Annotated in this window: 53 protein-coding genes (2 of these 53 only partly in view); 21 read left to right on the plus strand and 32 right to left on the minus strand. The window is 59.1% G+C overall.

Annotated features, from left to right (window positions below):
• Both WNZ14_RS18575 and WNZ14_RS18580 read right to left on the minus strand, forming a co-directional pair.
• Window positions 1-1209: the 5' portion of an acyl-CoA dehydrogenase gene (locus tag WNZ14_RS18575; RefSeq protein ID WP_342870101.1), read on the minus strand. 573 nt of this gene lie to the left of the window's left edge; 1209 of the gene's 1782 nt are visible here — the first part of the coding sequence; the start codon lies at window positions 1207-1209; its stop codon lies off the left edge, out of view.
• A 220-nt stretch (window positions 1210-1429) separates the two neighbouring features.
• Entirely contained in the window at window positions 1430-2491 is a 1062-nt protein-coding gene (locus WNZ14_RS18580; RefSeq protein WP_342870102.1) for a diguanylate cyclase, read from the minus strand.
• A 182-nt stretch (window positions 2492-2673) separates the two neighbouring features.
• Here WNZ14_RS18580 and WNZ14_RS18585 point away from each other — a divergent pair, with 182 nt between their 5' ends.
• The gene (locus WNZ14_RS18585; RefSeq protein ID WP_342870103.1) at window positions 2674-3648 is read left to right on the plus strand and encodes an L-threonylcarbamoyladenylate synthase; all 975 of its coding nucleotides are present in this window, start codon (window positions 2674-2676) and stop codon (window positions 3646-3648) included.
• A gap of 25 nt (window positions 3649-3673) precedes the next feature.
• Here the strand turns inward: WNZ14_RS18585 and WNZ14_RS18590 are convergent, their stop codons facing one another.
• Entirely contained in the window at window positions 3674-4963 is a 1290-nt protein-coding gene (locus tag WNZ14_RS18590; protein WP_342870104.1) for a pilus assembly protein TadG-related protein, read from the minus strand.
• A 338-nt stretch (window positions 4964-5301) separates the two neighbouring features.
• Between WNZ14_RS18590 and WNZ14_RS18595 the strand changes: the two genes are divergently transcribed.
• Together WNZ14_RS18595 and WNZ14_RS18600 are read left to right on the plus strand one after the other, a co-directional pair.
• A complete protein-coding gene (locus WNZ14_RS18595; RefSeq protein ID WP_342870105.1) occupies window positions 5302-6735 on the plus strand; it encodes an FAD-binding oxidoreductase in 1434 nt (477 codons plus the stop codon).
• A gap of 185 nt (window positions 6736-6920) precedes the next feature.
• Entirely contained in the window at window positions 6921-7487 is a 567-nt protein-coding gene (locus WNZ14_RS18600; RefSeq protein WP_342870106.1) for a DUF6101 family protein, read from the plus strand.
• Window positions 7488-7557: 70 nt separating this feature from the next.
• Here the strand turns inward: WNZ14_RS18600 and ubiA are convergent, their stop codons facing one another.
• The gene (gene ubiA / locus WNZ14_RS18605; protein WP_342870107.1) at window positions 7558-8532 is read right to left on the minus strand and encodes a 4-hydroxybenzoate octaprenyltransferase; all 975 of its coding nucleotides are present in this window, start codon (window positions 8530-8532) and stop codon (window positions 7558-7560) included.
• Between the two features lie 80 nt (window positions 8533-8612).
• Window positions 8613-9065, minus strand: coding sequence for a BLUF domain-containing protein (locus WNZ14_RS18610; RefSeq protein WP_342870108.1), 453 nt, complete (start codon window positions 9063-9065; stop codon window positions 8613-8615).
• A gap of 233 nt (window positions 9066-9298) precedes the next feature.
• Between WNZ14_RS18610 and purD the strand changes: the two genes are divergently transcribed.
• Window positions 9299-10576 (plus strand): phosphoribosylamine--glycine ligase, encoded by a 1278-nt coding sequence (purD, locus tag WNZ14_RS18615; RefSeq protein WP_342870280.1) that lies wholly within the window; start codon window positions 9299-9301, stop codon window positions 10574-10576.
• 98 nt (window positions 10577-10674) lie between these two features.
• Window positions 10675-11211: a plant virulence effector HPE1-like domain-containing protein gene (locus tag WNZ14_RS18620; protein WP_342870109.1), complete on the plus strand. Its 537-nt coding sequence runs from the start codon at window positions 10675-10677 to the stop codon at window positions 11209-11211.
• A 136-nt stretch (window positions 11212-11347) separates the two neighbouring features.
• On the opposite strand, the gene glyS is transcribed toward WNZ14_RS18620, so the two are convergent.
• From glyS to WNZ14_RS18640, 4 genes are all read right to left on the minus strand, one after another.
• Complete coding sequence (gene glyS / locus WNZ14_RS18625; RefSeq protein WP_342870110.1) at window positions 11348-13516, minus strand: glycine--tRNA ligase subunit beta; 2169 nt, start codon at window positions 13514-13516, stop codon at window positions 11348-11350.
• A 111-nt stretch (window positions 13517-13627) separates the two neighbouring features.
• Window positions 13628-15556 carry a DUF2207 domain-containing protein gene (locus WNZ14_RS18630; RefSeq protein WP_342870111.1) on the minus strand — a complete coding sequence of 643 codons (1929 nt, stop codon included), beginning with the start codon at window positions 15554-15556 and terminating at the stop codon, window positions 13628-13630.
• Window positions 15553-16818 (minus strand): 3-phosphoshikimate 1-carboxyvinyltransferase, encoded by a 1266-nt coding sequence (locus WNZ14_RS18635; RefSeq protein WP_342870112.1) that lies wholly within the window; start codon window positions 16816-16818, stop codon window positions 15553-15555. Before WNZ14_RS18635 ends, WNZ14_RS18630 begins: the two co-directional genes overlap by 4 nt.
• Before the next feature lie 36 nt (window positions 16819-16854).
• Entirely contained in the window at window positions 16855-17412 is a 558-nt protein-coding gene (locus WNZ14_RS18640; RefSeq protein WP_342870113.1) for a LemA family protein, read from the minus strand.
• A 321-nt stretch (window positions 17413-17733) separates the two neighbouring features.
• On the opposite strand from WNZ14_RS18640, the gene WNZ14_RS18645 reads away from it, so the two are divergent.
• Entirely contained in the window at window positions 17734-19224 is a 1491-nt protein-coding gene (locus WNZ14_RS18645; protein WP_342870114.1) for a sensor domain-containing diguanylate cyclase, read from the plus strand.
• Window positions 19225-19254: 30 nt separating this feature from the next.
• Here the strand turns inward: WNZ14_RS18645 and WNZ14_RS18650 are convergent, their stop codons facing one another.
• The 6 genes from WNZ14_RS18650 to WNZ14_RS18675 form a co-directional block, all read right to left on the minus strand.
• Window positions 19255-19593 carry a hypothetical protein gene (locus WNZ14_RS18650; RefSeq protein WP_342870115.1) on the minus strand — a complete coding sequence of 113 codons (339 nt, stop codon included), beginning with the start codon at window positions 19591-19593 and terminating at the stop codon, window positions 19255-19257.
• A 122-nt stretch (window positions 19594-19715) separates the two neighbouring features.
• The gene (locus WNZ14_RS18655; RefSeq protein ID WP_342870116.1) at window positions 19716-20669 is read right to left on the minus strand and encodes a glycine--tRNA ligase subunit alpha; all 954 of its coding nucleotides are present in this window, start codon (window positions 20667-20669) and stop codon (window positions 19716-19718) included.
• Between the two features lie 143 nt (window positions 20670-20812).
• The gene (locus WNZ14_RS18660; protein ID WP_342870117.1) at window positions 20813-21004 is read right to left on the minus strand and encodes a hypothetical protein; all 192 of its coding nucleotides are present in this window, start codon (window positions 21002-21004) and stop codon (window positions 20813-20815) included.
• A 137-nt stretch (window positions 21005-21141) separates the two neighbouring features.
• Entirely contained in the window at window positions 21142-21999 is an 858-nt protein-coding gene (locus WNZ14_RS18665; protein ID WP_342870118.1) for a S49 family peptidase, read from the minus strand.
• Window positions 22000-22103: 104 nt separating this feature from the next.
• Window positions 22104-22895, minus strand: a complete 792-nt coding sequence (locus tag WNZ14_RS18670) for a methyltransferase (RefSeq protein WP_342870119.1) — start codon at window positions 22893-22895, stop codon at window positions 22104-22106.
• 76 nt (window positions 22896-22971) lie between these two features.
• Window positions 22972-23217, minus strand: coding sequence for a DUF2007 domain-containing protein (locus WNZ14_RS18675; RefSeq protein WP_342870120.1), 246 nt, complete (start codon window positions 23215-23217; stop codon window positions 22972-22974).
• Window positions 23218-23454: 237 nt separating this feature from the next.
• Between WNZ14_RS18675 and WNZ14_RS18680 the strand changes: the two genes are divergently transcribed.
• The 3 genes from WNZ14_RS18680 to WNZ14_RS18690 all read left to right on the plus strand — a co-directional run bounded on the left by WNZ14_RS18680 (window position 23455) and on the right by WNZ14_RS18690 (window position 27406).
• Window positions 23455-24471: a polyprenyl synthetase family protein gene (locus tag WNZ14_RS18680; RefSeq protein ID WP_342870121.1), complete on the plus strand. Its 1017-nt coding sequence runs from the start codon at window positions 23455-23457 to the stop codon at window positions 24469-24471.
• Window positions 24472-24606: 135 nt separating this feature from the next.
• On the plus strand, window positions 24607-26547 hold the full coding sequence (locus WNZ14_RS18685) for a tetratricopeptide repeat protein (RefSeq protein ID WP_342870122.1): 1941 nt from the start codon (window positions 24607-24609) through the stop codon (window positions 26545-26547).
• A complete protein-coding gene (locus tag WNZ14_RS18690) occupies window positions 26534-27406 on the plus strand; it encodes a 4-(cytidine 5'-diphospho)-2-C-methyl-D-erythritol kinase (RefSeq protein WP_342870123.1) in 873 nt (290 codons plus the stop codon). Before WNZ14_RS18685 ends, WNZ14_RS18690 begins: the two co-directional genes overlap by 14 nt.
• A 20-nt stretch (window positions 27407-27426) precedes the next feature.
• Here the strand turns inward: WNZ14_RS18690 and WNZ14_RS18695 are convergent, their stop codons facing one another.
• Entirely contained in the window at window positions 27427-27942 is a 516-nt protein-coding gene (locus WNZ14_RS18695) for a glycosyl transferase (protein WP_342870124.1), read from the minus strand.
• Between the two features lie 174 nt (window positions 27943-28116).
• Here WNZ14_RS18695 and WNZ14_RS18700 point away from each other — a divergent pair, with 174 nt between their 5' ends.
• Together WNZ14_RS18700 and WNZ14_RS18705 are read left to right on the plus strand one after the other, a co-directional pair.
• Complete coding sequence (locus WNZ14_RS18700; RefSeq protein WP_342870125.1) at window positions 28117-29274, plus strand: PA0069 family radical SAM protein; 1158 nt, start codon at window positions 28117-28119, stop codon at window positions 29272-29274.
• Window positions 29275-29485: 211 nt separating this feature from the next.
• On the plus strand, window positions 29486-30130 hold the full coding sequence (locus WNZ14_RS18705) for a ribonuclease HII (protein WP_342870281.1): 645 nt from the start codon (window positions 29486-29488) through the stop codon (window positions 30128-30130).
• Window positions 30131-30271: 141 nt separating this feature from the next.
• Here WNZ14_RS18705 and WNZ14_RS18710 read toward each other — a convergent pair whose 3' ends face one another.
• The 9 genes from WNZ14_RS18710 to WNZ14_RS18750 all read right to left on the minus strand — a co-directional run bounded on the left by WNZ14_RS18710 (window position 30272) and on the right by WNZ14_RS18750 (window position 37552).
• On the minus strand, window positions 30272-30751 hold the full coding sequence (locus WNZ14_RS18710; protein ID WP_342870126.1) for a F0F1 ATP synthase subunit B: 480 nt from the start codon (window positions 30749-30751) through the stop codon (window positions 30272-30274).
• 15 nt (window positions 30752-30766) lie between these two features.
• The gene (locus WNZ14_RS18715) at window positions 30767-31351 is read right to left on the minus strand and encodes a F0F1 ATP synthase subunit B (RefSeq protein ID WP_342870127.1); all 585 of its coding nucleotides are present in this window, start codon (window positions 31349-31351) and stop codon (window positions 30767-30769) included.
• Between the two features lie 67 nt (window positions 31352-31418).
• Entirely contained in the window at window positions 31419-31646 is a 228-nt protein-coding gene (locus tag WNZ14_RS18720; RefSeq protein ID WP_045648097.1) for a F0F1 ATP synthase subunit C, read from the minus strand.
• 65 nt (window positions 31647-31711) lie between these two features.
• Window positions 31712-32461 (minus strand): F0F1 ATP synthase subunit A, encoded by a 750-nt coding sequence (locus WNZ14_RS18725; RefSeq protein WP_342870128.1) that lies wholly within the window; start codon window positions 32459-32461, stop codon window positions 31712-31714.
• Window positions 32462-32498: 37 nt separating this feature from the next.
• Window positions 32499-32906: an AtpZ/AtpI family protein gene (locus WNZ14_RS18730; protein ID WP_342870129.1), complete on the minus strand. Its 408-nt coding sequence runs from the start codon at window positions 32904-32906 to the stop codon at window positions 32499-32501.
• 356 nt (window positions 32907-33262) lie between these two features.
• The gene (locus WNZ14_RS18735; RefSeq protein WP_342870130.1) at window positions 33263-34441 is read right to left on the minus strand and encodes a cell wall hydrolase; all 1179 of its coding nucleotides are present in this window, start codon (window positions 34439-34441) and stop codon (window positions 33263-33265) included.
• A gap of 162 nt (window positions 34442-34603) precedes the next feature.
• A complete protein-coding gene (gene der, locus WNZ14_RS18740; protein WP_342870131.1) occupies window positions 34604-36112 on the minus strand; it encodes a ribosome biogenesis GTPase Der in 1509 nt (502 codons plus the stop codon).
• Between the two features lie 49 nt (window positions 36113-36161).
• On the minus strand, window positions 36162-36833 hold the full coding sequence (locus WNZ14_RS18745) for a tetratricopeptide repeat protein (protein ID WP_342870132.1): 672 nt from the start codon (window positions 36831-36833) through the stop codon (window positions 36162-36164).
• 131 nt (window positions 36834-36964) lie between these two features.
• Window positions 36965-37552: an NnrU family protein gene (locus tag WNZ14_RS18750; protein ID WP_342870133.1), complete on the minus strand. Its 588-nt coding sequence runs from the start codon at window positions 37550-37552 to the stop codon at window positions 36965-36967.
• A 132-nt stretch (window positions 37553-37684) separates the two neighbouring features.
• On the opposite strand from WNZ14_RS18750, the gene WNZ14_RS18755 reads away from it, so the two are divergent.
• Both WNZ14_RS18755 and WNZ14_RS18760 read left to right on the plus strand, forming a co-directional pair.
• A complete protein-coding gene (locus tag WNZ14_RS18755) occupies window positions 37685-38020 on the plus strand; it encodes a TraR/DksA C4-type zinc finger protein (RefSeq protein ID WP_342870134.1) in 336 nt (111 codons plus the stop codon).
• A 144-nt stretch (window positions 38021-38164) separates the two neighbouring features.
• The gene (locus tag WNZ14_RS18760; RefSeq protein ID WP_342870282.1) at window positions 38165-39118 is read left to right on the plus strand and encodes a polysaccharide deacetylase; all 954 of its coding nucleotides are present in this window, start codon (window positions 38165-38167) and stop codon (window positions 39116-39118) included.
• Between the two features lie 25 nt (window positions 39119-39143).
• On the opposite strand, the gene sbmA is transcribed toward WNZ14_RS18760, so the two are convergent.
• The gene (gene sbmA / locus WNZ14_RS18765; RefSeq protein ID WP_342870135.1) at window positions 39144-40472 is read right to left on the minus strand and encodes a peptide antibiotic transporter SbmA; all 1329 of its coding nucleotides are present in this window, start codon (window positions 40470-40472) and stop codon (window positions 39144-39146) included.
• 194 nt (window positions 40473-40666) lie between these two features.
• Window positions 40667-41860, minus strand: coding sequence for a YbfB/YjiJ family MFS transporter (locus WNZ14_RS18770; RefSeq protein WP_342870136.1), 1194 nt, complete (start codon window positions 41858-41860; stop codon window positions 40667-40669).
• Window positions 41861-42039: 179 nt separating this feature from the next.
• On the opposite strand from WNZ14_RS18770, the gene WNZ14_RS18775 reads away from it, so the two are divergent.
• The 5 genes from WNZ14_RS18775 to xdhC all read left to right on the plus strand — a co-directional run bounded on the left by WNZ14_RS18775 (window position 42040) and on the right by xdhC (window position 48749).
• The gene (locus tag WNZ14_RS18775) at window positions 42040-42813 is read left to right on the plus strand and encodes a 3-hydroxybutyrate dehydrogenase (RefSeq protein ID WP_342870283.1); all 774 of its coding nucleotides are present in this window, start codon (window positions 42040-42042) and stop codon (window positions 42811-42813) included.
• A gap of 62 nt (window positions 42814-42875) precedes the next feature.
• The gene (locus WNZ14_RS18780) at window positions 42876-43955 is read left to right on the plus strand and encodes a patatin-like phospholipase family protein (protein WP_342870137.1); all 1080 of its coding nucleotides are present in this window, start codon (window positions 42876-42878) and stop codon (window positions 43953-43955) included.
• Window positions 43956-44083: 128 nt separating this feature from the next.
• Window positions 44084-45568: a xanthine dehydrogenase small subunit gene (gene xdhA / locus WNZ14_RS18785; protein WP_342870138.1), complete on the plus strand. Its 1485-nt coding sequence runs from the start codon at window positions 44084-44086 to the stop codon at window positions 45566-45568.
• A 2-nt stretch (window positions 45569-45570) separates the two neighbouring features.
• The gene (gene xdhB, locus WNZ14_RS18790) at window positions 45571-47943 is read left to right on the plus strand and encodes a xanthine dehydrogenase molybdopterin binding subunit (RefSeq protein ID WP_342870139.1); all 2373 of its coding nucleotides are present in this window, start codon (window positions 45571-45573) and stop codon (window positions 47941-47943) included.
• Window positions 47943-48749 (plus strand): xanthine dehydrogenase accessory protein XdhC, encoded by an 807-nt coding sequence (xdhC, locus tag WNZ14_RS18795; protein ID WP_342870140.1) that lies wholly within the window; start codon window positions 47943-47945, stop codon window positions 48747-48749. The genes xdhB and xdhC overlap by 1 nt, the downstream gene beginning before the upstream one ends.
• A gap of 14 nt (window positions 48750-48763) precedes the next feature.
• On the opposite strand, the gene WNZ14_RS18800 is transcribed toward xdhC, so the two are convergent.
• Window positions 48764-50380: a GMC family oxidoreductase N-terminal domain-containing protein gene (locus tag WNZ14_RS18800; RefSeq protein ID WP_342870141.1), complete on the minus strand. Its 1617-nt coding sequence runs from the start codon at window positions 50378-50380 to the stop codon at window positions 48764-48766.
• A gap of 186 nt (window positions 50381-50566) precedes the next feature.
• Between WNZ14_RS18800 and WNZ14_RS18805 the strand changes: the two genes are divergently transcribed.
• From WNZ14_RS18805 to WNZ14_RS18815, 3 genes are read left to right on the plus strand one after another with little or no spacing between them, the layout of a single operon-like run.
• A complete protein-coding gene (locus WNZ14_RS18805; protein WP_342870142.1) occupies window positions 50567-51043 on the plus strand; it encodes a MarR family transcriptional regulator in 477 nt (158 codons plus the stop codon).
• Window positions 51040-52146, plus strand: coding sequence for an HlyD family secretion protein (locus WNZ14_RS18810; RefSeq protein ID WP_342870143.1), 1107 nt, complete (start codon window positions 51040-51042; stop codon window positions 52144-52146). The genes WNZ14_RS18805 and WNZ14_RS18810 overlap by 4 nt, the downstream gene beginning before the upstream one ends.
• Window positions 52147-52170: 24 nt before the next feature.
• A complete protein-coding gene (locus WNZ14_RS18815) occupies window positions 52171-53706 on the plus strand; it encodes a DHA2 family efflux MFS transporter permease subunit (RefSeq protein ID WP_342870144.1) in 1536 nt (511 codons plus the stop codon).
• Window positions 53707-53729: 23 nt separating this feature from the next.
• Here the strand turns inward: WNZ14_RS18815 and WNZ14_RS18820 are convergent, their stop codons facing one another.
• The 4 genes from WNZ14_RS18820 to ugpB form a co-directional block, all read right to left on the minus strand.
• Window positions 53730-54785 carry a sn-glycerol-3-phosphate import ATP-binding protein UgpC gene (locus tag WNZ14_RS18820; RefSeq protein ID WP_342870145.1) on the minus strand — a complete coding sequence of 352 codons (1056 nt, stop codon included), beginning with the start codon at window positions 54783-54785 and terminating at the stop codon, window positions 53730-53732.
• A gap of 6 nt (window positions 54786-54791) precedes the next feature.
• Window positions 54792-55628 carry a sn-glycerol-3-phosphate ABC transporter permease UgpE gene (gene ugpE, locus WNZ14_RS18825; protein WP_342870146.1) on the minus strand — a complete coding sequence of 279 codons (837 nt, stop codon included), beginning with the start codon at window positions 55626-55628 and terminating at the stop codon, window positions 54792-54794.
• Window positions 55629-55636: 8 nt separating this feature from the next.
• Entirely contained in the window at window positions 55637-56518 is an 882-nt protein-coding gene (gene ugpA, locus WNZ14_RS18830) for a sn-glycerol-3-phosphate ABC transporter permease UgpA (RefSeq protein ID WP_342870147.1), read from the minus strand.
• A gap of 62 nt (window positions 56519-56580) precedes the next feature.
• On the minus strand, window positions 56581-57167 hold the 3' end of the coding sequence (ugpB, locus tag WNZ14_RS18835; protein WP_342870148.1) for a sn-glycerol-3-phosphate ABC transporter substrate-binding protein UgpB. The gene runs 724 nt beyond the window's last position; the window shows 587 of its 1311 coding nt (coding positions 725-1311); the start codon falls outside the window, past its right edge — the gene reads right to left on this strand; it ends in the stop codon at window positions 56581-56583.

The following is a 57167-nucleotide window of genomic DNA, read 5'->3' on the forward strand; positions in this document are numbered from 1 at the left end:
GGTGGCGAACGCCTTGGCAATCGGGGTGATCAGGCCGGCGCGTTCGGACCAGGCCTTTGCCTCGTCACCTTCGCTGACGCGGGCCATATCGAGCGCCTCGGCGCAGGAGTAGCAGATGGCGCGCGCGCCCTGCGTCAGCGCCTTCATGGTCATCAGCATACGGGCGACATCAGGGTGCTCGATGATCGGGCTCATGCCCTCGCCCTTGTAACCGGGCGCACGACCCTGGGTGCGGTCCTTGGCGTAGGCGAGTGCCTTCTGGTACGCAGTCTCGGCAATCGCCACGCCCTGCATGCCGACGGCCAGACGGGCATTGTTCATCATCGTGAACATGCAGGCGAGGCCCTTGTTCTCCTCGCCGATCAGCCAGCCGATGGCGCCCGGCTGATCGACGAACTTGCCGTCGCCGTAAATCATGGTGCAGGTGGGAGAGGCGTGAATGCCGAGCTTGTGCTCTAGACCCGAACAGAACACATCATTGCGCTCGCCAAGCGACCCGTCGTCACCGACAAAGAATTTGGGAACCAGGAACAGCGAAATTCCACGTGTTCCGGCTGGCGCATCGGGCAGCCGTGCCAGTACGAGGTGGACAATATTGTCGGTAAAGTCATGCTCACCATAGGTGATGTAGATCTTCTGACCGTAGATCCGGTAGGTACCGTCGCCATTGGGTTCGGCGCGGGCTTTCAGCGCGTTGAGGTCGGAACCGGCCTGCGGCTCGGTCAGGTTCATCGTCCCCATCCACTCGCCGGTCACGAGCTTTTCAAGGTACTTGGCCTTGAGTTCATCTGAGGCGTGCTTGTCGAGCGCTTCGACTGCACCCATGGTGAGTGTCGGGCCGATACCAAAGGCAAGCGAGCCCGAATTCCACATCTCGAGCGCTGCCACCGACAGCAGCATCGGCAGTCCCTGGCCACCGAATTCCTCGGGGCCGGTCAAGCCGTTCCAGCCGCCGGCGATCCAGCTCTGGTAAAGCTCCTTCCAGCCCGGCGGCGTCGTCACCGCGCCGTCCTTGAGGATTGCGCCGTGCTTGTCGCCAATCTCGCTCAGAGGTGCGACTTCATCGGAAGAAAACCGCCCGGCCTCCGCAAGAATTGCATCCACAAGATCCTCGCCCAGATCTCCGAAACGCCCGGTTTCCAGTGCTTTGCGCAACCCCGCGACAGATTTGAGAGTGTGAGCGATTTCGTCTACCGGCGCACGATACATGTGATCTCCTCATTGCTGCCCGCCAGAGTGACCCGGCAGGTTCCCAACCACGTCCATGGCTAAGTTGTTTTTACGTAAACGTCAATTTGAGACGTGGAACTTAGCGCGCATTTCCGGAGAATCAAATACGCGTCGAAGCCGGAGATTGAGATCTCAGGCTAAGCGACAAGCAAACCAGAATTTTCAAAACAACCGCCGCCGGGATAGCCCCGGGACACGATCAAGGCTTGTAGATCATCCAGCCGGTCTCGGCGCCAGCATGCTCTGTGTTTGAATAGAATGTGACCCGGTCGCCGCCGTCCTTCGAAGAGGTGCCCATGGCTTTTTCCGCAAAGCCCAGCAACTGGCCTGCTGCATCCGCCACCGTCGACATGGCAATGCCAATCGACAAGGTGGCTTTGCCGATGCTGCGACCGGTCTTGGAATGAATGATTGGCCTGCTTCCAGCCGCAAAGCGAAGCCTGTCAACCGCACGCATGATTTCAGCCTCATCTGCGGAATTGATGAGGAAGGCAAAACGATTGCCATCAAGGCGCGCAACAATGTCGGTGTCCTGGACTGCCTTTTGCAGAAGATGGCCAACATGGCGGACGTAATTGTCACCGGTGCCCTTTTCGTCCATTTCACACAAGCGCTTGAAATCATCAATCTCGGCATAAGCGAGGCCGCACATGACCGGCAATTCGGGTTTGGCGTAAATCCGTGCGGCTGTCTTGTTGAAGGAGCGGCGATTGGCAAGACCGGTGAGCTGGTCGATGAATTTCATCCGCTCGAAATTTTCGATGTCAGCCTTGACGCCGTCAAGTTCGGCAGCCTGTTCGGAAGCGACAGCGACCATGGCCTCGCTCTTGGATGCCTGCTTCTCGGTGGCCTCGCTGAGTTGCTGGATCGAGCGATTGAGGGTCTCCTGGTCAACTTCACCATCGGATGCGAATGTGCGCGAGGCCTCGCTGATAATCTTGCCGTAGTCCGTCAGCGAGGATTTTTCTTCCTCAAGCAGCGACATGAATGTGCTCATCTGGGTGCGCATGCGATCATTGGTCTTGGCAACATGCGTCTCTTCGTGGTGATGCGGCAGATACTTCCTGCCGAGGTCATCCAACGCGCGCTGAGACTTGTTTTTCCCGATCGCCACGAACTCCTTGGTCAATTCCGGATTTGCGCCGGAATAGGCCTCGTAAACAAGCTCATAGTTCCTCGGCAAGCCATCGATTCCCATCTGATACATCGCGGTAGCGACGCGAAGTCCGATCGACGTTGCAGCTGAGGTTTGCTTGTTCATGACTGTTACTCATCTAGAGAATTGCATGTGATCAGTCATGCAGCAAAAAACTTATGGGCCTGCTAAATCGATAGCTTCAATTTGATCTTTCGTGCTGTTTGTTAGCAATTCATGATACCAACACAGTCGATTGCGTGCCTGCTGGGTGCCTGATAGACCGTGCGCTCAAAATTGGACAAGTCATGGTGCACATTCTCCCGATTTCCGACCCGGATACGCTTGCGGCAGCTCTCGAGGTGCTGCGGCGCGGCGAACCCGTGGCGATACCCACTGAAACCGTTTACGGATTGGCAGCTGACGCCACCGATCCGAATGCGATTACTTCCATTTACGAGGCGAAGGGCCGTCCGCGCTTCAACCCTCTGATCGCGCATGTCTCAGATATGGAGATGGCGAAGGCGCACGTGGTCTTCTCACCCCTTGCGGAGCGGCTTGCCGAGGCCTTCTGGCCGGGTCCACTCACACTGGTGCTGTCGCTCAAGGAATCCGGGAAAATTCATCCGCTTGCCTCCGCGGGTCTACCCACGGCAGCAGTGCGGATGCCGCAGGGGTTTGCGCGCGACCTGATCGCAGCCTTCGGTCAACCGCTTGCGGCGCCAAGCGCCAATCGTTCGGGCCGTGTCAGCCCGACAACCGCGCAGCATGTGGCCGATGATCTCGGCGACCGAATCGGCCTGATCCTCGATGGTGGGCCATGCCGCGTCGGAGTGGAATCTACGATCCTGGCCGTGGACGGCACGCATTTGCGCCTGCTCAGGCCGGGTGGTATTGCGGTGGAGTTGATTGAGGCAGCGGCAGGCACAGTGGTAGAACGCGCCCCGGCTCAGACTGCGGACGACAAGATCATCGCGCCGGGCATGATGGCGTCTCACTATGCACCCGAAAACCCGGTCAGATTGAATGTCTCACAAATCAGACCCGGCGAAGTCTTGATCCGGTTCGGAGGAACGGCAATCGCTGGAGAAGAGCAAGCCCATGCGATCATGGACTTGTCACCTTCCGCAGACTTACGTGAAGCAGCGGCAAACCTGTTTGATTTCCTGAAGCGCGCAGATGCTCCAGGCGCCACCGGAATTGCTGTAGCGCCAGTTCCAACTCACGATCTGGGCGAGGCGATCAACGATCGCTTGAGCCGGGCTGCGGCTCCGAGGGATTAGACCTGGCCCCCGGTCGCACTCCGCATCATCCAGTCAGCAGCGGAGTGTTGATGATTTTCTTGAACAGGGTTGTCATTGCCGCGCTGATGCCCTCCGAAGGGCTTACTTCGAAGAACAAACCCGGCGAAGCGCAAGCTTCCATCCTAGCAGGGATCTGGTCCTGAAACGGCTTGATCCAGCTATTGTACCAGTCGTTGGTTGGAAGCGGCAGGTAGGTGGTGTACAGGACCGCGATCTTATACCCCTTGTCCTTCAGCTCACTACAATATTTTACGTCGATGGGCTCCTGGCAACGTCCACCGGTAAGCTTCTTTGTACAGTCTGTTGGCTTGTAGCTGTCACCAACGCCATCAGAAACAAAGAACAGGATTTTTTCAGGTGAAGACGCGGTGAGGCCCGATCCGGGTGTTCCCATCTTTTCACCCATCTGTGAAAATGCGCGGTCGAAATCCGTTTGCTGGTCATTGTCGTATCCCTGATAAGGAATCGACATAAGTTCGATCTTGGCGGCTTTGGCCTTGGCCTGGTTCAGGTTGGTTGTCGATTGAACAACCTCAAGCAATTTGGTGTCTTCTGCCTTTTCACCGAACGTGTAGACAGCCATGCGGTACTGATTGCTGCTCACGCGGGAATCCTTGGCGGTGTCCATCAGGGCGGCAGTTGCCTGCGCCACAACGTTGATACGCGTCGTTACACCAAGCTTCTTGGCAAGATTGAAATAGCTGTTCTTGTCTTCCTTTCCATCGTTGACGATATGGCAAGCGAAAGCACATTGGTCAGGTGTCTTGGCCACCATGAGAGCCACGTCAGTCGGGGTTGCGCCGACGCCCATTGAAGGCGTGTTGTCGAGCAACAGGTAAAAGTCCCGGTAGATATCGGTCTGGTATTCAACGGTGGCCTGGCCCGCAATCTGGATGAGTTCCTGACCCAGAATACGCGAAAGCGTCGTCGGCACGGTGACCCTGTAATTGACGATCGAGTATAAACGGCCATTTTTCTTCACGACTTTTGCCGTGATTTCATCGAGCGTGAAATCGGTATCGCTTTCGAGCTGCCCCTTGAAGAAGGTAACCGCATCCGCGGCTCCAATCGCAACCTCGCCGTCTCCGGACATTTCAAACGCCTTCTTGACGCCCTCGGAACTTTCAGCCACTGCGGCCAAGGCGGCAGCATCTGCTGCACCCTGAATCTGGGTTTTTACAGAGAGTGCATTGCTGTAATCGAGCGCAAGTCCTGCCGCGCCAATCACCGGCACGAGTAAAACTGCAGCAAGAATACCAAAGTTTCCGGATCTGTTGCAGAAAAACCGCTGCATTTGAATACCCCGTTCACACTAAATGCTTCTAATATCCAGATAGATTATGATGGAAAAAAGCTAAGGAACGTTGAAGCAGGTGGATTGCATTTGAATGAACCGGACAAGTCGATGCTCTGTGGGCGTGCCGTTTGTCAGCTTTTTCGTTTGTCGCAGCGCATTGGATTTCTCTTGCATTCCATGTCCGCCGACCATTTTCAAAGCCCAGGAAAACCACCTTATTGAAGGATTTCGATCAAGACATTCTCTCAAGGGTTATGAGAAACCGCATGGCATTGGATCTCAAAGCAGCATCCTGCCTCTCGACTTGACGACAGTGCAAAGCTACATGCTTGGGCATGCCCATAGCACTTACTGACCCATCGCTGATCGACCGTTTTGCCGCCATAACCGGCGCGCAGAATGCCCTTACCCGTGACTCCGACATTGCGCCGCACCTGATCGAACTGCGCGGCCTTTACCAGGGTGAAAGTCCGCTGGTACTGCGCCCGGCGAATACTGATGAAGTCGCTGCCATTCTGCGGCTGGCGCATGAGACGAATACCGCCATAGTTCCACAAGGCGGCAACACCGGTCTTGTGGGCGGACAATCGCCGCGACCGGGAAAGGGCGAAATCGTCCTGTCGCTTGCGCGCCTCAACAAGATCAGGTCGCTGGACACTGTGGGGCAAACCATGATTGCAGAGGCTGGCGTGGTGCTTCAGCAGGCGCAAAAGGCTGCGAGCGACGTGGGGCTCCTGTTTCCGCTGTCACTGGGCTCGGAAGGCTCCTGCCAGATTGGCGGCAACCTCTCCTCCAATGCCGGCGGCACCGCCGTGCTCGCCTATGGCAACATGCGACAGCTTTGCCTCGGCATTGAAGCGGTGCTTCCAGACGGCGAGATCTGGCACGGCTTGAGGTCGCTCAAGAAAGACAACACCGGTTATGATCTGCGCGATCTTTTCATCGGCGCGGAAGGCACATTAGGGGTCATCACGGCGGCAGTGCTGAAGCTGTTTCCGGCTCCCCGCGGGCACGAAACCATTTATGCCGGGGTCGACAATCCGGAGACCGCATTGAAGCTGTTCCGGTTGGCGCAGGATTATTGTGGCCCCTCGCTGACCGGCTTTGAACTGATGCCGCGCATCGGCATCGAATTTACCACCCGCCATATAGAAGGTGCGCGCGATCCGCTGGCTGACGCGCATCCCTGGTATGTGTTGATCGACATTTCCTCAGGCCAATCGCAGGACGCCGCCCGCGCCATGCTGGAGGGGCTTTTCGTTGCTGCCGATGCGAAAGGCCTGATCCGCGACGCTGCAGCCGCCGAAACCGAAAGCCAGCGTCAGGCCTTCTGGAAAATGAGAGAATCGATGTCCTGGGCACAAAAGCCCGAGGGTGGCTCGATCAAGCATGACGTGTCTGTGCCGGTGGCGCAGGTGCCAGAGTTTCTCGCATCGGCAGACGAAGCGGTGATGAAGGCCATGCCCGATGCGCGCATTGTGGCTTTCGGGCACATGGGTGACGGCAACATCCACTACAACATCTCGCAGCCGGTTGGGGCTGACACAAAGGCCTTTCTTGCCCGATGGAAAGAAATGAACGAGGTCGTTCATGCGATTGTGCTAAAATTGAACGGGTCAATCTCGGCCGAGCACGGCATTGGACAACTCAAGCGCGATGAGCTCGCTGCCATCCGCTCGCCTGTGGAAATGGCGCTGATGCACCGGATCAAGGATGCTTTCGACCCCAAGGGCATCATGAATCCGGGCAAGGTGATTGCGTCCCGGTAACCTTTCCAAAATGGAAATGGGACGGTCGTCTTTCGCTAACCATTTCCAAAACATAGGTTTTCTTAACCCAAAACCTTAAGCCGACTGGAACCGCCTATGGGTCATTTTGCTTCCTGTGAGAGGGCGAAAAGCCCCGGATGAGAAGACCGGATTACCGGCTCTCAAGAGTTACAGAGGCGATTAACATGACCAATACCGTATTGAAGCCCGAATGGGCCGGTTTCGAATTGCGGCTCGACCCAGGCAGTTTCCCGCAACGCGTGTCCTATTCTGTCGGTAACGAGCAGCAAGACGTTTCAGTCACGCTGGATATGCGTGGCGCTGTCGTCAAGAAAGTGTTGTCGAAATCCGGACTTCCATTGTCTATCGCATTGCCAGCGCGTGCCTTCAAAGGTGTCGCGGCGCGTGCGATTGATCATGGTGACGGCAGCGTGACGGTGACGCTTGAACTTCACCATACCGACATTGCACTGTGCGTGCCTTTGCTGGTTGCGCACAATCTCGATGACATTGCAGCCGACTGGCGTGCCTGGTCCGAACTCTACGGACTGCCGATGATGATGGTGGAGGCCGATGGTGTCGCCCGTCCGCTCGATGACGGCTCGGCACAGCAATCTGGAGCCACACCGACACGCCGCCGCCGGCACAACCAGATTGCCGATCGGCGCCCGCGTTTCCTGGTTCGCCGCTCAACCGGCAAGCTTGGAATTCGCATGAAGATTGAAGGTCGCGAGATTATCGCCCGCCGTTAAGTTCCATCAGCACCTACCAAAAGCTGATACCAGCCCGGTCGCCTGCCCCACACGGGCGGCCGGGTTCTTTTTATGCCAGCAAGGCTGCGACCAATCCGACAAACACGATCAGGCCGACCCGGCTGTTGGCCTTGAACAGCGCAAGGCACTGATCGGCGTCGTCGATATCAATCACCCGGATCTGCCAGCCAAGCATGACGACGGCCAGCGCAAGCCCGGCATAGGCGGGCCAAGCCACGCCGGTCAACCAGAACGCTGCAAGCGCCATGGCGGCAAACAGGCCATAAAATCCGACGAGCCAGATCTTGGTATTCTCTGCGAATAACCGCGCCGTGGAACGCACACCGACAAGGGCATCATCTTCCTTGTCCTGATGGGCATAGATCGTGTCGTAACCGATGGTCCAAGCTATGGCGCCCACATAGAGCAGCACCGGGGGCAGCGTCAATTCGCCAAACACCGCAGCCCACCCCATCAGCGCACCCCAGGAAAAGGCCAGGCCCAAAAAGAACTGCGGCCAGTCGGTGAAGCGTTTGGCAAACGGGTAGATGACCACCACACCGAGCGAGGCGATACCAAGCAGGATCGAGAACACATTGAACTGGACCAGAACCAGCAGGCCCACCAGCGCCTGCACAACGAGGAACGCAGTCGCCGCAAGTTTTGAAATCCGGCCAGAGGGCAGCGGCCGCGAGCGGGTGCGTGCCACCTTGGCGTCGATCTTGTAATCGACAATGTCATTCCAGGTGCAGCCGGCACCGCGCATGGCGATGGCCCCGGTCATGAACAGGAACAGATGCCAGAGCATCAGCAGCGGTGACCAGACGGTATCGACGTTGGTGGCTGAACTCGCGACATTGGCGGCAAGGGCTGAAGACCAGAAGCACGGCCACATCAACAGCTGCCAGCCAATCGGCCGATCCCACCGCGCCAGCTGCGCATGTGGCCAGAGTGCGCGCGGCAGCACACGGTAAACCCAGTTTCCTGATGGCGCATCGGCGACGCGCGCGTGCTTGTCAGCAGTTGTGTGAGACGTTTTTGACATGATGCGACTGTTGCCACCGAGGCGGTGGCAGGTCAAGACGACAGTCATAACGACAATCAGGGCACCGTGATTATTGGCTGCTAGGCCCGTGCGGCTCTGGGTGCCTGTTCGAGGTCAGCGACAAAATCCCGGCTGAAGGCAAGAACAGTTTCCAGGAACAGGCCGCCGTCCTCGCTTGTGATCCGGTCAACGAGTGCTGCGCGCGATATCTGGAATAGCTTCTTGTCAGCGGCCATGTCAGCGTCAAGCTGCTTGAAGCCCATGCTCCACTGGTTGAACAGTCTCTTCTCTGCGGTTTGCTCAAGTACCACCATGATGTTGCGATGCCGATCATCACTTTCGATTCGCCTGAACGCGGAACGAACGGTATCCGCCTCCCCCTCCAGGATCTGAATGAAGACACCATCAGCCCACAACAGCATGCCGGTAATGCCGTCACGCAGGTTGTTGCGCCGGGATACGGCCAGAATTTTCTGGATATCGTCGACGGCCATTGGCTTGGACGAACCGCTGACATAGAGCATTTGCAACATGGAAATCCCCTCCCCGGTTGTTCATGGTGCGGAGCCACCAGAAGGCCGATATTAGAGAATAGATCGGAAATCGTTGCAGAAGCCTGAAAGCCATGCAGCAAATTATCCCCAAATCACCTTTCAGAGTGTCAGGCCATCAAGTTCGCTTGACCCTGCGCCCGTGATTTCTTAACCCAACACAAACGCGAACCAGGTTGCGCCCGTCCAAGGCCAGCTGACGGAGATTGTCGATGATGAATGTGCTTTTGATCGGTTCGGGCGGACGTGAACATGCGCTCGCCTGGAAGATCGCCCAATCTCCGATGCTCGCAACCCTTTATGCAACTCCTGGCAATCCAGGCATTGCCGAGCACGCGACACTGAGCGATCTGGACATCACCGATCACGAGGCAGTTGTCGGCTTCTGCCGGGACAAGAAAATTGATCTGGTTGTTGTCGGCCCCGAAGCGCCGCTGGTCGCAGGGCTCGCCGATGCGTTGAAGAAAGCCGACATCGCTGTTTTCGGACCATCGGCTGAGGCCGCGCAGCTTGAGGGCTCGAAGGGGTTCACGAAAGACCTGTGTGCCCGCGAGAATATCCCGACCGGCGCCTATCAGCGGTTCAACAACGCACCCAAGGCCAAGGCCTATGCGCGGGCGCAGGGCGCACCGATCGTGATCAAGGCCGATGGGCTGGCAGCGGGCAAGGGCGTGACCGTTGCGATGACGCTGGATGAGGCGCTGGCCGCGATCGAGGACTGCTTCGAGGGCGCATTCGGCGAGGCCGGGGCTGAGGTTGTGGTCGAGGAATTCCTTGGCGGCGAAGAGGCGAGCTTCTTCTGCCTGTGCGACGGCAAGACCGCCCTGCCCTTCGGCACGGCGCAGGATCACAAGCGTGTTGGTGACGGCGACACCGGCCCCAACACCGGCGGCATGGGCGCCTATTCCCCTGCGCCGGTGATGACGCCGGAACTGATCGAGCAGACCATGCGCGAGATCATCGAGCCGACCATGCGCGGCATGGCGGCAATCGGTGCGCCGTTCAGCGGCGTGCTCTATGCCGGGCTGATGATCGACGAGACCGGCCCCCGACTGATCGAGTACAATGTCCGGTTCGGCGACCCTGAATGCCAGGTGCTGATGATGCGGCTCAAGGACGATGTACTGGTGCTGCTGAAGGCTGCAGCGGAAGGCGAGCTGGCGCATGTCTCGGCGCGCTGGAAGGATGATGCGGCGTTGACGGTGGTAATGGCTGCGGAAGGCTATCCCGGCACGCCGAAGAAGGGCACGCCGATTTCAGGTCTGGCTCAGGCGGAAGCGAATGGCGCCAAGGTGTTTCATGCCGGGACGACGCTCAACGGCGATCAACTGGTCGCCAATGGCGGGCGTGTGCTCAATGTCACTGGCCATGGCGCAGATGTGACGACAGCGCAGGCCAAGGCCTATGAAGCAGTTGATGCGATTGACTGGCCGGGTGGATTTTGCCGCCGCGACATCGGCTGGCAGGCGGTCGCGCGAGAAGCAAAAATTTAACCTGTCGTTAACCGCTTCCAAAAACCGGATCGTAACGGCCCCTTGCTAGAGTGCACTCACCAAAACCGGAAAGTCCGGGTCAAATGGGAGTAGACACGATGCAAAGATTGATCATTGCCGCCGCGGTGTGCATTGGCGCGGGCTCAGCCAGCGCTTCCTCGATCGAGCCCTATACCCCGAGCATGAACACCCGGAACAGCATCCTGGAAATCGGCTGCCCATCCTGCGCCCGCGAGGCTGCGGAGAAAGCCGCCGAAGAGGCTCAGGTCAAACTGGCGCCGGGCGAACAAATTGTTGAAGTCCATGAAGTCGGCGGCAAGATGATGATCTACCGGACCGAGAACCTGCTTGGCGGCTCGCCGGTGACGATGGTCCGCAAGGCCAGCGAAGCCGATCTCATTGCGCTTGGCGTTGCAGAGCCTGAGAGCAACCAGATCGCTGTAACGGAAGAACGGGTCAATGGCAGCGGCGAAGTTCCGCTGACCGCGGATGCGGCGGCTGCAGCAGCGAGCGAGCCAGAACTGTTTGAACCGGTGATCGCCAACACGGCTCCGGGAATTGACCGCGATACCACGACGTCGGCGCTTAGCGACGCGCCATTCGATCCTTCGAAATTCGAGCTCAGGCTCAACTGATACTCCGCGACAGGACGGGCCCCACCACCCGTCCCCTGCCCCGCAAGCCTGATCAAGGCCCACGCGACGGGCACCCAGCCGGCGCCCACCTCCAGGGGTTGCCGGCTTCGGGTGTTATGGGCAGGCGATCAGACAATCATCCGGCGATGCGCGAGAAATCCGCAACCGCGCCGGTCGCCTGACGGATCATGGCGAGAAGCGCGAGGCGATTAGATCGCACGGTTTCAACCTCTGCGTTTACCAGCACAGCTTCAAAAAATGAATCAACTGGTTCACGTAATGTGGCAAGTGCGCTCATCGCGGCAGAATAATCTTCATTCTCAATGGCTTGAGTTGCGAGATTGACAGATTGAGTCACCGCCGCGAACAGGTTTTTCTCGGCATCAAGCTCGAACAGCGCAGGATCAACCGCATCGGCAACAGCGGTGCCCTTCTTCTCCTCGGCGGCCAGAATGTTGGCGGCACGCTTGGTTCCTGCCAGCAGGTTCTTGCCGTCCTCGGTATCGAGGAACGCGCCAAGCGCTTCGACGCGACGGGTGATGTCGAGAAGGTCATCGGAAGCCGGCGTAATCACCGCGTCGATCAGATCGTGACGGGCACCCTGATCGCGGAGATAGACCTTGAGGCGGTCGTGGAAGAAGGAGAGGAGATCCTCCTTAAGAGCATTCGAGGAGACGTCTGCTTTATCCTGCGAAGCCAGCGTTTGAACCGCTGCTGCAAACTGCTTGAGCAGTTCGAGCCGTGCGCCATTTTCCACCAGAATCCGGATCACGCCCAGCGCCGCACGACGCAGCGCATACGGATCTTTCGAGCCGGTAGGCTTCTCATCGATGGCCCAGAAGCCGACCAGCGTGTCGAGCTTGTCGGCCAGAGCGACTGCAATCGAGACCGGATTGGTCGGCACTTCATCGGAAGGACCTTGCGGCTTGTAGTGCTCTTCCAGAGCTGCTGCGACACTCGCGTCTTCGCCCTGCAGGCCGGCATAGATGCGGCCCATGACGCCCTGCAGTTCGGGGAACTCGCCGACCACTTCAGTGGTCAGATCAGCCTTGGCGAGCATGGCGGCGCGGGTGGCCAAGGCTGCATCGGCACCGACGATGGGGGCGAGTTCAGCAGCCAGCTTGGCGATGCGGCTCACCCGTTCGCCTTGCGTGCCGAGCTTGGCGTGGAAGGTGACGTTGAGTGCATCGAGGCGGGCCATGCGCTGGTCGAGCGGCTTGGCCATGTCGAGACCGAGCTTTTCAGCCGAGGCGGTAAGCTTGTCGAGATCGGGCAGATCGGCCTGGTCGGTGTTCCAGAAATAGAGTGCATCGGACAGGCGGGCGCGAACCACCTTGCCGTTGCCGTGGGCAATTTCCTTGCCGCCATCGCTGGCCTCGATGTTGGAGACCAGGATGAACTTGTTCGATAGTCCGTTGCCGGGCTTGCGGAGCACAAAGCACTTCTGGTTGGTCTTGATGGTCAGGCGGATGATGTCGTCGGGGATCTGAAGGAAGTCCTCCTCGAACTCGCCCATCAGCGTGACCGGCCATTCAACCAGACCGGAGACCTCGTCGAGCAGCCCTTCATCCTCGACCAGTTCAAGCCCGGAGGCAAAGGCGAGATTCTGGGCGTCAGAGAGAATGATTTCCTTGCGTCGTTCTGCATCAAGCACCACCTTGGCGCGCTCGAGCTTGTCGGAGTAATCATCAAAGCGGCGCACGGTGAACGGATCGGGCGCATGGAACCTGTGGCCGGATGTCGTGTTGCCCGCGACCAAGCCATCGATCTCGAAGGCGATGACGGTCGGTTCTTCGGTTTCGGGACCAAAGGTGCAGATAATCGATTGCAGCGGACGCACCCACTTGAGCGAGCCGGGCTTGGCAGAGGCCTTGCCCCAGCGCATGGATTTCGGCCAGGAGAAACCGCGGATGATGCCGGGCATCACGTCTGCGATGATCTCCTCGGCGTCGCGGCCGGGCTTGGAAATATGGGCGACATAGAAGTCGCCTTTCTTCGGATCTGTGTGCACATGGGCCTGCGAGACATCGCTCAGACCGGCCTTGCGCAGAAAGCCGGCCAGCGCCTGCTCGGGTGCCTTGGTCGACGGGCCCTTGATCTCCTCGTTCACATCCCTTGATCGCGCAGTCAGGCCTCTGACATCGAGCACCAGCCGGCGTGGCGTCCAGTATTCGCGAGCCGCCTCGTAAGTCAGGCCAGCATCGACCAGCGCGTCAGTCACGGATTTACGCAGATCGCCCGCAGCCTTGCGCTGCATGCGTGCGGGTATCTCTTCGGAGCGGAGTTCAATCAGAAGGTCGGGCATGGGATGTCCTGCAATGATATTTGGGGCGGACTTAGCAAGCCGCGCCCGAAATGTCATCCGCCGATTGGAATTTGGCTCGGTCGGTTGCCCGGTTCAGGTCGTCGAGGCCACTTACCAGCCGCCACCGCCGCCGCCGCCGCCGCCACCGCCGGAAGAGCCGCCGCCAGATGAACCGGACGAGCTTTTGGGTGCCGGCATTGATGCGGCCATGGCGGCAGACACCGCAGCAACCGAAGACGCAGCGGCCGCACCTATGTTGCCGGGAGACCAGGAATTGCCGTGATACCATCGCGGCTGGTAGGTGTTTGCCCGGTCAGGCGCGATGCGGGCCAGTTGTGCGGCCCATGCTTCCGACCAGGGTTTTTCCACGCCAAGGCCTGCCGCATAGGGCAGGAAACGCTCGAAAAGCTCTTCGGTCATTTCCGGCGCATCGCGCATGTTGAGGCGGTTGGTTTCAGCCGTCTCGATATAGAGCTTGAAGCCCTTGATGTCGGCAAGCACCTTTGCTCCGTCAGCCGTTGGCGCACCGAGAAGCCAGACCATCATCAGCATGACGACACAGCCGACAATCAGCAATGCACCTGCCAGCCGATAGATCGGCAGTTCGCTTGGAACCAGGACAACGAGAACACCGATCAGGAAGATTGCAGCGCCCAGGACAAAAAGGATGCCGCCCATGATCCGGTTGCCTGCACCGCCCTCGCTGAACAGGCTTCGCCCACCAAGCCACATTCCGCAGCCAAACAGCGATGTCATCAAGACCGGGATCATATAGAGAATACCGTCGTCCGGTGGCTGCTGCAGCATCAGTCCGATAATAAAAGTGGCGACAGCGAGAATGACACCGGGGATAAACCAGCCGATATTGGCGCTGTAGTAGCGGCCCGAATATTCCCGGGAAATGGCCATCCGCAACTTTGTCAGCGCACTCTTCAAGACCGGACCGTTTTGCTTGTCGAGGATAATTTCCTCACGGTTCGCCAGCAATGTCGAGAAAAGCGCATTCTCGCCATCAGGCAGCGCCGGCGAGCCGGGCGCGCCGGCTGCAGCTCCGCGCTGGAGCGTGACTGTTCCGCGCGAATCTTCGTCGATGCGCATGAAGCGTTTGACCCCGAGGGATAGAAGTGCTGCGATGAACGGCAGTTCCGTGCCTTTGCTTCCGGCCTTGAAGCCATTGAAATGCGCATAGGACAAGGCCGCCGGCGACAGTTTTTCAGGCGGATGGAACAGGGGAATGATGGGCGGTGCCGGCGGATCGCGGCCGACCTTGTTCCAGGCATAGAGAAAATAGACCGGAACAGCGAGCCAGCCGAGGATCAGCAGGAAGATCCCGATATTGTCACCGAGCGTTGCAAAGGCGCTGTCCGAATCCGGTGTGACCACGCCCTTGGTGAAGCCAACCGCGATGGTCATCCCCTCGGCGGCGCCAAGCGGTCTGGTCAGCTCGAACTGGACCTTGGAACTGCCCTCGCCGGTGGCTCGATAGTTCTTGCCATTATCGCCAAACGCGCCGGTGTAGGCAGAGAGTTGCTCAGCTCGGGCACCATCGGGCAATTGCACATAGGCTTCTGCCGACAGGATCGGGAAGCTCCAGAAATTACCGGTTACATTCCAATAGAGCTCGTCATATCGGCCAAAGAAGCGCAGCTGCCGGGTGGTCACATAGCGGATCGTATAGGTGTGTTTGCCGTCAGGGATGAACACGTCGGCGTCGCCAATTCTGATGCGGAAAAAACGTCCCTGCCACTCGGTGCTGTAGGTGGCAGGCTGGCCATTGTGCAAGACCTCGACGAGATCGAAACCGTTGCTTGACCAGAGCCCCCAATCATCCAGAACCCGAAGCGGGATATCGCGATAGATGCCGCGACGGATGTCGTAGCCTTCTGCATTGACCGTGATGGTTTCGGTGACTTCGAGGGCGGCGTCGGCACGCACTTTGATATCGGCGATGTAGGACCGGATCTCTTCCCTTGCCAGAGAGCCGCTGGTCAGCGTCAGCGAGACGATCAGTGCGGAGACGAGGGAAAAGAGCCATTTCATCGCGGTATCTCCTGAAGGTATGTCACACCTAGGGACGCCAGCGCGTCCCAGTAGCCCGGATAGGTCTTGCCGACGCATTTTGGATCGAGAATGGTGATGCCGGAGGTTTTGAGACCAGCCAGCGCGAAACTCATGGCGATGCGGTGATCGGCGAAGGTATCGATCTCGGCCGGCAGATGCTGGCCTGAAAGAGATGGGTCGCCAGTGACAATCAGATCATCGCCCTCTTCGCGCGCCAGACCTTCGCGGATGGCGTTGAGGCCAAGCGAGAGGGCTCGGACACGGTCGCATTCCTTGACGCGGAGATTGGCAATTCCGGTGAAGCGCACCGGCGTGGTGTTGTAGGCGGCCAGCACTGCAATTGTGGGGATGGCGTCCTGCATCTGCGAGCCGTCGATGATTGCTGGCATATCGGGAAACGCCGAAATCACGTCTAAAGCCCGGGCGTCCGGTTGGGTGAAATTGGCAGCCTGTGTGCCGATGTCGATTTTCCCGCCGGTCAGCGCTTCGACGCCCCAAAGGTAGGTGGCAGCCGAGGCATCCGGTTCAATGTGAAAATCGGCAGCCTCGTAGCCGGTCGGCTCAACACGCCAGATCGAGGGGGTGACCTGTTCGACACTGGCCCCGAAGGCCCGCATCGCCGCAAGCGTCAGGTCGATGTAACCACGGGCGCCGATATCGTCGCCGGCAAGCTCGACCGTGAAGGGTTTGCCAGAGCAAGGTGCAGCCATCAGAAGTGCCGACACGTATTGGCTCGACAACCCGGCATCGATGACCACGTGATGTGAGCTGAACCCTCCGGAGCCATTAATTGTCACAGGCGGACAGCCGGTAGCCGCCGTGATATCAACACCGAGTGACTTTAGTGCTGCGACAAGAGGCGTAATCGGCCGCTTGCGCATGTGTTCATCGCCATCGACCACAAACTTGCCATTTCCCAGGGCAACGGCTGCGGTCAGGAAACGTGTCGCCGTGCCTGCATTGCCAAGAAACAGAGGCTCGGCGGGTGGCTTGAGTTGACCGCTGCCGGTCACAACAAAGGTCGTTGCGTCAGGTTCGTCGACGCTCACGCCCATGGCGCGCAGGGCTTCGGCCATGTAGCGCGTATCATCGCTCTTCAAAGCGCCAGTCAAACGGCTGGTGCCGTTGGCAAGACCTGCCAGCAACAGGGCGCGATTGGTGATCGACTTGGATCCCGGAGGATTGACCACGCCTGAAAGAGCATGCCCCGGCGGCACGATCGTGAGCTTTTCAGTTGTCATTTTTCATTCTCGAAATGTCCCGCCTCTGAGGCGCGGTCAGAACTTGACCGTGGGAACGGCGCGATCGGCAGCATCCTCGATCTCGAAATACTCAGCCTTGACGAAACCGAACTGTTTGGCGACCAGCATCGAGGGGAAGCTTTCCACCGAGACGTTGAGATTGCGCACCGCGCCATTGTAATAGCGCCGCGACATCGAGATCTCGTTTTCGGTTTCTTCCAGCGCTTGCTGGAACTCCTTGAAGTTCTCGTTGGCCTTGAGGTCGGGGTAGCTTTCCGCCACCGCCATCAACCGTCCGAGAGCGCCACTGAGTGCGCCTTCCAGCGATGCACGCTGTTCGGGCGAACCCGAGTTGCCGGCCACGGCCTGACTGCGCAGACGGGTAACTTCCTCGAGAAGCTCCCTTTCGTGCGACATGTAGCCTTTGACGGATTCAAGCAGGTTGGGGATAAGGTCCGCGCGGCGCTTGAGCTGAACATCGATGCCGCTCCAGCCCTCGCCCGCCATCTGCCGGTTCTTGACCAGAGTGTTGTAGAGCGAAATCGCGTAAAGAACGATGCCGACCAGCACCGCCAAAAAAATCCAAGTCCCCATGCGTCCACTCCCGGCGTGAAACCAAACATCAATTTTGCGCGCAGGCCCGACCTGACAGCCCGGAGACCTTACGCACACTCTCGGTAAAAATCCACGCAATTGACCATCGCGCCGGAATTGGCAGCCTTGCCCCGGCACTCAGAATTATCACCCGGCTGTCTGATTGCGACCGGCAAAAAATCTGTCGGATGTTGGCTTGTTCATTAAGTTTAAAGCAATGCTTTACCATTCCGGCGCCATAGTTGACCTCATTGCCGGAGCCATGTTTGCCGGCTGCTGCTTTTTCACCGCGCGAATTTGAAAATACAGGACGATTTCCAGATGCAGACCTTTGACGCCACCATTTTCGAGCTCGCTCCGGTCGCAATGTGGATCGAGGATTTCTCCGCGGTAAAGCAGCAATTCGATCATTGGCGGGCCGAAGGGGTGAAGGACATCCGTGCCTTTCTCAAAGAGGATATGGCGCGCGTGGCTGCCTGCTCGCAGCAGATCAAAATGCTCGCGGTAAACAGCAAGACGCTGGAGCTGTTTGAAGCGAGAGATCTCGCGCACCTGGTGGAAAACCTCTCACTCATGTTTCGCGATGACATGCTCGAAAGCCATGTCAACGAACTGGCAGAACTCTGGGAGGGCAAGACAGAGTTCAACAGCAATGCGGTCAATTATTCGCTGTCCGGCCGGCGGTTGGACATTCAGCTGAAGGGATCGGTGCTGCCAGGCTACGAGCAGACATTGGGGCGCATCCTTCTGACGACCGAAGACGTGACAGCGCGGGAAGATGCCCGGCGGAGCGAAATGCAAAGCCGCAGGCACGCTGAAGGCTTGTTCGAGTATTCACCGGTTTCGCTTTGGGTTGAGGACTTCAGCGAGATCAAGAACCTGATCGAAACCGTGCGTGATCGTGGCATCGAGGATTTCCGGGTTTTCATGGATGTGCACCCGGAATTCATCCGCCAGTGCATGAGCGAGATCCGTGTCATTGACGTCAATCAGGCGACGCTTGACCTTTTCTGTGCCCCAGACGTTCAAACGCTGCTGCATCGTCAGACGGAGATATTCCGTGACGAGATGGAGAAACCGTTCAGAGAACAACTGATGGATCTCTGGGAGGGCAAACTTTACCATCAGCGTGAAGTGGTCAATTACGCGCTGGATGGCTCGATCAGGCATATCCTGCTGCATTTCGCTGTGCTGCCGGGGCATGAAGATGACTGGTCACAGGTTCAGGTGGCTTTGACCGACATTACCGCACGCAAGAAGGCGGAAGCCTATCTCGAATATCTGGGCAAGCATGATGTGCTGACGAAACTGCACAATCGCGCCTTCTACATGGATGAAATGAACAGGCTTGAGCGCAAGCCGTTAAGGCCTGTCTCGGCGATCATCATGGATCTCAACGGGCTCAAGGAGGCCAATGATCAGCTTGGACACGATGCCGGCGACGCCCTCTTGCGTCGGTTCGGCGAAGTTCTCAACAGCGTGGCTTCACTCCCCAATCATGCAGCGCGCATCGGCGGCGATGAATTCGCCATTCTGATGCCGGGAGCTGACAACAAGGCCGCAACCGCGATGGTTGAGACGATCAGCGAACTGCTGCACATCAACAATCAGTTCTACTCCAATGCACCGATCAGCGTGTCCATCGGCTGTGCGACCAGCAAGGACGGGGAAACGATGGAAGACATGATCAAGCGGGCTGATCTGGCGATGTATGAAGACAAGCGGGCTTACCACATCGACCGCGGACACACCGTTGACGCCGGGCACACCCCGAGCGTTCGCGAAACCGCACGCGGCCTCACTGGTGCCTGACTATATTCATTCGGCGATTGGCAAGCGGCCTTAAGGGCGCACTGCGCTCCGGTCGTGCCTGACCTTGATGTCGGCGATCTGATCGAGCATCACGCGCAGCGCCCGCAAGGCTTTTTCCTCTTCAGGATCGAGCGGCTGTTCGGGATGGAAATGCTTCATCAGCACTGTGAGTGCGTCACCGATACGGCCCAGTTGCCGACCGTAACTGCCAACATCTTCAAGGATTTCCTGTTCGACCTCGGGAGCGGTGGACTGGCCGAGATTGATATTGATCAGGCCCACCTGGCTGCCAAAGGCGCTGAACAAGCTGGTCCAGGGGCTGATAAGCTGCGACACATTTCCGGAAAGAGGAAGTTTGAATGCGGACATCGGGCTTCTCCTATCTGCACCTCCCGAGAAGAAATATAGCAGACGGATGGATCTTATCGTCAAGATTCTTGTCGTAGCCTAGAAGACCACGGCAGCTTGGCCTGACTTTCCAGGAAGACGATTTACTCGGCCGCCTCGCGGAAATTCGCACCGCCGGCATCGGTCAGCAGGAAGGCCTCGCCGCACTGACGCGACAGGTTGCGCACGCGCAGGATATAGCCCTGACGCTCTGTCACCGAGATCACGCCGCGTGCATCCAGCAGGTTGAAGACGTGGCTCGCCTTGATGCACTGATCGTAAGCCGGCAGCACGCATCTGTGCAGGGCGCCGGGCTCGGATGGTGCGCCGGATTTCAGAATGGCTTCGCATTCCTTCTCGGCATCCTCGAAATGCTTGAGCAGGATCGCCGTGTCGGCCATCTCGAAATTGTAGCGCGAATATTCCTGCTCGGCCTGCAGGAAGACATCGCCGTAGGTCACCTTCTCGGCGCCTTCGCGGCCATTGAAATTGAGATCGTAGACATTGTCGACGCCCTGGACATACATCGCCAGCCGTTCGAGACCATAGGTCAACTCACCAGCCACCGGAGCGCATTCGATGCCGCAGACCTGCTGGAAATAGGTGAACTGGCTGACTTCCATACCGTCGCACCAGCATTCCCAGCCCAGGCCCCAGGCGCCCAACGTCGGGCTTTCCCAGTCATCCTCGACAAAGCGGATGTCATGCAGAAGCGGATCGACACCAATCGCCTTGAGTGAACCGAGATACAGTTCCTGCAGGTTCGACGGGTTCGGCTTCAGGATCACCTGATACTGATAGTAATGCTGCAACCGGTTGGGGTTTTCGCCATAGCGACCGTCCTTCGGGCGGCGCGAGGGCTGCACATAGGCGGCGTTCCACGGCTTGGGGCCGAGCGCGCGCAATGTCGTTGCCGGATGAAACGTGCCAGCGCCGACTTCCATATCGTAGGGCTGCAGAACGACGCAGCCATAATCCGCCCAATAGCGATGCAGTGCGAGAATAAGCGCCTGAAACGAACGGGTGGGCTTCATGTGGTCTGGAAGGGCTTCGGTCATGGCTTGGGATCCGGATGGCGCATCATTGGTTCGCAGGCCGCCCCGAGAGCGGCCCTGAATGTGCGGCGACAGGTGCCACGGCTCATCATTACGGTCAAGTGCGAGACTGCGCCAAGCGCCGCAGCCGGTCCCGTCAAAAAGAACTATTCGTCCGGTTTTCTCAGGCGGTACTCGCCGGTTTCCGGATCCTCTATCAGGGTGCCTTGAGCGCCCGTGCGGGTTTCCTTTTCAGCATCCCTGACCCGGGCGCTGACGCGTTCGGCTTCTGCCACGAAGCGCTTGTAGCCCAGCCAGGCAACCGCACCCACGGCGGCGAGCAGAAGAAGTTGCGGCATTGTAGCAGTCCTTTTCCTCACCCCGGAAGCGGGCGTCCCCTTTGCAGGCAGAGGCAGTTCTCGCCCGTCAGCTGCTCCCAAATACGTCATTATTGTCTCGGCAAGCCAACCCGGCCGCCTGATCTTATCGGCCGGCTTCAGAGGCCGTAGCGTGCCCAGAGCGCCCGGTCCTCAAGCGCATTCAACCCTGCTTCACCAATTCCGGCAAGCGCGTCCACCGCTATCGATGAGCTCACTCCGGGAACCCGGCGGCCGAACAGGCCACGCTGCCCTGTGATCAGGCGCATCTTGACCTTGTCACCATAGCGCGCACGCAGCGTCGAGCGGACATCGCCCAACTCATCGACCAGTCCCATCTCGACGCCGCGGATGCCGGTCCAGAAGCGCCCGGTAAACATGTCGGGATCGTCTTTCAGCCTTGCGCCGCGACCTTCCTTGACCAGATCGATAAAGACCTTGTGGATGTCGAGCTGCAACTCCTTCAATCGGGAGATGTCTTCGGGGTTTTCCGGCTTGAACGGATCAAGCACCGACTTGTTTTCACCGGCAGTGTAGATCCGGCGTTCGACGCCGATCTTGTCGATCAGGCCGGTGAAACCAAAGCCTGCGGAAATCACGCCGATGGAGCCCACCACGGATGACGGATCTGCGATAATTTCATCGCCGGCACAGGCAATCATGTAGCCGCCGGAAGCCGCCACGTCCTCGACAAACATCAGGACTTTCTTGTTCTTCTCAGCAGCCAGATCGCGAATGCGTTTGTAGATCATTCGCGACTGGACCGGCGATCCGCCGGGCGAATTGACGATGATCGCCACTGCGGGCGCCTTCTTGTCGGCAAAGGCTCTGGCCAGCAATGGCGCCACAGTTGCGATGTTCAGGTTCTGGCGAAACTGGTTGCCGCCGGCCATGATGGTGCCACTCAGCCTGACAACGGGAATAACCGTCAGATCCTTGCGGAACCGGGCTGGGTAGAAAGAACTCAAAGAAACCATGGCGTGTCATTCCTGTTGTCGGCAGCACAAAATGCGGGCGTCTACATGCACCAAGCCATGTATGTCTTTTCTCACCCAGTGCAATGGCGCTGCAGGCAACCTTGCTATTTTGGCGACCGGTTTTTTGTTCGCCGAGGCCATGCAGATCCGCCATTGGAGAGATCATTCATCTGCTTTGAAAACGCGTTCCCGGGTCCCTCATGGATGAGAATGCGGTCACGCAGGCTCATCCGGGCGCGACTGCCCTTGATCGCGGTGACGAGGATGCGGATTGCATCATCGCCCTGGCGAGGGAAGACCGGTGTGACTTCCACGCCGCCGAAGCGCTTTCCGAGTGCCATCAGAATGTCGGCCATGGATTCCGGCCTTGCGATGATTGACACCTGGCCACCCGGTTTGAGGATAGCCGCGGCAGTGCGAAGCCAACGCTCGAACAGATCGTCGATCTCCATGGCATGAGCCTCGGCCTTGAGCGGATCGGGCGTCTTGCGGTCACTTCCTGCATTGAATGGCGGATTGAGGATCACATAGTCATAAGCATAATCGTCAAGACCGGCGGCACGGCGCTGACTGCCCTGAAGTGCGACATCGGCCTGCATGACGCTGCCTCGGCCGGCCAGATGCACATTCTCCGCCAACGCCAATGACCGGCGCGCGCAGTCAGCCATGGCTGGCGCCCGCTCTATCAGCACAGCGCTCAAATCAGGCAGGCGGCAAATGGCTGCGAGACCTGCCGCACCCGCGCCGGCCCCCAGATCGGCAAGTACACCTGTGGCTCCATCCGGAACGGTCGCGGCCAGCAACATGGCGTCCATGCCGGCCCGATGACCGGCATCTGACGGCTGCACCAGAAAGAACCCGCCATTGTGAAAAGCATCAACGGTATAACCAGCCAAGGCAGGATCGCTCCTGCCCGCGGCTTTCTCAGCGCCCGATGCCGTTTGAACCGCAACGGGCTCCTGCGGGTGTTGATCAGGCGCCTGCGTCACGGTCGTCCCAAGGCCTGAGTTCTGCTTCCAGTCCCGCATCAATGACAATGCGGCGGGCCTGTCCGGCCATCTCCGGATCGACAAGGATCCTTCTTGGAATGATGCCAACCGACCCCTCCATGATACTCATACCGTTGTCGGCAACCATGCAGCCGATGCCGGCGTCCCGCATCAGGCTTTGCACGAATGAAATGAGGACCGGGTCATTGGTGCGGATGAGATCGTGCATGAGTTCTCCCGACAGCGCCGCGCATTCATGTGAATGCGCAGAGGACGCCGCAACGCCTTGAAGCAATGCATGCAGGTGATCGCTCGAATGAATTCACTTGATCACGACATGCATTGTGATCCCTTTGTTTCATTCCAACGTATCAGTTATCAAGCCCTGTACTTGGCAAATCGCAGCTTGCCGTGGTGGGGGGCGCTGAATAATGTGCACACAAAGATGAATCAGGAGTCCGTATCCGTGGGCGTAGTCATATCACTGGACGATGGAAAACACAGAGACGCATCGGTGAAGCCGCTGGTGGAAAACACCAAGGCCGACATGGAGCGCGTCAACCAGCTGATCCTGTCCAAGGCCGGCTCCGATGTTGCGATGATTCCCGAGGTTGCAAACCATCTCATTTCGTCTGGCGGCAAGCGGCTCCGGCCCATGCTCACGCTGGCGTCTGCAACGATGTTTGGCTACTCGGGCGAGTTCCATGTCAAGCTGGCCACTTCAGTGGAGTTCATGCACACGGCAACGCTGCTCCACGACGACGTTGTCGATGAGAGCGATCTCAGGCGCGGTCGCTCGACCGCACGCATGATCTGGGGCAACCAGGCCAGCGTGCTCGTGGGCGATTTCCTGCTTGGTCAGGCTTTCAAGATGATGGTCGAAGTCGGTTCGCTCGAAGCGCTGGACGTGCTCGCCACCGCTGCATCCGTTATTGCCGAAGGTGAAGTGCTGCAATTGTCCGTCGCAAAGAACATGGAAACGACGGAAGATGACTATCTGGCCGTGATCCGCGCCAAGACGGCGGCACTGTTTTCTGCTGCCTGCGAAGTCGGCCCGATTCTGGCGGGCGTCAGCAAGGCTGAGCGCAATGCGCTGAGGTCCTACGGTATGAATCTCGGCCTGGCATTCCAGCTCATTGACGATGTGCTCGATTATGGTGGATCGGCACGGGATCTGGGCAAGAATGTCGGCGACGATTTCCGTGAAGGCAAGATCACCTTGCCGGTGGTGCTTGCCTATCGCCGCGGCTCCGAATCGGAGCGGGCGTTCTGGCGAGAAGCCATTGAGGGCGGAAAGAGCGATGACCAGGCGCTTGAGAAGGCGATGGGTCTGATTACCAAATATGGTAGCCTGAAAGACACAACCGCCCGGGCCGAACACTATGCTTCAATCGCGCGCGACGCACTGGCGCCATTGCCCGATTCGGAGGAAAAATCGGCTCTTCTGGAAGTTATCGCGTTTTGCGTGAACCGAGCCAGTTAAGTTCAAGACTGGATTAGGGTTGAGCTGCGGCAAGCTGAAGCCTTGCCGCCCTGCGCCAAAAAAGCCATTGTGTTGCGTATATATGCTTCGGCACTTGGCCGGCGCGTGGCCAGAACGAACATGAGGCAGGACTTTATGCGGCGAAATTTGACAGCCCGGTTTGCGGCCAGCGTTGCGCTGGGTGTTATTCTCTCCACAGGCGGGGCGTTTGCTCCCGTTACCGGCCAGGCAATGGCGGCAACAACCCAGGAACAGGATCAGCAACCCAATTTCCTTGGTTTTGCCGGTGCCTATCTTGCCGGTCGCACCGCCGATGTAGACAATGATACGAGCCGCGCAATAGAATTCTACAGCAAGGCGCTGGAGTTCGATCCCGAAAATGGCGAAGTCAAACAACGGCTGATGGTTGCGCTGTTTACAGGCGGACGGTTCTCCGAAGGCGTCGTATTGGCGCGTGAACTGAAGGAAGCCCCTGCGGTTGCGCAGGTCTCACGGCTGGCATTGATGGTCGAAGCGACCAGCAAGCGCGAGTACCGCAAGGCGGCCAAGCTGCTGGATCCGCAAGACAGCAATCCGATTGATCGGCTGCTCAACACGCTCATGAACGCCTGGGCGGAATTTGGCGATGGCAAGGGCGACGCCGCGCTCAAGTCCATTCTGGCTCTTGACGGGCCGCCCTGGTATCCGGTCTTTACCCGTTATCACGCCGGCGCGATGGCGCAGGCAATGGGCAAAAGGGCCGAAGCCCGGAAACACTTCACCGATCTTATCGCAGACCCGCAGTCAGGTGCAGCTGCGCCTGACACCTATATTCGGGGTGTCATGGCCCTGGCAGGTCTGGAAGCGCGCGATGGCAACAAGCGCGCAGCACTTGATGCTCTGGCGGCAGGCGAGGATTTTTCCCCCGGCTATGCTCCTCTCTCCGCGCTCAGGCAGATGATTGAGGACGACCGCAAGCCCGAACCTGGCGTTGCGACTGCGCAGCAGGGATCAGCTGCGGTGCTGTTCACGCTTGGCAGCGCGCTCAACCGCGATGGAGCAGAGGAAACCGTTGGGGTCTATCTTCAGTTTGCCCGGACCCTTGATCCCGACAATGCGGCAACGCTGGTTATTCTGGGCGGGCTGACTGAACGACTGGGCAAGGCGGAAGAGGCGATCAAGATCTATGAGGCTGTGCCTACCACATCTCCAATGCGTCGAGTCTCGGAACTGCAGCTTGGGCTGGCGCTTGCGGATCTGGGCCGCAACGGAGAAGCCAAGGATCACCTGAAGGCGCTGATTGCTTCCGATCCAAGGGATATCCGCAGTTACCTGGCCTATGGCAGCGTCCTGTCGCAGGACAAGGACTACGTCGAAATGGCGCTCACCTACGAGACCGCGATTTCAGTGATCGGACCGACACCTACGCGCAATGACTGGAACCTGTTTTTCCAGGCAGGCATCGCCAATGAAAGGCTGAAGCACTGGCCCAAGGCAGAGGCACATTTCAAGCGTGCGCTCGAACTGTTCCCGGACCAGCCGCAGGTGATGAACTATCTTGGTTATTCGTGGATCGACATGAATATCAATCTTGAAGAGGGCATGGACCTGATCCGCGCCGCTGTCGATCTGAGACCCAATGACGGTTACATCGTCGATTCGCTGGGCTGGGCGCATTACCGGCTGGGCCAGTATGATGATGCGGTCCGCGAACTTGAACGTGCTGTTGAACTGAAACCTGCCGATCCTACGATCAATGATCACCTGGGAGATGCCTACTGGCGCGTCGGGCGCGAGCTTGAGGCGACATTCCAGTGGAAACGTGCACTCAGCAATGAGCCGCCCGAGGATCTCATGTCGGAAATCGAACTCAAGCTGAGCGACGGCTTGCCAAGCATGGAAAAACCCGTGCCAGATACGGCCGACGGGGCAGACAAGGGCAGCAAACCGGCTGTGCCTCAGGATGGTGCCGGCGTGGACAAGAAGAGCGATCTTGGCCAGCCCGCGAGCCTGAAACAACATGCCTGGCTCGACACGCAAGCGCAGGAATTGAGACCGATGCGTTCGTTGATCCAGGGGATCAATGCCCGAAATTGATGCGCCGGCCAAGATCAACCTGGCGCTTCACATTACGGGACGGCGGGCCGACGGCTATCATCTGCTTGAGAGTTTCGTCGTGTTCGCCGAACTCGGTGATCGTGTGTCAGCCCAGCCCGCGGACCAGGATGGCTTCCTGCTGGAAGGGCCGGAAGCAGCCGCACTTTCAACCGAACCGGCACACAGCAATCTGGTGATCCGGGCGCGCGATGCGTTGCGCGATGCGGCAAGACAAACCGGCGTTGACCTGCCTCCCGTCGACATCCGGCTCGACAAACGGCTTCCAGTGGCATCAGGCATTGGTGGCGGATCTGCCGACGCTGCTGCGACGCTGAAAGCCTTGTGTCTGCTCTGGGACTTCGCGCCCGGGCAGGAAACCCTGTCTAGGATCGCGCTCGACCTCGGCGCGGATGTGCCTATGTGCCTGGATGGCAGACCGTTGATTGCCCGTGGCATCGGCGAAACGTTAAGCCCGATGGAGCTTGGATTCACGCTTGACTTGGTAATCGTAAACCCGCGTGTCGGCGTTTCTACGCCCAAAGTTTTCTCCGCGCTTGAGAGCCGCAACAATCCGGCCTTGCCCGACCCTGAAGGCCTGAACGACAAAGATCAATTCATTGAGTGGCTTTCGCGCGCACGAAACGACCTGCAGCCACCGGCACAACGCATCGTTCCAGAGATATCCGAGTGTCTTTTTGCACTGAGCCGTGCGGGTGCAGACTTCGCCCGCATGTCAGGCTCAGGCGCCAGCTGCTTTGGCGTGTTTGCAAACACGGAAGCGGCTCAAGCGGCAGAAAACCATCTGCAGCAGGAAAAGCCCGACTGGTTCGTTGCCGCCACCCGGACAATAGCTCACTGATCAAGAGCGGAAGATTGCCGCTATTGAAACGCCAGCACGGCTGCCGGGACAATCTCGCATTTCAGCTGAGTCATTGCCAAACCACGACCAAGACTTTCGAGCGACTGGCCTGACTTCGCATTGGCGATCGCCTGCCGCTTGGGAATAAGCACGCCATGTTCCAGCGCGGACAGACGACGGCGCAGCCGCTGCAGAAACGGCAGACGATACTCGCGCGACGGACGCATCCGCGCAGACATGCTGCCAACCGCCATGTGCTGACCGATATGATCGACCCATCCCAATAGCGGTCTCGCGCCCGGCTCTATCAGCAGAAGCCATTCGCCGCGCGCCGAACGGACGACATCACGCAAATCGGGATTGTCCAGAAACCGGCAACCGGCCGCATCAGCGAGCTGAGCCGTGCCATCGCGCGAGCCTCGATCAAGGATGACTACCTCTGCCACAAGGCCCTCGACCGCGCCGTGAACAAGCGCTGCAAGGGTGACAGCCAGTGCCTTATCCTGGTCTTTGCATTCAATCAAAACGCTGATCATGAGTTCTTTTAATGCATATCCCCGACATATGCCAGATGGACCAACCCGCTCACGATTGGGGACAAACTTGGCGATCAGCATTTTTGTTCTTGCTTCGTTCCATCTAGTGAGTTAGGAATATAATCACGATCGCCGGACAATTCCAAACTCACTCCCGGTGCTCATGGAGGTTTCATGCCGAGCCTTGCAACATTGAAACAGACAGCGCTGGCGCCTGGTTTGAGGCCGGCTGAAGCCGATGCGCTGATGGCAGCGAGCGGTATGCGGGTCGCGGATGAACGTGTGCGTGGCCGTGGCGCCGGGCTCAACATGTCAGGCCGCTTCGAGCTCAAGACGCGCGAAATCTTTGACGATGGCTGGAGCAGCCTTGAGGATCTGGCGCCGTTCAAGACGGAAGTGCAGATCGAAAAGCCGCGCACGATCATTACCCGCAACCAGTCGCCCGACTTGTCGTTTGACCGCTCCATCAATCCCTACCGGGGCTGCGAACACGGCTGCGTGTACTGCTTCGCGCGTCCGACACATGCCTATATGGGGTTGTCAGCGGGTGTGGATTTCGAGGCCAAGCTGTTTGCCAAGCCCGATGCACCGCGGCTTTTGGAACGTGAACTGTCGCGGTCCGGCTACAAGGTTCAGCCGATCGCAATCGGTACCAACACCGACCCCTATCAACCGGTGGAAAAGCAATGGCGCATCATGCGTCAATTGCTTGAGGTGCTGGAAGAGGCAGGACACCCTGTCGGCATCGTCACCAAATCTGCGCTGGTGATGCGCGACATCGACATCCTTTCGCGCATGGCGTCCAGAGGGCTTGCGCGTGTTGCGATGTCCGTGACCACACTCGACCGCAAACTTGCACGTACGATGGAGCCAAGGGCAGCAACGCCTGAACGGCGGCTTGAAGCGATGCGAGCCCTATCCAATGCCGGTATTCCGGTATCGGTGATGGCAGCACCGATCATTCCTGGTCTCAACGATCACGAGATAGAGCGCATTCTGGATTCAGCCAAGGCAGCGGGCGCTGATGCGGCAGGCTACGTCATGCTGCGCCTGCCAATTGAAGTGAGCCCGCTGTTTCGTGACTGGCTGCTCAGGCATTACCCGGACCGCTACCGTCATGTGATGTCGCTGATCCGTTCGATGCGCGACGGCAAGGACTATGACGCTGAATTCGGCAAGCGGATGCGCGGAACCGGGCCCTATGCCTGGCAGATCGCCCGACGCTTCGATCTGACGATGAAACGGCTTGGTCTGAATGTAAGGAAGACGCCGTTGCGGACCGACCACTTTGTCGCGCCGCGTGGAGAGGGCGTTCAGCTGAGCCTGCTTTAGCAGCACACCACTTGGCGGATGGTGGTCTACCACCTCGTTGAGGCGTCAGTGACAAGAATCGCCGCACAATAGGCCTCGCCTGGCCTGTTGTGCGGCGGGAAAACCGGACCGTGACCCGCCCCTGTAAAGCGGTCCGGCACCCGCGCGGCAACCCGTCCCCAGCCGCCGGGCCTTGCAGAGGATCGGGCGGGTGTGCGAGCTTCGCCGCAATATGGCTCGTACCCCGCCCGATTCGCTGTTTCCTGATTACCCTGCGATGCCAGACTATCGCTTTGAGCATCATGCTGTCCAAAGCGGTTTCCGCCTTGTTGGGGGCCTTGATGAAGCCGGACGAGGACCGCTGGCAGGCCCGGTTGTGGCGGCTGCGGTCATTCTGGATCCCAACTGCATTCCCGAAGGGCTGGATGATTCCAAGGCATTGAAGAAGGCCAAGCGGGAACTGCTGTATGAGGCAATCATGGCCACGTCCGAGGTGGCGGTGGCCAGCGCATCAGCCCGCGAAATCGAGGCGACCGACATCCGTGCGGCTAGCCTCACGGCCATGCGACGCGCGCTGGCCGCATTGCCCGTCAGGGCCGAATTCGCACTGGTTGACGGTCGCGACGTCCCGCCCCGGCTAGACTGCCCGGCGCGAGCGCTTGTGAAGGGCGATGCGCGCTCACTCTCCATCGCAGCCGCCTCAATCATTGCCAAGGTCACACGCGACCGCATGATGGTTCGGGCAGCCAGTGTCTATCCGCAGTATGGATTTGAAAGGCACATGGGCTATGGCGCGCAGAAGCATCTTCAGGCGATTGCCGAGCACGGTCCCTGCCCTTTGCACCGGATGACTTTCCGGCCCATGCGCAAAGACTGAACGTATCAGTCCAATCTACATTTTCACTTCTGCACCGAACGTGCTGCCTGGTTGGGATCGACTGCCGGGTGCAATCTACGCAGCAAACAAAAAAGGCCGGGACATGATCCCGGCCTCGATTTCAGTCACTGAACGGAAGGCTCAGTTGAGCTGGGTCTTGATTTCGCCAAGCGAAGTCTTGAACAGCTCGCCAGAGGCCTTGCTGTCGACCTTGGAGGCAATCAGCTTTTCAGCTGCGACAATGGCAAGATCAACTGCCTTGGCGCGAACCTCGTTGATCGCTTCGGCTTCGGCCTGACGGATCTTCTGTTCGGCCATCGCGGTGCGACGGGTAACATATTCCTCGGTCTTGGCCTTTGCGTCAGCACGCAGCAAAGCGGCTTCCCTCTCCGCGGCGCCGAGAATGCTCTCGGCTTCGGATTCGGCTTCCTTGCGTTTGCGCTGATACTCTGCGAGCAGTTGCTGGGCTTCTTCGCGCAGCTTCTTGGCTTCCTCGAGTTCATTGCGAATCTGGTCGGCACGCTTGTCGAGTGCGCCCGCAATCATCGCGGGCACCTTCACGTAAGCCAGGATGCCCAGAAAGATAATGAGACCGACGAGTGCCCAAAATGTAGCGTCCATGATCGTCTCTCCTGCCTAGTTGCCCGAAACAGCGCGGATCGCCGCAGCGACCTCTGCCTTGGTCACGGTGCCGCCAAGAAGATGCTTGACCACATCGGATGCTGCATCCTCGGCAATGGTATCAACGTCAGCCAGAGCCTTGGTCTTGATGCCCGCAATGCTTTTCTCTGCATCAGCCATCTTGGAAGCCAGCTCGGCTTCGGTCGAAGCACGCTCCGCTTCCGCTGCAGACTTGGCCTTTTCACGCGCAGCTTCAGCAATCGCCGCAGCCTTCTTGCGCGCATCCGCCAGTTCCTGCTCGTAAGCAGCAATAGCGTTGTCAGCCTCTTCCTTCAGACGGTTGGCTTCATCGAGATCCTGGGCTATCCGGTCACGCCGGTGCTCCAGAATGCCACCGATGCGGGGCACGATGACCTTGGACATGAGCAGATAGAACAAGCCGAAGGTGATCGCCAGCCACAACAGCTGCGATGCGAAGGTCGATGAATCGAAGGGCGGAAATACACCGCTGACGTGACTTTCGCCGGCGAATGATTCGGTTTCCGAATGGGTCCCTTCGGTGGGGTTGGACTCGGCGTAAGCCGGGGTCACAACAAACATGGTCACCTCCAGATGAAATGCCACGCCGGGGTATCCGGCGTGGCAAGCCTAAACTCTTGTTCGTCTATTAGACGGCGAAGAGCAGAAGGAGTGCAACGAGCAGCGAGAAGATGCCCAAAGCTTCGGTCACGGCAAAGCCGAAAATCAGACGGCCGAACTGGCCATCAGCTGCCGACGGATTGCGCAGAGCGCCTGCCAGGTAGCTACCGAAGATGTTGCCCAGACCAATGCCTGCGCCGCCCATGCCGAGACATGCGATGCCGGCGCCGATGTACTTTGCTGCTTCTGCTTCCATGATAAAACTCCTTTGGAATGGGATGGATGCTATTTTGTTGGCGGCGAACCGCCGGTGAGTTGATCCTAGTGGCCGGGATGCAGGGCGTCGTTGAGGTACATGCAAGTCAGAACCGCAAAGACGTACGCCTGAAGGAAGGCGACGAGGAACTCGAGACCGGTCAGCGCCACGGTCATGGCCAGCGGCAGAATTGCCGTGCCGATGCCAAGCGCGCCCATGCTGCCAAGCGATGCAACAAAGCCGGCAAACACTTTCAGCGTGATGTGTCCGGCCAGCATGTTGGCGAAAAGACGCACAGACAGACTGATCGGACGCGACAGAAACGAAATAACCTCAATCATCACAACCAGCGGCATAAGCAGGCCCGGAACGCCTTGCGGCACGAAGAGATTGAGGAAATGCAGACCATGCTTCCAAAACCCGTAAACCACCACGGTGCCGATGACGAGCATGGCGAGTGCAAAGGTGATGATGAGATGGCTGGTGATGGTGAAGAAATAAGGGAACATGCCGATCAGGTTCGCGACCAGCACAAACATGAACAGCGAGAAGACCATCGGGAAGAACCGCATCCCCTGCGATCCAGCGCCGTCGCGCAGCATCGAGGCGACAAATTCATAAGACATTTCCGAGATCGACTGCAGACGCGATGGAACAAGACCGCGATTGGCAGTGGTCATGAAAAGGAAGCCCGCTGCTACTGCAACAGTTCCCACCATGAACAGGGAAGAGTTGGTGAACGACAGGTCGAGGCCACCGATTTCGATGGGGACGAGCTTGCTGATCTGGAACTGGTGAATCGGATCGTTTGACACCTAAAACCTCTTTCTCGCCATCCGGCCAAACCGGATATTATTTCCCGTCGTCTTCGCTGCTCGTTCCGGGCCCCCCGTTACCGGTTGGCCCCGGCTGGGCTACCGCGCCCGTCGAGCGCAGAACGTTCAGCACCCCGGCACAGAAGCCGAGCAGCAGAAACACAATCAATCCCCAGGGCGATGTGCCCAAGAATCGATCGAACAGATACCCTATCAGCACTCCAACAACCACGCCGGCGATGAACTCACTCGACAGCTTGACTGCAAGCGCATAGCCCTTCGAAGCTTCCCGGTTTGATCCCGCTTCCGGCTCCACCTTGCGGCGAGCCAAGAGTTCGGCATCCAGGCGCTTACGACGGGCGTCCAGGCTTTTCGACAGGTCCGCATCCGTTTCACCGCCTGTGCCCAGATTGTCGGGGCCGCCAGAACCGCGCTTTTCATCCATGGATGCGCTCCCCTGACTCGCAAGCGACGACCGGAAAAAGTCCGTATCGAAGTCGGGCGCAACATAGTTTTAGGGCTGACCATAGTCAAGGCGCGGAAAGGCCATAGTGCACCGCGCATTTCCATATATATTTCAATATCTTGGCCGGGCGCGTCCGGCACCCGCTACAGAAGTATCAGAAAAACTTCGCCGACTGCGTCAGACTCACGCAGCCTGGAGTGCAGCTGGCCAACCGATATGCGCTACCGCCTCACCCGGCAAATCGGGATGATGTGCGACACTGCAAATCTCTGAATGTTTACAATTTGGCGCTGAATTACAGGCTCTTAACGGCCCGCTTAAAACGGCCGACGCGATCAGGACCAACCGCCGCCATAGGTGACGTAGAAGATGTGGAGCCCGATCTGGCCAACCTTGCGCATTCTCTTGGCCCAGGGCGGGCGAACATAGGTGGCGTGGTAGTGTGTTGATGAGCCGACTTCCTTGAGCCAGATCTTGCCGGCCGTCGTCGCCAGCGCGATTTCTTCTGCCATGTTCCAGTGCTGGGGCGAGCGGATCCGGTCTTTGATGCCGTCGCACGCGAATGAAAACTGGCACCGGTTGCGCCAGTTGTCATTCTGGTACACGACGCCGCAGACGGTGTTCGGGTAGGTCGGATTTCGCACCCGGTTGAGAATCACCTGGGCAACCGCTGCCTGGCCTTTCACACTCTCACCCCTGGCTTCGAAATAGATACCGGCAGCAAGGCAACGCTGTTCTGCTTCGGAAAACGTTTTTGCCGGCAAAGCGGTGCCAGCCCAATCATGATCATACTTGCCCACCGGCGGAATAAAGCGTCCACGGACGGTCTGTTCGCGCAGCACCGAGCTGAAGGGGGATTGCTTGGCATAGTCAGGCTGAGGCGGGGCGTAGGCGGTGGCGAGAATGTCGGGATTGTCATTTGTGACCAGGCTCGCCAACATTGCCGGCACCTGAGGTTCGCGCTTCTGCTTGCCACTGGCGTAGAACGCGGTCGCTATCTCAAATTCCTTGCCGCGAAGACTTGGCTTGAGGAATGCCATGCTGGTCTTCAGATCAAGTGCCGGACGAAACAGGCTGGACTGCCGCTCGAGCACGGAACCTGCCGAGAAATCCTTGGGCGGCTGCACCGGTGCAACGGCGATCACCCGTCCCTGCTTGAGATGCCTTGTGACACGGTCCGCATCGGGGCGTGGATCCGCGGCGCCTATCTTGCCCTGGAAAGCAATCTTGTCGCCGTTAGGCAGGGTTACCCCGGCGCCAGACGCGATGGACGACGTCAGGATGGGATCGGCGAACTCCAGTTCGGCGGCCTGGATTGATCCCGCAGGCGAGGCAGTGAGAAAGGTCTTCCAGCGAGCATCCGCACCCTCGCTACCACCGAGCATGGTGGCCATGTCGGCATGCGAAGTGATGGTCGGTGTGGACAGGAATGCCGCAAGGCCGAAAACCAGGGGCGCGGACAGGCGAGCAAACCACGAATGACCGCTGCCGAAAGAACGACGCTTCTGACGCAAAACAACAACTCCGGAACTCAGGATACATACTCAATACTGAGCCTGAGAATGGAACATTAACCTTGATGGAGCGTTAATGCGGCTCAGGAAAATCCGCTTTGCGTGAGAACACCCTAAAAACAGGCTTATCCAGTGCCGCCAGAGCGGCGCTGGCTCAAGCGGTCAGGAGCTGCGTTTCTTTGGAGCCAGTTTGCCCGACACCGTGCGCCTTGCGGATTTCTTCGGCATCACCGAAGCCCGTTTTGTCTTGCCGTCCTTGGGCGCGTAGGGGTTATCGCCACTGCGATAAACAACCCGCAAGGGAATTCCGGGCATGTCAAAATCGGCGCGAAGCGAATTGACCAGGTAGCGGGTATAGGATTCAGGCACGGCATCAGGCCGCGTGCACGAAATCATGAAGCCCGGCGGGCGCGACTTGATCTGGGTCATGTATTTGAGCTTGAGCCGCCGTCCCGAAACAGCAGGTGGCGGATGATGACCCTGCGTGTGATCGAGCCAACGGTTGAGCTTGGCGGTTGAAACACGCTTGTTCCAGACCTTGTGGACGAAGGCGATGTTTTCCATCAGCCGGTCGAGACCATCACCGGTCTGTCCGGCAACTGTCACGGCACGAATGCCGCGGATCTGTGGCAACAGACGGTCGGTCATTTCCCGCAATTCAGCCAGTTTTTCCTGCCGGTTGTCGATCAGGTCCCACTTGTTGAAGGCGATGACGGGCGCCCTGCCCTCACGAACCACCAGATCGGCGATCTGCAGATCCTGCTTTTCGAACGGAATGGTCGAATCAAACACGACTACCACCACTTCTGCAAAGCGGATCGCGCGCAGCGCATCAGCGACTGAGAGTTTTTCGAGCTTTTCCTGCACGCGAGCCTTGCGGCGCAATCCCGCAGTATCAAACAGCTTGATCTTGCGACCCTGCCATTCGAAATCGACAGCGATGGAATCTCGAGTGATGCCCGCTTCCGGGCCGGTCAGAAGCCGTTCTTCCCCCAGGAAGCGATTGATCAGTGTCGACTTGCCGGCATTCGGTCGCCCAACAATGGCAACCCTTAGCGGCTTGGTCTCATCGTATTCCGGCCCCTCGTCCTCGTCATCGGCGCCTCGAGGTATGGCGATGTCGACATCGGTGATGGCTTCGGCCAGCGGATCGTTCTTGGGCGGAAAGCAGCGTTCTTCGCCAAAAGCCTCGACAATGGCGTCGCGGAGATCGAGCATGCCGCCACCATGTTCAGCCGAGATTGGACAGGGCTCGCCGAGCCCCAGCCTGAAGGCGTCGTACATGCCTGATTCCGAGCCCTTGGATTCAGCCTTGTTGGCAACCAGCACCACGGGCTTGCCGCGCTTGCGCAGGATACCGGCCAGCAATTCGTCAGCCGGTGTCAGGCCTGCCTTGGCGTCGATCAGAAACAAAGCGCCGTCAGCCTCATCCATCGCCATCTCGCTCTGGGCGCGCATGCGGCCTTCAAGCGTATCGGGTCCGGCAACTTCGAGACCGGCGGTGTCGATCATGCGAAAGCGCAGGTCGACCAGACGAGCGTCGCCCGGACGGCGATCGCGGGTCACGCCCGGCGTGTCGTCAACAAGCGCCAGCTTGCGGCCGGCCAGCCGGTTGAACAATGTGGACTTGCCAACATTGGGTCGTCCGACAATTGCAAGGGTAATGGTCATGATTGATCCTTGCCCGAAGGCAGCGTCATGGTCCGGGTTGGGCGCGAGGTCAGGATACGCCGCCTTTGGCGGCGATCATGTCGAGCATGAGGCCAGCGCGGGTCTTGACGCCATTCGGTGTTTCACTGTCTGCGGCGATATCGCCAAACCACTGCGAAGCCTGTTTCAGTTCACCGGCATTGTAGGCCGAAATTCCGAGCGCCTCGCGCGCGGAATGGCGCGCCGGATTTCCCGGAACCGCCAGCACCTCGACCTCGGCCGACACATCGGCATAGCTGCCATTGTCGATCAGCAGGTAGGCCGCGCGCAGCCGCGCAGCGTCGCGAATGGCCACAGGCTGCGACACATCCTTGCCGATCGCGGAAAATGCTGAAATCGCGGCAGCGGTATCGCCCTTGGCGGCAAGGACCGTAGCTGCACGCATTTGCGCAAGCACCGGATAGGAGCCATAGCCGGTCTTCTCCAGGTCCTGAAATTCCGCCAGCGCCGCATCGGTATCGCCGCTACGGGCTTTTTCCAGGGCCGCAAGAAAGACGTCACCGGATTTGGCCGCGGTGGTTTCTTTCCAGTATCCCCAGCCACGAAGACCAGCGGTGACCGCCACAATTCCGATTGCAACGGCGAGCATGAAAAAGCGGAACCGCTTCCACAGCGCCTTCATGTAATCCGAACGGAGATCGTCATTGACCTCGCGGATGAATGTTGAATTGTCGTCGGTCATGGCATCACCGGCAAAAGCCGGTCCTCTCAAAATCTTGCCGCAAGCGGCGTTGTGTGGGGCCTTCTAGCGGATTTTATGACTTCTGTAAGGGGGGACAGCGTCGAAAGCGTCAAACCACCCCACCAAGACAGTCACATTCCAATGATCGGCGACACCCCGATGAGCATTTTGTGCAGCCCTGCCACAAAGACCACATAGAAGATCAGCCCGCCCACGACAGCGATGATATCCCATTTGAGCGGGCCAGCCACAGGATTGCTGGTGATGCCTGCCCGCAGGCGTTTCTTTTCCGAGATCCTGTCGATGACGGCCCAGGCGAGAAACCCGCCAAACAGCAGCACCGAGGCGAGATCACCATTGACCAGGAGATGGGCCAGCGCCCAGATCTTGACGGCGAGCAGCATCGGATGCTTGACCGCAGCCTTGATGCGCCCCGCAGGCGCCTGCGAAGCAACCAGAAAAATGGAGGCCGGCAGCATCAGCAGCGCCACCACATGGCTCATCCAGGCAGGTGCAACCCAAAAGACAATCGGATCCTGCCGCGCAATTCCATATCCCCAGACCAGAATGACGAAGCCGACGATGGAGACCAGCGCATAAATGCCCTTCCAGGCGTTCAGTCCACGCTGTTCGATTTGTGCCTGACGCCATGCGGGAGCCACGATCCTGACCGAATGAACTCCCAAAAACAGCACCAGTCCGACGATAAGCCAGATCATCATTACTCTCCAATTTCGCGTCCGGGCATTTGTCGCCCGATGTTGGGGCGACCATAGACTGGACGCGGTTGTATTAGAAGCTGCAAAGCCTTGGTATTTGTGTCGCAGCCGGAGCTGGTCCAGAATGGGTTGATGGAACCCGATCTTGATGCCGCTCGCAGGCGGCTCGCTGAAAAGAAACGTGATCTCGAGAGCATGTCGGCGCTGAGCCAGGCGGCCCGCGCGCCGGTCGCTCTTGATCAACAGTCGGTCGGTAGATTGTCGCGGATGGACGCAATGCAGCAGCAGGCGATGGCCTCCGCCCAGGAGCGTGCCCGCAAACGCGATCTGGTTCGCATCGAGATGGCGGAGCGTCGTCTGGCTGAAGGCGAATACGGTTGGTGCGCCGATTGCGGCGATGCCATTCTGGACGAGCGGCTGGAGATTGATCCCATGGCTGAGAAATGCGTTCGCTGCGCTTCCGGCTGAGTTTCCACATCACCGCCTCATTTGGGCGGCACAAAACCGCGATTGTTGTCAGTCAAGCGTAACACCGGGTCGCCAAGCACCATGATTTCATCTGAATTTCGTAATGTCCGCTCCGCAAAAACAGGGTCGATCCGGCTTGTCGTCATGGTGGCAGCGGGCCTTGGCGTGATGGCAAGCACTCCATCTACGGCTGACGAGCGCCCCGAGCAACTGGTGCTGATCTCCTTTGATGGCGCCCACGACAATGCGCTCTGGGACCGAAGCCTTGAAATGGCCAATCGCAGCGGCGCGCGCTTCACCTATTTCCTGTCCTGCACGTTTCTGATGAGCAAGGCCGAACGCCGCTCTTATCATGCTCCCGGGCATTCGGCCGGCCGCTCGAATGTCGGTTTTGCTCAAGACCAGGCGGAGGTGCTGACCCGGCTCGGCCATATCTGGTCCGCCTATCAGTCGGGCAATGAAATCGGTAGTCATGGCTGCGGCCATTTTGACGGGAAAAACTGGAGCAAGTCCGATTGGCTTGCTGAATTCAGCCAGTTCGACGCGGCGCTGGCCAATGCCTGGAGCAACAACGGAGCGGATGCACCGTCAGGCTGGGCCCGGTTTGCGAAATCCGCCATCACGGGATTCCGAGCGCCCTATCTCTCCACCTCGGACGGACTTTATGCCGCTCTTGAGGCCCGCCATTTCGAGTATGATGCAAGTGGCGTTTCGCACGGCCCGGTGTCGCCTGACTTCACCAGGCCAACCGCCCGCTTCGCCCTGCCGTTGATCCCGGAAGGGCCGAAACAGCGTCGCATCATCGCAATGGACTACAACATGTTTGTCCGGCACTCCGGCGGGCTGGAAAATCCGTCCAAGTCAAACGAGTTCGAAGAGCGTGCACTCGATGCGTTCCGCGCTGCCTTCAAAGCCGAATATTCGGGCAAACGCCGGCCACTGCAACTCGGGTTTCACTTCGTTGAAATGAATGGCGGCGCCTACTGGAATGCGCTGGAGCGGTTTGCCGAGGAGACCTGCGGCCGTCCGGACGTCGCATGCGTGACCTATCAGGAGGCCATTCGGCGGCTCAAGCAATCCGACGGATCAGCGAGTTGATTTTAAAGCCAACCCGCTGACATCATCACCTCTTTGGATCTTCCAGCGTCTGTACCGAATCAGGGCCGCCTTCACCGGGCGACGGATCCGCAATTGACTGCGCATAGCCATCGCCCTGGCGGGCCAGATAGTTCCGCTCGATTTCATCGAGTTCCTGACCACGGAACACGGCTTCGAAAGCATGCAAACGCTTGTAGATCGAGATCAGCTCGACAATCGTGGTCCAGGAATTGATCAGGAACTGGAACGAGCTCGAGACCTGTCCGAAGGCTGTCAGTATCTGTTGCCAGATGCCAAGCGTAATCTTGCCAGTGACGATGGTCGGCACCAGCAGCACATGCACGTAGATATTGTCGGCCTGCAGATAAAAGCCGCGCGCGACGTTGAAATACATGTAGTGAAAATAGAGCCGGAAATAGTTTTGCCGCACATCATCGAAGAGTTGACGCGCGGTGGGCGGCTGAGCCCGAGCCTCATCGTCCTCGCCGTAAACCAGTTCCTTGCGGTAGGCCGCCTCGACGCGCTGATTGCGGAATTCCAGCCCCGGCAGCTTGATGCCGACCATAGCCAGAAGCCCGGTGCCAAAGGCAGCCCAGAACAACAGGGCGATGAACAGGGCATGGGGGATCGCGCCAACCAGCGGCAGCTCGGTGACATACTGGGACAAGGACCAGAGAATTGGCAGGAACGCCACAAGCGTCATGACGGCATCGACAAAGGCCACGCCAAGCCCTTCCATGATCGATGCGAACCGCATGGTGTCTTCCTGCACACGCTGTGAGGCGCCCTCGATCTTTCGGACGCGTGGCCAGCGTTCCATGTAGAAATTGTTCATCGCCGTGCGCCAGCGGAAGATGTAGTGACTGACGAAAAACCGGGTCACCACAAAGACAGCGGTCGAGACAAAGGCGATCTGCACGAAGATCAGAATGAGGCCATAGAGGTCCGCCTGAGACACCGTTCCATCGCCGGTCAGAGCCTGCTGGAACTGGTCAAAGAATGGCCTGCGCCAATTGTTGAGCGCAACGGAGACCTGAACGCCGAAATAAGTGGTGAACAGGATGAAGATCGATCCCAGAATCGACCAGAGCTGCCATCTGTGGGGAGAATAGAAAAACCAGAAAGCTGCAAAGGCCAGCGACCAGACCGTGTAGAAGACATAGAACCAGAGGAACGACTGGCTGTAGAAATAACGCAGCCCAACAATGGGTTCGCCATCAGGCTCGGGCAATGCGAAGCCAAGTGCCGCGCCGATTGAATCCCCCATTCCATACCAGATGAGTATCCCAAGTCCTGCCCAGAGCAGAACTGACGGGAAGAAGACTTTTGGTTTAGGGAAAAACGATTCAAACACGGGCGGGATCCTGGAATGTGCCCTGCATGGCAGGGCGTGATTCGTCGTGACTTGGCCAATTACCTAGGACACCGCGACAAATACGGCAATCCGGCCCAATCAACCATCACGCTATTGTGCTAAAACAATGGCACCCGCCATTCCGGATCGCAGCCAAAGGTTGGTTGCGCCTTGCGTAAAAGATGAGTCGTCTTTCAAGCGGCACGAGGTCTGCAGAACACCAGGACGATGGCGCCGGACGCGAGCAATCCCGCTGCCGCCGCGAGGCTCGCCCATGTGTAGGTGCCCGACCAGTCGGCCAGGTAACCGGCAACAACAGGACCGAGAATTTGCCCGGTGCCGAACGCTGCGGTCATCAGCGCCAGTGCGCGCCGTGGACTTTGAGAGGCGAGTTGCCGACCAACCTGCAGGCCGAAGGCGGTGACCATGATGAAGGTGCCGCCCAGAAGCATCCCGCCGACAATCGGTCCGGCGGGCAATGGCACGAGAACGCTTGCCGCCACACCGAGTGCTTCAACCACGCAGCCGAGTGCAAAGACATTGACCAGGCCCATGCGTTTGACGGCGGGCAGCCAATAGGCGACTGACGGAGCGGCCGCAATACCGGTAGCAAGCCAGACGCCTGCTTCAAACAGCGATGAGCCGCCGCCATCGCGGACGATGGCCACCAGGAAAGTTGCGGTGACGATGTAGCCAAAACCGAAGATCCCGTAGGCCAGGGTCAGCGCAATGAGCGCAGGCGTCCAGACCAGTGGCGGCTCCTTTTTCGCAGGGCCAGTTCGCACGACATCACGCGGGAGGTAACGGAAAACAATCGCAAGTCCGGCAAAGGCCAGCAGGGCCGCCATGATCCAGGCCATGCGCCAGCCACTGTCAGCCAGAATGATAAGACCGAACATGATGGCCGAGATTGAGATGCCCAACCCGACACCGCCAAAATGCGTTGACTGGACCCAAGGCTTTCCGGATCCTAGACCATGGGAAAGCACGATCGCTGACGTGAAAATCATGACAAAGGCGCTGGCGAGCCCTGCCAGAAAGCGGATCGCGGCAAGAATCATGACATTGCTCGACAGCCCTATGGCGAGCAGAAGCAGCGCGGTGGCCACCAGTCCTGTCAGAGCGACCTTGCGTTCGATGCCTTCCGCCCAGCCATAGGCAGCGAGAACCGCGCCAAGCAGATAGCCCACATAATTGGCCGAGGCGATCCAGCCGGCTTCGGATGGACCAAGCCCCAGACCGGCCATCATTGCCGGCAGAACCGGGGTGTAGAAGAAGCGACCAAGGCCCATCGCGACGGCCATGGCAATGGCGCCGGCAATGGCCGTCGCCAGGATCCCGCGATCGTGACCCGGAGCCGGGGCGACAAATTCGGCAGACTGAGACATGAGCGGAGGACTGCGCCAAAGACAGGGTTGATTCTGCGACCTCAATGAACCCGTTCAGCGCTGGAGACAACCCACAGGCTTCATAGTCAATGGATTTTGCCCCTCGGTGAATTGAGATTTTATTGGAATTGTTTCGGACTAACGCCTATTTGTGCATTGCAACATAAAAAGGACCACCCATGAAAACCATCATCATAACCGGGTCAACCAGCGGCATCGGACTCGGAATTGCCGAGAGTTTCGCGCTTGCGGGACACAATGTGGTTCTCAATGGTTTGGGCAAGGAAACGGAAATCGAGGCAACCCGGGCGCGGCTCTCGGCGCTTGGTGCGGGAGAGGTGATCTTTCACGGCGCCAACATGATGGTGCCTGAGGAAATTGCAGACCTGGTCGCCTCGACAGAAAAGAAGTTCGGTTCCGTCGATATCATTGTGCCGAATGCGGGCATTCAACATGTCGAGAAGATCGAGGACTTTCCGATAGCCAAGTGGGACGCCATTATTGCCATCAATCTGAGTTCGGCATTTCACCTGATCCGTGCCGCGATGCCGATCATGAAGAAAAACCAATTTGGCCGTGTGATTGCCATCGCATCTGCCCACGGGCTCGTCGCCTCGCCCTACAAGAGCGCCTATGTGGCAGCCAAGCACGGCATTCTGGGGCTGATCAAGACCGTGGCGCTGGAAGGCGCCGAGTTTGGCATCACTGCCAACGCCATCTGTCCGGGATATGTAGAGACGCCGTTGGTCACGGGCCAGATTGCAGACACGGCAAAGGCGCGAAACATGACCGAAGAAGACGTCATCAACGATGTGATCCTCAAGGCTCAGCCGACCAAGCAATTCGTGCAGGTTGGCCAGATCGCCGCCTTGGCCAGTTATCTGGCGTCGGAGCAGGCAGCACAGATTACCGGCGCCGCCCTGCCGATGGACGGTGGTTGGACCGCGCAATGAGTTCTGAAAGATCTGCGACCAAGGCAAAGTCTGGCCTCAAGTCCAAGACTCGACCTAAAGCCATGGCTGGCAAAGACGGGGTCCGGATGATCAATCTGGCGCTGCAGGGCGGAGGATCGCACGGCGCTTTCAGCTGGGGCGTGATAGACCGCTTGCTGGATGAGCCGAGTATCGAGCTTGAAGGCCTTTCCGGCACCAGCGCCGGCGCGGTCAACGCAGCCGTACTGGCGCATGGGCTGATGGAGGGCGGACGCATTGGCGGACAGGCGGCGCTTGAGGATTTCTGGCGCAGATCGAGTCGGGGCGGTTCAATCTGGTCACCTGTACGGGCTCTGCCGCAGGTCGCTTTCCCGGGCATGGAAATGCTGACCGCTGCAACATACGCGGCGTTCGACACCATGACCCGCACCTTCTCGCCCTATGAATTCAATCCCTATGACATCAATCCGCTGCACGACCTTCTGTCGGATAGCGTGGACTTTGAGGCGCTGCGTGAGCGCTGCAAGACCAAGCTGTTCCTGAGCGCAACCAATGTGCGCAGCGGCCGCGTGCGCGTTTTCGAGACCAGGGAAGTGAGTGCGGATGTCGTCATGGCGTCGGCTTGCCTTCCGTTTCTGTTCAAGGCGGTCGAGATCGACGGCGAGCACTATTGGGACGGGGGCTATGTCGGCAATCCGGCGCTGTTCCCGTTCTTCTACAATTGCGAAAGCCGGGATGTGATGATCGTTCACATCAATCCGATGGAGCGCGACGACGTGCCGAAGACGGCGCCCGACATCCTGAACAGGATCAACGAAATCTCGTTCAATTCGTCGCTGCTTGACGAAATGCGGGCGATCAACTTTGTGACCAGACTGATTGAACAGAACTGGCTCAAGGATGAGTACAAGGACCGCCTGAGAGACATACTGGTGCATTCGGTGCGCGCCGACGACGCCTTGCTCGATCTGCCGGTCTCGTCGAAATTTGATGTGAGCTGGTCGTTTCTCACCGATTTGCGCGACCGCGGCCGGATCGAGGCGGACCGCTGGCTTGAAGCAAACCGTGACCATATCGGCAAGAGATCCACAGTTGATCTGGCAGGTCAGTATCTCGGGTTGCCCGGGCCGCGGCAGCCGGATGGCAGCCAGGTGCGGGATTGATCGGCTTTTATTGAAAAAACAGCGATTGATCGAGTTTGCCTGAAACTGTCGCATGCGCAAAACGCTCTTTCGCACAGCAACAGAGTGGGTTAGCTTTTGTCCAATTGGTTCAAAATTACAGAGGCGACATGGCCCAGTCCCACCGCACATCGATCCGTTTCCGGCTCAACGACCAGACCGTCGAGATTTCCGGCTTTGCTCCCGATCTGACCCTGCTTGACTGGCTGAGGCTTGACCGGCGGCTGACCGGGACGAAGGAAGGATGCGCCGAGGGCGATTGCGGTGCCTGCACCGTGCTTGTCGGACGGATCGACAACGGGCTGTTGAGCTACGAGACGGTCAATGCCTGCATCCGGTTTGTCGGATCGTTTGATGCCACGCACGTGGTGACCGTGGAACATCTCAACCGACCAGACGGCGGCTTGAGCGCCGTACAGCAGGCAATGGTCGATAATCACGGCTCGCAGTGCGGCTTCTGCACGCCGGGCATCGTTGCCTCGTTGCACGCCTTGTGGCTCGCCGAGCCGGAGCCCACGGAAGCCGACATCGAGCGACAATTGCAGGGCAATCTATGCCGCTGCACCGGTTACGAGCCGATCGTCAAGGCAGCAATCGCGGCAGCAAAGACCATTCCGGCTGTCGAAAATGACCGACTGGTCGCAGCTTACGATGCCACCACGGAAGCCCTCGCCGAATTTACCGATGGCGCGCGTGTGACCATCGAGAACGAACGCGGCACCACCTATCTGCCAGCCGACCTCAATGATCTGGCTGCACTTTATGAAGCGCATCCGAAAGCGACCATCGTTGCCGGTTCGACAGATGTCGGGCTTTGGGTGACCAAGCACATGCGCGACATCGCCCCGGTGATCCATATCGGCCATCTGGAAGAATTGAAGCACATCAAGACGGATGAGGCCGGGATCACGCTTGGCGCGGGCGTCTCCTACACTTCGGCGCGCGGCGCGCTGGTGGCGATGTACCCGCAACTGGCTGAACTTTGGGACAGGATTGGCGGCGAGCAGGTGCGCAACATGGGAACGGTCGGCGGCAACATCGCCAACGGTTCGCCGATCGGCGACACGCCGCCTCCCCTGATTGCGCTTGATGCGTCGGTGACTTTGCGCAAGGGCGACAACCGCCGCACGGTTCCGCTGGTCGATTTCTTCATCGAATACGGCAAACAGGATCGTCAGGCCGGCGAATTTGTCGAAAGCATCTTTGTGCCGGCGCTCGAAGACGACGTGTTTTTCGCGGTCTACAAGATTTCCAAACGCCGCGACGAAGACATCTCGGCCTTGTGCGGCGCATTTCACGTGACAACTGACGATGAAGGGCTGGTGGCTTCGGCCCGCATCGCCTTTGGCGGCATGGCGGGCACGCCCAAACGGGCGGCAACGGCAGAAGCAGCGCTGATCGGCCAGCCCTGGTCCTGGGACACGATCCAGGCGGCGCGGGTTGCCCTGGCTGAGGACTACCAGCCGCTGTCAGACTGGCGCGCAAGTGCGGAGTACCGGATGCTGGCGGCGCAAAACCTGATGATCCGGTTCTTTCTGGAAACCTGCGGCGCGCCGGCGCGGATCGAACGCCACCCGGCGATGGCGGAGGCATGACCATGGACGCACCCACTCCACGCAGCCGCACAGAAATCTCAGGCGGGGCCCACGTGGCCCGCAAGCATGATTCCGCTCACAAGCATGTCACCGGCAGTGCCGATTATATCGATGACATGGCAGAACCAGCTGGCACACTGCACGGCTATCTCGGTCTGACCGACCGGGCCCATGCACGCATCACCTCGCTTGATCTTGATGCGGTTCGCGCATCCGAAGGCGTGATGACGGTTCTCACCGGTGCGGACGTTCCGGGAAGCAACGACATTTCACCAAGCGATCGCAATGACGAGCCGGTGCTTGCAACAGAGAAGGTGCTGTTTCACGGCCAGCCAGTGTTCGCGGTCATCGCAGAAACCCGGGAAATGGCACGCCGCGCCGCCAAACGGGCGGTCATCGGCTATGAGGACCTGCCGTATTTCACCGACGTGCGCGCGGCCATGGACGCCGACTATCCGCTGGTAACCGAGCCTCTGAAGCTCGAACGCGGCGACATTGAGGCCGGGCTTGCCGCATCACCTTTGCGGCTCAAGGGCGAGATGCGGATCGGCGGACAGGATCATTTCTATCTTGAAGGCCATATCGCCTTTGCCATTCCCGGCGAGGATGACGAGGTCACCGTCTGGTCCTCGACGCAACACCCGAGCGAAGTCCAGCATATGGTGGCGCACGCACTGGGGGTTGTCTCGAATGCCGTGACCGTGCAGGTGCGGCGCATGGGCGGCGGGTTCGGCGGCAAGGAAACGCAGAGCAACCAGTTTGCGGCCATTGCAGCAATCGCTGCCAAGAAGCTCAACCGCGCGGTCAAGATCCGGCCGGACCGCGACGACGACATGATCATCACCGGCAAGCGGCACGATTTCGTTGTCGATTACGATGTCGGCTATGACGAGAGTGGCGTCATTCATGCTGTCGATGCAACGTTTGCGGCGCGCTGCGGATTTTCGTCCGACCTCTCGGGACCGGTCACCGACCGGGCGCTGTTTCATGCCGACAACTGCTATTTCTACCAGGATGTGCGGTTGGTCTCCAAACCCATGATGACCAACACCGTGTCCAATACCGCTTTCCGCGGGTTTGGCGGACCGCAGGGAATGCTTGGCGGCGAGCGGATGATCGAGGATGTGGCCTATGCACTCGGGCGGGATCCACTGGAGATCCGCAAGGCCAACTTCTACGGTGGCGAGGGTCGCAATGTGACTCCTTACCACCAGACGGTGGAAGACAATATCATCGCCAGAATCGTCGAAGATCTGGAGACATCGTCTGATTATCAGGCACGCCGCGCCGAAATCATCGATTTCAACGAAAGCAGTCCGGTCATCCGCCGCGGCATCGCGCTGACGCCGGTGAAATTCGGCATCTCGTTCACCGCGACCTGGTACAATCAGGCGGGTGCTCTGGTGCACGTCTACCAGGACGGATCAATCCATCTCAACCATGGTGGCACAGAGATGGGCCAGGGGCTCAACACCAAGGTGGCTCAGGTTCTGGCCGAAGAGTTTCAGGTCGATCTAGACACCATCCGGATTACCGCCACCACCACCGGCAAGGTGCCCAACACCTCGGCCACAGCGGCCTCGTCCGGCACAGATCTCAACGGCATGGCGGCGGCCAATGCGGCGCAACAGATCAAAACACGGCTGGTGGCGTTCGCGTCAGAGAAATTCAGCGTGCCGCCCGAGCAGGTGGAGTTCATTCCCAACCATGTGCGCATCGGCAACGAGTTGCTGGCCTTCGGCGATTTCATCAAGATGGCCTATCAGGCCCGGATCCAGCTTTCGGCCGCCGGCTTCTACAAGACGCCAGACATTCACTGGGATCGCGCAAGCGGCAGGGGCCGGCCGTTCTACTACTTCGCCTACGGCGCGGCAGTGTCGGAAGTGTCCATCGATACGCTGACCGGCGAATACCAGGTCGACCGTGTCGATGTGCTGCACGATGCCGGAAAATCACTCAACCCGGCGCTCGACATTGGTCAGATCGAAGGCGCATTCGTGCAGGGCATGGGCTGGCTGACGACAGAAGAATTGTGGTGGGACGGCAAGGGCCGGCTTAGGACCCATGCGCCCTCAACCTACAAGATCCCGCTGGCATCGGACCGGCCGAAGGTCTTCAACGTGAAGCTCGCCGACTGGGCGGAAAACCGGGAGCCGACCATCCGGCGATCCAAGGCCGTTGGCGAGCCGCCCTTCATGCTGCCGATTTCGGTGCTCGAAGCGCTTGGAATGGCCGTCGCCTCGATCGCCGATTACCAGGTGTCACCAAAGCTTGACGCTCCCGCGACGCCCGAGCGGGTGCTGATGGCGGTGGAGCGGCTCAAAGCCATGGTTGCCGATGCCGAGATGTCCGGAGAGGACGAGGCGAACGTCTGATGGCGCGGCTTGGCGCCTATCGCGACTTTGCTGCAATCGCCGAAGCCCCGGGTTTTGTGCTTGTCCGGGTTATCGAAGCCAAAGGCTCGACGCCGCGCAACACCGGCACCTGGATGCTGGTTTCCAAAGCTGCGGCCTTCGGCACGATCGGTGGCGGACGGCTGGAGCTTGAAGCCATTGATCGCGCCCGCGACGTGCTGTCAGGCGCCAGCGCCGAGCCGATGGCTCTGCCGCTGGGGCCAGAGATCGGGCAATGCTGCGGCGGGCATGTGACGCTGTCTTTTGAGATCATCGCCCCTGCCCGTATCGGCGAGGTCGAGGCTATGGTGGAAGCCGAAGACGCGAGCGATCCAGACGTCTGGCTGTTTGGTGGAGGTCATGTCGGCCGGGCGCTGGCCGATGCGTTGCTGCTGCTGCCGGTCAGTGTTCATGTTGCCGAAACGCGCTCCGAAGAGCTGGATCTGACGCCCAAGGGCGCCGAGCGGCATCTGACCGCCCTGCCCGAGAGCCTCGTCAAAGGGATAAGACCGGGCAGCGCGGTGATCGTGCTGACCCACGATCATGCGCTCGATTTCCTGATCGTGTCGGCTGCCCTGGCGCGTGACGATCTGGCCCAGGTCGGCATGATCGGATCAGACACCAAGCGCGCAACATTCGAGCATCAATATGTGCGCGAAGGCGGCGACAAGGCCAGGCTTTCGAAACTCACCTGCCCGATCGGCCGCAAGATTGCCGACAAGCGGCCCGAGGTGATCGCCGCCACCGTTGCGGCTGATATTATCGCTGCTCTTGCCAACTGGAAGTAGCCTCGTCCTGACTGTCAGGCGGTGTCCTCAAGCACCAGTTGCGATGCCCGCCATGCGGTGGCGATGGCCGCGCCATTGGTGTTGCCAGTGATGATGTTGGGGAAGATCGAGCAGTCGACCACTCGCAAACCTTCGACGCCATGAACGCGTAGCCGTGCATCGACCACTGCCTTGGCAGCATCTGGCCCCATGCGACATGTGGCGACCGGATGATAGACCGTGCCGGACCGGCGACGGAAATCATCGATGATAGCTTCGTCACTTGCTATGTCTGGCCCCGGGAGCAGCTCCGCCTCGATGCAGTCGGCAAGCGGTTTGGCAGCGGCCATTCGGCGCACGAGTTTGCCTGTCGCCAGCATTTCAGCAACATCATCCTCATGGGAGAGAGCGTTGGGCGTGATGCGCGGCGCATCTGACGGATCTGCCGAGCGGATCATGATCTCGCCGCGGCTCTTTGGACGGCAGTTGGACCAGCCGATGGAAAAGCCCGGCCATGGATCGGGACTCAGGATCGGGCGTTCGCCGGGCCGCGGAATGACCGTCGAGAAGGCCTGAAAATAGAGCTGCATGTTGGGACGCTGCCGGTCCGGCGAGGTGCGGATGAAGCCGCCGGCCTGATTGAGGCTGACCGACAGCGGGCCATCGCGGAACAGCATGTATCGCATACCCGCCGACAGCTTGCCCCACCATGGCCCAAGCTGCTGGTTGATGGTCGGGCAATTGGCGCGATAGGTGTAGTTGGTTCCGATATGGTCTTCGAGATTGCGGCCGACATTGGCATTGTCGATGCGGACATCGATCCCCAGAGCCTTGAGATGATCCGCAGGTCCGATGCCAGAAAGCTGCAGAAGCTGTGGCGAGTTGACTGATCCGCCGCTGAGAATGACCTCCCTGCCCGCCTTGACCGTCTCGGACTTTCCATTGCGGGTATAGGTGACGCCTGTCACGCGGGCGCCATCGAAATTCAGACCCGTCACATGAGCGCCGGTGATCACCCGCAGGTTTGTCCGCAACAGCGCGGGACGCAGGAAAGCGCGGGCGGCGGACAGGCGGCGGCCATTGTGAATGGTGAACTCGAATAGGCCGACGCCATCCTGGCTCTCGCCGTTGAAATCGGGATTGAGCGGCAGGCCGATGGCTTGGGCTGATTGGAACCATTTTCGCGTCAGGGGATGAACGGTCTTGCCCGGCACAAACAGGTTGAGCGGCCCCTTGCGGCCCCTGATCGAGTCATCGCCGACAATGGCGCATTCCACATCGCGGAATGCAGAAAGCATCTCATCGGCGCCCCAGCCGGGGTTGCCGGCATCGCGCCATTCGTCAAAATCGGCACGGTGTCCGCGCACCCAGACCATGGCGTTGATCGAGGACGATCCGCCCAGAACCCGGCCGCGCGGCCAGTGATCGACATTCCCGGCCAGACCCGGATCGGGCTCGGCGCGGTACATCCAGTTCACCTTCGGATCAAAGAATGTCTTGCCGTAGCCAAGAGGCATCTGCACGAAAAAACGACGGTCGTCGCCGCCGGCTTCCAGCACCAGCACCTTGTGACGACCCGAGGCCGAGAGACGTTCGGCCATGACGCAGCCGGACGAACCGGCGCCGATAATGATGAAGTCCGGATTGTCCATAAAATGCTCGCAGCGCCGACGGTTTGATGGTGAAGCGTTGTCACATTTGCTGGTCTCAATCAATGGATTTGCAGCGCCTTTCGCTGGCCCTTGGGCGACATCGCAGCTGAAGGATCTTGTTAGCCATATCAGGGAATGTTGCAACGCACCCTTGTTTCATAAGCATGCTTATTATATATTTGGCTTATGAAAACGACGAACATCGATCAATTTGGCTTTCTCGTCCACGACGTGGCCCGGCTTCTGCGCAAGAAATTCGAAAAGCGCGGCCAGGAACATGGCCTGTCGTCCGCGCAGTGGCGGCTTCTGGTGAAGGTTGTGCGCGAAGAGAAGGCGACGCAGGCGCGCCTGGCCGAACTTATGGAAATCGAGCCGATCAGTGTCTCGCGACTGATCGACCGCATGGAGCAAGGCGGCTGGGTCAAGCGCTGCTCGCATGAAACCGACCGCCGGGTGAAACTGGTGGTGCCGACCGATCAAAGTCTGGCGGCCTATTCCGACATCAAGGCTGTCGCAGTCGATATCTACAACGAGGCAATGACCGGCCTTGAAGAAGACCAGAAGCAGGCGCTGGTTTCAGCGCTGGCGATAGTGGTCGCAAACCTTTCCTCCGATGAAACAACGACGGCTTCCCCCGCCCTCGAAGATCTGGCGCAATCATGAGCATTCAAGACAAGCAAACCGCAGCAAACACAGATTCCCCTGCTGCGACAAAGAAGCCTTCCAAACTCCGCCGCAACGTCTTGATGTTGCTGGTGCCCTGCCTGCTGGTTGGTGCAGGCCTCTATGTCTGGGTCAACGGCGGCCGATACGAGGAAACCGAAAACGCCAACATGCGGTTGGCTCGGATCACCATCGCCAGCGAGATCGCCGGCCGGGTGGTCAGTGTCAACGTGGCGGAAAACGTGCCCGTCAAGAAGGGCGACGTGTTGTTCGAGGTTGACCCCGAGCCGCTTCAGATTGCCCTCAACCAGGCCAATGCCGCTGTTGAGAGCGCCCGTTTGAATGTCATCGAACTCAAGGCGGCCTACAGCCAGGCCTTGACCCAGGAACAGATCGCCGCGGATGACGCAGCGTTCTACCAAGATACGCTTGACCGGCAGACGTCGCTGACCGCAAAGGGTGTTGCGACCAATTCTTCGCTCGATGACGCGCGCCATACAGCGCAGAAGTCTGCGCAGGGCCTTGTGGCTGCCAAGCAGGCGGTTGCTACGGCTCAGGCAGCCCTTGCCAACAGCCTCGACGGCGCAATTGACGATCACCCGATGGTGGTGGCCGCAATAGCTGCCCGCAACAAGGCCGCGTATAACCTATCGGCCGCAACGGTGCACGCGCCAGCCGACGGCCTGGTTTATCAGGCTTCATCTTTCCGGCCAGGCGAATACGTCACGCCGGGGGCGTCGCTGTTCACGATCGTTGAGACCAAAAATCCCTGGATCGACGCCAATTTCAAGGAACCGCAGCTGGCAAACATGAAGCCAGATCAGTCGGCGGAAGTGGTGTTTGATCTTTATCCGGATCGCACATTCCGGGCCAAGGTCGACTCGATTGGCGCCGGGACCGGTGCCGAATTCTCGCTGCTGCCTGCACAGAATGCGACCGGCAACTGGGTCAAGGTCACGCAGAGAATTCCGGTGCGGATCAAGCTCGACAATCCTGAAGCCGAGATCCTGGCACGTTCGGGTCTGAGCGCCACCGTCACCGTGGACACCGGTGCCAGCCGCAGCTTCGGCGAATTGTTCAGCAGCGCCAGGGCGGCGGAATAAACGAGCGCCAGGAAAACAACGGTCATGAGCACCACTGACGAACCCGGGCACAATGTGCCTTTCCGGGGCCTGATCACGGTTTCGATCATGCTCGCGACCATCATGCAGGTGCTCGACACGACGATTGCCAATGTGGCACTACCGTCGATGACCGGCGACCTCGACGCCTCGCAGGACACCATCACCTGGGTGCTGACGTCCTATATCGTCGCGGCCGCGATCATGACACCGGTGACAGGTTGGCTTGCGGACAGGTTCGGCAGGCGGCAACTTTTCCTGACAACCATTGTCGGCTTCACCGCGACCTCGATGGCCTGCGGCCTGGCCCCAAGTCTCGAGACCATGGTTCTCTTCCGGCTGCTTCAGGGCATGTTCGGTGCGGCCATCGTGCCGCTGTCACAGACCTTCCTTCTCGACATCAACCCGAAGGAACGTCATGGACAGGCGATGGCGATTTGGGGCGCCGGCATCATGGTCGGGCCTATCATCGGCCCGACGTTGGGCGGCTGGCTGACCGAGACGCTGAACTGGCGCTGGGTGTTCTTCATCAACCTTCCAGTCGGCATCGTCGCTTTCATGGGCTGTGCCGCCTATCTGCCTGAAGTCGCGCGGCGCATTCGCCGGTTCGACTTCTTCGGTTTCGCCATGCTGTCACTTGGCGTTGGCGCCCTGCAGCTGATGCTTGACCGCGGCGGCGAGGTCGACTGGTTTTCGGCTTGGGAAATCTGGATCGAACTCAGCCTGGCGATCACCGGCATATGGGTTTTCACGGTGCATCTGGCGACCGCGGAGGATCCGTTCGTCGATCCGAAAATCTTTGCCGACCGCAATTTTGTCACCGGCCTTGTGCTAATCTTCATTGTCGGCATCGTCTTGCTCGCAAGCTTGGCGCTGCTGCCACCTATGCTGTCGCGGGTCTTCGGCTACTCGACCATAACAACAGGGCTGGTGATGGCGCCGCGAGGTGTCGGCACCATGATCTCGATGATCCTGGTGGGACGCCTGGTTCGCATGGTGGACCCGCGCTACCTGGTTATTGCCGGGCTCATGCTGACCTCGACGTCGCTCTACCTGATGACCGGCTTCTCGCCACAGATGGACAGCGGTCCGGTGATCTCGACGGGTATCATTCAGGGCCTTGGTCTTGGCCTCGTCTTTGTGCCGCTGTCAGCCATTGCTTTCGCCACGCTTGAAACGCGCTTTCGCACGGATGCCGCCAGCCTTTTCAGCCTGGTGCGCAACCTTGGCTCCTCGATCGGCATTTCCGTGGTGACGCTCTACCTGACCCGCAATGTGCAGATCAATCATCAGGAGCTCGGCGCCTTCATCAACCCGTTCAATCCGGTGGTGAAAGACCTGATGCCGGGGCCCGTGATAAATCCGACCACGCTGCAGACCCTTGATGGGCTGGTCAACCAGCAGGCATTGATGATTTCCTACAACAACGACTTCAAGCTGATGATGCTGGTAACGCTGTTTGCCATTCCCCTGGCGCTTCTCCTGCGCAAGCCGCAATCAGCACAAGCTGCGGCAGCGCCTGCCGCAGCGCATATGGATTGAGGGCCGTTACGGAGGCGCAGGCTCTAGCGCTCAGACCCGGAATTGTCGCAGCGGTCTCCGATTTCGCTGCGGCGACCTGCGGCGTCGAAAGCGAGAATGCGCGCGGGATCAATTGCCAGACCCACGCGAGTGCCATCGGCAGGCAGCTTCACCTCACCGTCAATCCGCACCACCAGCTTGTCGCCTGCCGCTGTAACACCGTGCACCAGTGTCTCCGCACCCAGCGGCTCACAGAAGGCTACATCGAAATCGATGAGGCCGGCGCCTGGCGCTACCAGATCTATGTGCTCGGGCCTTACCCCGATGACTGCGCCGGGATCGAGCGCACCCCTGCCCGGCCGGATGTCGTGGCTGAGCACGTTCATCGGCGGTGAACCGATGAAGCCCGCAACGAACAAGGTCGCCGGATTGGCATAGACTTCCAGCGGCGCGCCGACCTGCTCGGCGACACCGGCATTCATGACGATCATGCGATCGGCCAATGTCATGGCTTCAACCTGATCATGGGTCACATAGAGCGCAGTCACGCCGAGCTTGCGCTGCAGCGCCTTGATCTCCAGACGCATCTGCACCCGCAACTTGGCGTCAAGGTTGGAGAGAGGTTCATCAAACAGGAAGACGGCTGGCTTGCGAACGATGGCGCGGCCCATGGCGACGCGCTGGCGCTGACCGCCGGAAAGCTGGCGCGGCTTGCGATCAAGATAGGGTTCCAGTTCCAGCATCCGCGCCGCTTCGTTCACCCGCGAGAGTATTTCGGGCTTGGGGACATTTGCGATCTTGAGGCCATAGGCCATGTTGTCGAACACGCTCATATGCGGATAGAGCGCGTAGTTCTGGAACACCATTGCAATGTCGCGTTCACGCGGCTCGAGCTTGTTGACCACCCGGTTGCCAATATGAATGTCGCCAGAGGTGATGGTTTCCAGGCCAGCGACCATACGCAAAAGCGTTGACTTGCCGCAGCCTGACGGGCCGACGATGACAATGAACTCGCCATCGCTGATTTCCGCGTCGATGCCGTGGATGACTTCGGTCCGGCCGTAGTTCTTTTTGATCGCTTCAAGTTTGATTTCAGCCATTTGAATTCATTTCTCGCTTTCGACCAAGCCTTTGACGAAGAGTTTCTGCATGCCGACAACAACCAGCACCGGCGGCAGCATGGCCAGCATGGCAGTCGCCATGATCACCGGCCATTCGACCGTCTGATCCCCTGTCGGCAGCATCTGCTTGATGCCCATGATCACGGTGTTCATGGAAGGGTCGGTGGTAACCAGCAATGGCCAGAGATACTGGTTCCAGCCATAGATAAAGAGAATGACGAACAGGGCCGCGATGTTGGTGCGCGACATCGGCAGCAGGATATCGATGAAAAAGCGGACAGGGCCAGCACCATCGACACGCGCGGCTTCGGTCAGCTCGTCGGGTATGGTCATGAACAATTGCCGAAACAGGAATGTGGCCGTGGCTGACGCGATCAACGGCAGGATCAGACCGGTGTAGCTGTTGAGCAGCCCCAAGCTGGCCACGACCTCGTAGGTCGGCACGATGCGGACTTCGACCGGCAGCATCAGGGTCATGAAGATCAGCCAGAAGAACAGCATCCGGAAACGGAACTTGAAATAGACGATGGCATAGGCCGACAGCAGCGAGATGATGATCTTGCCGATGGTGATGCCGAGCGCCATCACAAGCGAATTGAGCAGCATCTGCCAGACCGGCGCAACACCGCCGGTCAGAAGCGCCTCAAGATAGTTTTCGACAAAATGCGGCCCTGGCAGCAAAGGCATCGGCGGCCGGATCAGATCGTCCTGGGTCACTGTGGACGCGACGAATGCGATCCAGATCGGGAAACAGATCACCGCAATGCCGAAGATCAGCCCGGCATGGGTGAGCCAGGTGCCAATCCCTCGTTTTTCGACCATGCCAATCATCAGTAGTGCACCCGTCGTTCAATAAAGCGGAACTGGACCACGGTCAGGATGCCGACCAGTCCAAGCAGGACGACCGACTGGGCGGCCGAAGAGCCCAGATCCTGGCCGACGAAGCCATCGGAAAAGACCTTGTAGACCAGGATCGTGGTCGATTGCTCAGGCCCACCTTTGGTGATGGTGTGAATGACGCCGAAGGTGTCAAAGAAGGCGTAGATGATGTTGACCACCAACAGGAAGAAAGTGGTTGGCGAGAGCAACGGAAACACGATGGTCCAGAACCTGCGCCAGAAGCTGGCACCGTCGATCGCCGCAGCTTCTATGACGCTTTTCGGAATTGCCTGCAGGCCGGCAAGAAAGAACAGGAAATTGTAGCTGATCTGCTTCCAGGCCGAGGCGGCTACAACCAGCGCCATGGCCTGACCGCCATCGAGAGTGTGGTTCCAGGCATAGCCCATTTGCGAAAGCGCCCAGGTGATGATGCCGGTGAACGGATTGAACATGAACAGCCACAACACACCGGCGATGGCGGGTGCCACCGCGTAGGGCCAGATCAGAAGCGTGCGGTAGGCACCCGATCCCTTGATGACACGATCGGCGAGGACTGCGAGCCAGAGTGCAAAGGACATGGCCGAGACGGTGACCAGCACAGAGAAGACGGCCGTCGTAAGGAACGACTCGCGATAATAGCGATTTCCGAAGAGATATTCGAAATTGCCGAAGCCGACGAACTGGGTCTTCAGCCCGAACGGATCAGGGATGAAGGCAGACTGGTAGATCGCCTGCCCTGCCGGCCAGAAGAAAAACACAAATGTGACAAGCAGCTGCGGGGTTACCAGCAGATAGGGCAGCCAGCGGTTGTCAAATACGACACGCTTTTCCATGAATCACCAACCGGGAAGAGAAAACCGGCGGAGCCTTTGACAGCTCCGCCGGACCAACAATGTTAGCGGTTGGCCTGCTCAAAACGGCGGAGCAGTTCGTCACCACGGGAGACGGCAGTATCCAGCGCGTCTTTCGCGGATTTCGAACCGTTCCAGACACCTTCGAGTTCTTCGTCGATGATGCCGCGGATCTGGTCAAAGTTGCCCAGACGCAATCCCTTGGAATTGGCGGTCGGCGCCTTGCCCGTCATCTGGATGATGGCAATGTCAGTGCCCGGGTTTTCTTCGTAATATCCGGACGCCTTGGTTGCTTCATAGGCAGCCATGGTGATCGGCAGGTAACCGGTGTCCTGATGCCATTTGGCCTGGATGTCGGAGCTTGAGAGGAAGTTGAAGAACGCCGCAACGCCCTTGTACTCTTCAGCTGTCTGGCCCTCCATGGCCCACAAGGATGCGCCACCGATAATGGTGTTTTGCGGGGCACCTTCAACATCGCTCCAGTAAGGCAGCGGACGGATGGCGAAGTCGAAAGTTGCTTCCTTCTTCACACCGGCATAGCCAGCCGAAGATTCGGTGAACATAGCGCATTCACCGGCGCGGAACGGTGCACCACCTTCATTGCGGCGGCCCGAATAGATGAACTTGCCAT

The sequence above is a fragment of the Hoeflea sp. AS60 genome, from assembly GCF_038900115.1.
GTDB lineage: Bacteria > Pseudomonadota > Alphaproteobacteria > Rhizobiales > Rhizobiaceae > Hoeflea.

Excerpts from the sequence above, each read along its gene's own strand:
- WNZ14_RS18815 (WP_342870144.1), top strand. The coding sequence starts at position 52,171 with ATGAGCACCACTGACGAACCCGGGCACAATGTGCCTTTCCGGGGCCTG.
- WNZ14_RS18755 (WP_342870134.1), top strand. The coding sequence starts at position 37,685 with ATGGAACCCGATCTTGATGCCGCTCGCAGGCGGCTCGCTGAAAAGAAA.
- ugpE (WP_342870146.1), bottom strand. The coding sequence starts at position 55,628 with ATGGTCGAAAAACGAGGGATTGGCACCTGGCTCACCCATGCCGGGCTG.
- WNZ14_RS18800 (WP_342870141.1), bottom strand. The coding sequence starts at position 50,380 with ATGGACAATCCGGACTTCATCATTATCGGCGCCGGTTCGTCCGGCTGC.
- WNZ14_RS18620 (WP_342870109.1), top strand. The coding sequence starts at position 10,675 with ATGCAAAGATTGATCATTGCCGCCGCGGTGTGCATTGGCGCGGGCTCA.
- WNZ14_RS18770 (WP_342870136.1), bottom strand. The coding sequence starts at position 41,860 with ATGTCTCAGTCTGCCGAATTTGTCGCCCCGGCTCCGGGTCACGATCGC.
- WNZ14_RS18655 (WP_342870116.1), bottom strand. The coding sequence starts at position 20,669 with ATGACCGAAGCCCTTCCAGACCACATGAAGCCCACCCGTTCGTTTCAG.
- WNZ14_RS18710 (WP_342870126.1), bottom strand. The coding sequence starts at position 30,751 with ATGGACGCTACATTTTGGGCACTCGTCGGTCTCATTATCTTTCTGGGC.
- purD (WP_342870280.1), top strand. The coding sequence starts at position 9,299 with ATGAATGTGCTTTTGATCGGTTCGGGCGGACGTGAACATGCGCTCGCC.
- WNZ14_RS18610 (WP_342870108.1), bottom strand. The coding sequence starts at position 9,065 with ATGTTGCAAATGCTCTATGTCAGCGGTTCGTCCAAGCCAATGGCCGTC.
- WNZ14_RS18660 (WP_342870117.1), bottom strand. The coding sequence starts at position 21,004 with ATGCCGCAACTTCTTCTGCTCGCCGCCGTGGGTGCGGTTGCCTGGCTG.
- ugpA (WP_342870147.1), bottom strand. The coding sequence starts at position 56,518 with ATGGAAAAGCGTGTCGTATTTGACAACCGCTGGCTGCCCTATCTGCTG.
- WNZ14_RS18720 (WP_045648097.1), bottom strand. The coding sequence starts at position 31,646 with ATGGAAGCAGAAGCAGCAAAGTACATCGGCGCCGGCATCGCATGTCTC.
- WNZ14_RS18810 (WP_342870143.1), top strand. The coding sequence starts at position 51,040 with ATGAGCATTCAAGACAAGCAAACCGCAGCAAACACAGATTCCCCTGCT.
- WNZ14_RS18675 (WP_342870120.1), bottom strand. The coding sequence starts at position 23,217 with ATGCACGATCTCATCCGCACCAATGACCCGGTCCTCATTTCATTCGTG.
- WNZ14_RS18820 (WP_342870145.1), bottom strand. The coding sequence starts at position 54,785 with ATGGCTGAAATCAAACTTGAAGCGATCAAAAAGAACTACGGCCGGACC.
- xdhA (WP_342870138.1), top strand. The coding sequence starts at position 44,084 with ATGGCCCAGTCCCACCGCACATCGATCCGTTTCCGGCTCAACGACCAG.
- WNZ14_RS18685 (WP_342870122.1), top strand. The coding sequence starts at position 24,607 with ATGCGGCGAAATTTGACAGCCCGGTTTGCGGCCAGCGTTGCGCTGGGT.
- WNZ14_RS18705 (WP_342870281.1), top strand. The coding sequence starts at position 29,486 with ATGGCTCGTACCCCGCCCGATTCGCTGTTTCCTGATTACCCTGCGATG.
- WNZ14_RS18805 (WP_342870142.1), top strand. The coding sequence starts at position 50,567 with ATGAAAACGACGAACATCGATCAATTTGGCTTTCTCGTCCACGACGTG.
- WNZ14_RS18650 (WP_342870115.1), bottom strand. The coding sequence starts at position 19,593 with ATGTCCGCATTCAAACTTCCTCTTTCCGGAAATGTGTCGCAGCTTATC.
- WNZ14_RS18665 (WP_342870118.1), bottom strand. The coding sequence starts at position 21,999 with ATGGTTTCTTTGAGTTCTTTCTACCCAGCCCGGTTCCGCAAGGATCTG.
- WNZ14_RS18730 (WP_342870129.1), bottom strand. The coding sequence starts at position 32,906 with ATGGATGAAAAGCGCGGTTCTGGCGGCCCCGACAATCTGGGCACAGGC.
- WNZ14_RS18690 (WP_342870123.1), top strand. The coding sequence starts at position 26,534 with ATGCCCGAAATTGATGCGCCGGCCAAGATCAACCTGGCGCTTCACATT.
- der (WP_342870131.1), bottom strand. The coding sequence starts at position 36,112 with ATGACCATTACCCTTGCAATTGTCGGACGACCCAATGTTGGCAAGTCC.
- WNZ14_RS18695 (WP_342870124.1), bottom strand. The coding sequence starts at position 27,942 with ATGATCAGCGTTTTGATTGAATGCAAAGACCAGGATAAGGCACTGGCT.
- WNZ14_RS18700 (WP_342870125.1), top strand. The coding sequence starts at position 28,117 with ATGCCGAGCCTTGCAACATTGAAACAGACAGCGCTGGCGCCTGGTTTG.
- WNZ14_RS18585 (WP_342870103.1), top strand. The coding sequence starts at position 2,674 with ATGGTGCACATTCTCCCGATTTCCGACCCGGATACGCTTGCGGCAGCT.
- WNZ14_RS18590 (WP_342870104.1), bottom strand. The coding sequence starts at position 4,963 with ATGCAGCGGTTTTTCTGCAACAGATCCGGAAACTTTGGTATTCTTGCT.
- WNZ14_RS18645 (WP_342870114.1), top strand. The coding sequence starts at position 17,734 with ATGCAGACCTTTGACGCCACCATTTTCGAGCTCGCTCCGGTCGCAATG.
- WNZ14_RS18580 (WP_342870102.1), bottom strand. The coding sequence starts at position 2,491 with ATGAACAAGCAAACCTCAGCTGCAACGTCGATCGGACTTCGCGTCGCT.
- WNZ14_RS18760 (WP_342870282.1), top strand. The coding sequence starts at position 38,165 with ATGGTGGCAGCGGGCCTTGGCGTGATGGCAAGCACTCCATCTACGGCT.
- xdhB (WP_342870139.1), top strand. The coding sequence starts at position 45,571 with ATGGACGCACCCACTCCACGCAGCCGCACAGAAATCTCAGGCGGGGCC.
- glyS (WP_342870110.1), bottom strand. The coding sequence starts at position 13,516 with ATGCCCGACCTTCTGATTGAACTCCGCTCCGAAGAGATACCCGCACGC.
- WNZ14_RS18635 (WP_342870112.1), bottom strand. The coding sequence starts at position 16,818 with ATGACAACTGAAAAGCTCACGATCGTGCCGCCGGGGCATGCTCTTTCA.
- WNZ14_RS18745 (WP_342870132.1), bottom strand. The coding sequence starts at position 36,833 with ATGACCGACGACAATTCAACATTCATCCGCGAGGTCAATGACGATCTC.
- WNZ14_RS18600 (WP_342870106.1), top strand. The coding sequence starts at position 6,921 with ATGACCAATACCGTATTGAAGCCCGAATGGGCCGGTTTCGAATTGCGG.
- WNZ14_RS18715 (WP_342870127.1), bottom strand. The coding sequence starts at position 31,351 with ATGTTTGTTGTGACCCCGGCTTACGCCGAGTCCAACCCCACCGAAGGG.
- WNZ14_RS18595 (WP_342870105.1), top strand. The coding sequence starts at position 5,302 with ATGCCCATAGCACTTACTGACCCATCGCTGATCGACCGTTTTGCCGCC.
- WNZ14_RS18780 (WP_342870137.1), top strand. The coding sequence starts at position 42,876 with ATGGCTGGCAAAGACGGGGTCCGGATGATCAATCTGGCGCTGCAGGGC.
- WNZ14_RS18750 (WP_342870133.1), bottom strand. The coding sequence starts at position 37,552 with ATGATCTGGCTTATCGTCGGACTGGTGCTGTTTTTGGGAGTTCATTCG.
- WNZ14_RS18630 (WP_342870111.1), bottom strand. The coding sequence starts at position 15,556 with ATGAAATGGCTCTTTTCCCTCGTCTCCGCACTGATCGTCTCGCTGACG.
- ubiA (WP_342870107.1), bottom strand. The coding sequence starts at position 8,532 with ATGTCAAAAACGTCTCACACAACTGCTGACAAGCACGCGCGCGTCGCC.
- xdhC (WP_342870140.1), top strand. The coding sequence starts at position 47,943 with ATGGCGCGGCTTGGCGCCTATCGCGACTTTGCTGCAATCGCCGAAGCC.
- WNZ14_RS18775 (WP_342870283.1), top strand. The coding sequence starts at position 42,040 with ATGAAAACCATCATCATAACCGGGTCAACCAGCGGCATCGGACTCGGA.
- WNZ14_RS18640 (WP_342870113.1), bottom strand. The coding sequence starts at position 17,412 with ATGGGGACTTGGATTTTTTTGGCGGTGCTGGTCGGCATCGTTCTTTAC.